This window comes from Mesorhizobium sp. WSM4840, from assembly GCF_055811755.1.
Genome location: NZ_JBVVQD010000019.1, coordinates 1 through 56674, shown reverse-complemented (window position 1 = coordinate 56674; position 56674 = coordinate 1). Strand labels below are relative to the sequence as shown.

Sequence of the window (56674 nt, the reverse complement as noted above, 5' to 3'; positions counted from 1 at the left end):
GGGGGCTCGCATAGGCGCATTCCGTGCTTGGATGAGCCTAGGCGCAAAAGGTGAATGAATGATCGACGGGGGCGAGGCGATCCGGAAACTGGCGCTCAACGTCGTCCGCTATACCGGTCTTGCCCCGCTGGCCAAGCCGTTTGTCGGCGGCATCGGCGCCATCCTGATGCTGCACCGGGTCACCGCGAGGCCGGAAAAACCTGATAGCGTCAACCGGCATCTCAACATCGCGCCTGAGTTCCTCGACGCCGTGATCGCCGATATGAAGGTGAACGGCTATACGTTCGTCACGCTGGACGAAGCGATCGAGCGCATCAAGGCCGGCGGCAAGGATGGCCAGTTCGCGGCGATCACCGCCGACGACGCCTACCGCGACAACATGACCGAGGCGCTGCCGGTGCTGGAAAAGCACGGCGCGCCGGTTGCCATCTATGTCGCGCCGGGGCTGATAAACGGCGCCGCCGATCTATGGTGGGAGGTGGTCGAGGACATCGTTAGCGCGCGCGACCGCTTGATTCTGACAACACCGGACAGCCCGGTGACGATCGATTGCTCGACCCCGGGCAAGAAACTCCAGGCCTTTGCGCGCCTGCACGACTATCTGACGCTGGGGGTCCGCGAGGAGGACCAGCGGGCGGTGCTGCGCGAATTGGCGCGGTCGAACGGCATCGAGCGGGACGCGCGCCAGAGCACTTTGATGAACTGGGACGAGATCCGCGCCATGGCAGGGCATCCGCTAGTGACGATCGGCGCGCACACCGTCAATCATCGCAATCTGAAGCGGCTTCCCGAAGCCGATGCGCGGCACGAGGTCGACGACGTCAGGCGCATATTGCAGGCGGAACTCGGCGAGGCGCCGCGCCATTTCGCCTATCCCTATGGCTATGCCAGCGCCGTTGGCGATCGCGAAGTCGGCTTCGCCCGCGACGCCGGCTATGCCTCGGCGGTGACGACACGCCACGGCGTGCTGCGCGCCGAACATGCCGGCTTCCTGCACGCGCTGCCGCGCATTTCGCTCAACGGTCGCTATCAGAGCGTTGCCCATATCCGCACGATGCTGTCGGGTGTGACGACGCCGCTGGCCAATGCCGGCAAGATGCTTGTCACCATCTAGTGGTGAGAGTCTGACACTTGGCACCGGTGGACGGCAAGAACCGACCCCTTGCGGACCATCCCGGATGGGAGGTCAAGGGAACGTCGTGACCCCTAGCTGCCGTTCCGTGGAACCACCTTGGAAGTCCGGGTCAGGTCAAACCCGGTCGTTTGCGAATGGCAATTTTGAAGCCGTGTGCGAAAACGCGATCTTCGGTCGATAGGCGGGACTTATGCCGGGTGTCCCGTTGTCGCAAGTGCGCCACGGGATGGAGGTCCAATGGACGATCAATAAAACTAGAATTATGCTGGTAGTGGCAGAACCGACTGGGATTGGACTTCTCCGCTACAAAGGCGGAAACTGTGCGTTGAGGTCAAAAGGAATAATTGCCAACGCCGTCCTTCGGGTAAGCTTGGTGCCTCCCTCCTCATCGGCCGCCATTTCCTTTAGGATGCTTCAGGATTGCGGGAGCTGGCTATGGCCGTGGATCGCGTTCAGCGCAGAATGGCTGCCATCCTTGCAGCCGATGTGGTCGGCTACAGCCGGCTGATAGGCAGGGATGAGGAAGGTACTCTTGCGACCCTGAGAGCCTATCGCCAGATCATTGACCGGCTGATTGTGCACCATGAGGGACGGGTGTTCGGCAGCGCCGGAGACAGTGTCATCGCGGAGTTCGCAAGCCCTGTCGAGGCGCTGCGGTGTGCCACCGAAATCCAGTTGGAAATCGATAGACAGAACGCCGACCTCCCCGAGCCAGGCCGCCTGCGATTTCGCATCGGCATCAACCTCGGCGATGTCGTCGTAGAGGGTGACAACCTCATGGGCGACGGCGTCAACGTCGCCGCGCGTTTGGAACCGCTATCACGGCCGGGCGGAATATGTGTCTCCGAGGCGATCTATGCGCAGGCTCGCGATCGGCTTTCTCTCGATTTCATCGATCTTGGCGAGCACAAGGTGAAGAATATCGCCCGGCCTGTGCACGTCTATCGTGTGCCCCTCGCTTCGGAGGAACAGGTCAGGTCGCCTTTTCGCGGTCTCGACGTCTTCGAATTTGAAAACGCCGACCTCTTTTTCGGCAGAGCGCGGGCGATCACTGCTTGCACCGAAAGGCTGGAACAGCTCGCAGCCAACGGCAAAGCATTTTTGCTCATCTACGGGATGAGCGGCTCCGGTAAGTCTTCTCTTCTGCGCGCGGGGCTGATGCCTTCAATCACCCGACCCGGCGCAGTGGTAGGCATCAGTTTGTGGCGCCGTTGCCTGATCCGCCCGTCCGAAGGGCCTGATGCTGTCGCCTCGTTGACCGCGGGACTCCTTCGCGAAGGTGCTTTGCCCGAGTTGGCTCTCGAACTGACAGCGGCAGAGCTGACTCAACTCTGTCGAAGCGCTCCCGATCGCGTGATGACTCTGATCCGCCAGGCACTCGGCAAAGCAGCCACCGCCGCTGGCTCGGTCCCTTCGCAAATACGATTGCTGATCGCCATCGATCAGACAGAGGAGCTGTTCACGACGGAGAAGGAACCGGCGTCGCGCGAAGGGCTTGTGCGGCTCTTGGCGGCGTTCGCCGGCAGCGGACTGGTCTGGGTGATTGCGACGATCCGGTCGGATTTCTTTCACCGCTGCGGCGAAGTCCGAGGTTTCTCGGCGCTGAAGGACGGCCTCGGCAGCTATGAGCTCTTGCCGCCGACGAGCCCTGAGATCGCCCAGATCATTCGCGAGCCGGCTCGTGCTGCCGCACTCCGCTTCGAGGAGCGCGCCGATCTGGGGCGGCTCGATGACGTGCTGCAGGACGCGGCAGCCGCCGATCCCGGATCGTTGCCGCTTCTCGAATTCGTTCTCGATGCGCTGTACGAGGTAGGCCGGGAGCGCCGGATCCTCACCTTTGCTGCGTATCGTGCGCTTGGCGGCCTCGAAGGGGCGATCGCGCGCCGCGCCGATGAAGTCGTCGACGCGCTCCCGCCCGACATCCAGGAGGCATTGCCTGCGGTGCTGCGCGCTCTCACCACGGTGCGTCCGGGCGATGAAACTGTTACGGCAAGTCCAGTCCTGCTCAGCGAAGTGGCTGGAAAGCCGGCACGATTGGCTCTCGTCGACGCGCTGATCGCCGCCCGGCTCCTCGTCAGTGATGAAGATGCCGCGGGCCATGTCTTCGTCCGCGTGGCCCATGAGGCGCTGCTCAGCCGCTGGCCGCGCGCCAGCGACATTGTCAACGCGAATAGGAGCTTCCTCGAGACGCGGGCTCGGCTCAAGGCTGACGCCCATCGATGGCACTCGGACAACAAGAACCGCGATCTTTTGCTGCCGTCCGGCAAGCGTCTCGCCGAGGGCGAGGAATTGCTGCTGTCGAGACGCCAGGAAATCGACGATCAAGTCGTTGAATACATCGAGGCGTCCTCACGTGCCCAGAAGGAGAGAGAGGAGAAGGACCGGCAAGCAGAGCGGGCACTGATCGAGGCTGCTGAAGTAGCAAGACGCGAACGCTTGGAGCGCGAGGCCGACCGGCTCGCGGGAGAAGCTGAGCGTCGGGATCTGGCAGCAACTGCTGCGATACAGCTGGCACGACGTACGCGCTATGCGGCCAGTGTCGCGACGGTGTTGGCTCTCTTGGCTGGAGCAGGCGCATTCATTGGGTTCAGAGGACAGCAGGAAGCAATGCGGCAGGCGGTGCTGGCGCAAATGAGCGCCGACAAGGCCAGGTCGGCCGAGAGGAAGGCCCTTGAGGCGCGCGACCAGGCGCTGCGCAACCAGTCTCTTTCGCTTGCGTTTCTTTCGCAGCAAACCGCAACGAGCGGTAATACTGAGGCCGCGGTTTTGCTGGCGCTAGAAGCGCTGCCGACGGGCACATCTGAGCACAGACGCCCGTACATCGTTGATGCGGAGGCCGCGCTTTACAAGGCTTTGTTAGCGCATCGTCAAACGAGGATCTTCCATCAAGACGCCAGTGTGACGCATGCAGCTTTCAATCGGACCGGCGACCGCATTGTAACCTCATCGCATGACGCGACGGCACGCATTTGGGACGCCCTGAATGGTACCGAGACTGCGGTTCTGAAGGGCCACCAAGGCGCCGTTGAGAGAGCCGAGTTCAGCCCGGACGGAAGCCGCGTCATTACAGTTGCTAGAGATGGCACCGCGCGCATCTGGAACGCCACCTCAGGGGAGCAGCTCTTTTTACTTCAGCCGGTCGGCAATTTTCCTACGGCGATTTTCAGCCCAAACGGCACCCGGGTGCTGACAGCGGGGGAGAACAGCGATGCATCACTCTGGGACGCTCAAACCGGAAGGAAAATCCTAAGTGTAGAGAGACGTGGAAGCTCCCTGGCTAGCTTTAGTCCCGATGGCCAGAGCTTCGCAATCGCACAACGCGATCAACGCTCCGTTCTTATCTGGAATGCGGAAGATGGCAAACTGAACCGGACTCTGCGGGTTAACGCTTGGCCGTACAGCGTCGCATTCAGCCCGGACGGAAGCCGGCTCCTGATAAGCTCGTGGGGCCCAATTTCATACCCTTTCCTTTCGCATCTTTGGGACGTGTCGAAAGGCATGGAAATTGCGACATTGGCCGGTCACAAGAGCGACACACAATTACAAGGCGTAATGTTCAGTCACGACGGCCGTCGAATTGCGACGGTATCACTCGATGGTAGCGCACGACTCTGGGACGGAATCTCGGGTAATTTGCTTGGCGTGCTCGGCCAGGAGTCCTCGGGGCTCAAACTAAGTTACATGGGCCCGGATGAGCGCGATCAGGAGATGAACAGCGTCTTCAGCCAAGACGATCGGTTCTTGGCTGCCGCTTCCCTCAACGGCACGGTTCGTATTTGGGATGTCGAGCGCACGTCGCTGCTCACCACCATCATCGGCCATGACGCCTTGGTCGAGCACGTGGAATTCAGCCCAGTTAACAACAGCATTCTTCTCACTGCATCGCACGATCGCACCGCTCGGCTCTGGGATATCGACGGGGTTCTGACAACTGCGCTGTCCCATGAATATCCGCCGGCCTTTGCGGTCTTTAGTCCCGATAATGTGCACCTTTTGACTGGAGGTGGGGATAGCGCAGCGCACCTGTGGGATGTTGTAAGCGGACGTCAGATAGCCGAGCTTGACACACACGAAACTGTCCAAAGTGCGACGTTCAGCCCTGATGGAAGTCGCGTTGCAACCACATCTCTTGGGGGCCGAGTTCTTGTTTGGGACGTTGCAAGCAGACGCGAGGTCGCGCAGCTCAAATCTCGTGACGGGCTACTTCAAGTTCAATTTAGTCCCAAGGGAGACCTGTTAGCGACGGGTTCGGCTCACGGTACCGCACAGTTGTGGGACGCGGCAAGCGGCGCCGAACTGGCCACCATCAAGACAAGCGGGAAGTTGCCACAGGCGATTTTCGGCCAGGACGGGGATCTCGTCCTTACCGCGACGGACGACAACGCTGCCCACCTTTTGAAGACGGACGGAACTGAATTCAAGGTTCTCATCCGGCATCAGAACCGAATCACCGCGGCCGCTTTCAGTCCAGACGGCCAACTGGTTGTCACGGGTTCACTCGACCGCACCGCGCGGATCTGGTCGATCAAGGACGGAAACAGTGTCGCGACGCTGAAGGGCCACAGCGACGAGCTGACAGCAGTCGCGTTCAGCCAGGACGGTCAGTCTCTCCTAACTGCCTCACGCGATGGGACCGTTCGAATCTGGAGCGTTCCGGTAGGAACAGAAAAGGTCGTTCTCAGGGGTCACAGCGGCGCAGTGGACAGCGCGCAAATCAGTCCTAACGGTTTGTATGTCGTGACGACGTCGTCTCAGGATCGCACGGTCAGGCTCTGGGCGGCGCAGTCGGGGCGCGAGATCGCAGTGCTTGCCAGCCGGGAGGACGAGGCCAACCGACCGGCGCTGATGCGGGCGGCTTTCAATTCCGATGGAACGAGGATCGCAATCGTGTCCGGTGATGATAGCGTCCGAATAATTCGCGCGTTCCAAACACCTCTGGACCTCATTGACTACGCACGTGGGATTGTTCCACGCGAACTGACCGCCTGCGAACGGCGACGTTTCTTCCTTCCTGTCGAAGGTGAAGTTGGCGACTGTCCAAGCTGATATCGCTCCAATGCGCTGTCGACCTCACCACGCGATGGTCGGCGTCAGCCGTTCCGAGCTAAGAGCGAATGGCAGTTCTGGCGTTCAAAAATTCCGCCTTGCTGAACCGCAATTTTGAAACCGGGTGCAAGAAAGTGATCTTCGGTTGATAAACGGAGCCTATGCCAGCCCACCTTCTCGTACGTGCGCCCTAGAGGAGGTCTAACGGGACGGCCAATCAGCGACGTTTTATGCAGCCAGCGGCAAGGGTGCTAGAGCAAGGGCATTGGTTGAGCGGCCGGGATGCGTCGACTCCCGCCGTTGGATGTTTGTCAACTGAACAGCCGCTTCTGGCGCCGCCTGCGCGTTCCGATCGGCGACACGGAAGGCAGAAAACCACCCTGAGCTGCCCTACGCGTCGGGTAGCAAGCTTCAGGCTTTCACCACTAGTGGCGGCGAGCGAGCGTCAATTCTTCGGCCGCGGGGGCTCCAGGATCAGCCATTTGATGATGCCCATAGCCGGCAGCACCCAGAGCATGCCGCTGAGCAGGAAGAACAGGAAATGCGCCCACGGTCCCGATTCCGCCAGTTGGGCGACCGCCACGATCGATGCGACCAGCGCATAGACGATGACCAGCGCCACCAGCAGGAAGGTTCCGATCAGCTTCTTCAGGCGAATGGGCATTTCGCGATCCGGTTGATCCCTATCGCTTAGGCCCAACGGAAGAGGCACGCAACAGCCAAGAAGCGGCGCGACGGCGTGCCGCGCTGTCCGGTCTTGCCAGCGGGGTTGCGATGGTTCACCAATCCGCGACTGCAACCTGCCGGGACAAGCCTATGGCTGCCATATCAGCTGCCGCGCCTTTCGTGGCCCGCGACCGCGACCTGCGCAACCGGGCGCTGGTGCGCGGCTGGCTCTACGTCGTGCTTCTTGTGCTGTTCGTACTGGTGCTGGTCGGCGGCGCCACCAGGCTCACTGAGTCCGGCCTGTCGATCACCGAATGGAAGCCGATCCACGGCATCATCCCGCCGCTCAACGACGCCGAATGGCAAGAGGAATTCCAGCGCTACCGGCAGATCCCGCAATATGCCGAACTCAACAAGGGCATGAGCATCGAAGCATTCAAATCGATCTTCTGGTGGGAATGGGTGCACCGGATCCTGGCGCGCGGTGTCGGCCTGGTTTTCGCCGTGCCGCTGGTGTTTTTCTGGGCGACGCGCCGCATCGAACGCGGCCTTGGGCCGAAACTATTAGGCATTCTTCTTCTCGGCGGCCTGCAGGGCGCGATCGGCTGGTGGATGGTGGCGTCCGGGCTGGTCGACCGGGTCTCCGTCAGCCAGTACCGGCTGGCCTCGCATCTGACGCTGGCCGCGCTGATCTTCACCGCGACCATGGTGGTCGCGCGTGGATTGGCCCCACACTCCGCGCCCGCCGCCGATCGTTCGACGCAGCGTCTGGCCGGCTTTCTGGTGTTGCTGGCGCTGATCCAGATCTATCTCGGCGGGCTGGTCGCCGGCCTCGATGCCGGCCTGAGCTACAACACCTGGCCGCTGATGGACGGCAAGCTCATCCCCGGCGATCTGTTGATCCTCGAGCCGGCATGGCGCAACTTCTTCGAGAGCCCGAAGACGGTCCAGTTCATCCACCGGCTCGGCGCCTACACGATCTTCGTCGCAGCACTTTGGCACATGATCGCGACGCACCGCCGCCAGCCAGGCACGACGCATGCGCACCGCGCGACGTTGTTGTTTCTGCTGGTGCTGGCGCAGGCCTTGATCGGCATCGGCACGCTGCTGATGCACGTGCCGCTGCACATGGCGCTGATGCATCAGGCATTTGCGCTTGTCCTGCTGGGTTTCGCCGCAGCGCATTGGCGCGGCACCAAGGGCGCTTATCCCATGCCCAACCAGATCGCCGTCAGAGGCTGAGCCGCACAGTCCTGATCGCCGTGGCAATGGATAATTCGCGGCTTTCCTCGATCGCGTTGCCGTCCTCATGATGCCATGACGCCGACAGGCAGCCATAGGCGATGGCGTGATCCAGAATGGCTGGCGGCGTCTGGCCGAGCGTCTTGGCGAAGATCTCAGCCATGTGGGCAATCCGCCGGGGATCACGGCAAAGATCGTCGCGGTCGAGCGGGTTGTAGAACATGTTCGCCGCATCGAAGCCGGGATCGCCGAGAACGCCCTTCGGGTCGATCGCCAGCCAGCCGCGCGGTCCCAGCATGATGTTGTCGTGATGCAGGTCGCCATGCAGCGGCAGCACGTCGACAGGATCGGCCAGCAGCCGTTCCGCGGTCGCAGCCGCTTCGACATAGAGGCTCTTTTCGCCGGCGTCGCGATCGATCTTCGCATTCTTGAACAGGCTGGAAAACCGTACCCGCAGCGGCTGCAGATCCGGTGGGGCAGGGTGGTCAGATGGCGAGAACAGTCTTGCCATCACTTCGGCCGCGATTGCTGTGGCGGCATTGTCTCCCTGCTCGGCGAGAACCTGTGACAGCAAGGTTTCGCCGGCATATTCGAGCAGCATGCAGTGACCGTCGCGGCCGAGCAGCCGCACCGCGCCTTCGCCGCGCCGCCAGGCGAGAAAATGCTCGCCGCGCAACTCGTCTTCGACGTCGTCGAAAGCTTTGAGGGCCTTGACGATTGCCGGCGAACCGTCCTCGCGAAAAACCTTCCAGATGCGGCTGCTGAACGTCTCGGCAATCAGTTCTGGCGCGTTGACCTTCCAGCGGCTTGGAAATGCCGAAGCGTCCATTCAGTGCTCGAGGCCGAGCATCAGATTCATATTCTGTACGGCAGCACCCGAGGCGCCCTTGCCGAGATTGTCGTAGACGGCGAGCAACAGCGCCTGGGCTCTGTCGTCGTTGGCGAAGACATAGAGCTTCATCCGGTTGGTGCCGTTGTAGATTTCGGGATCGATCTCCGGCACGCGCTCAAGATGCACATAGGGCGCCACCTCGACCACGCCGCCATCGATCGCGGCGAAATGGTCGGCAATCGCCGCATGAAGCTCGGCGCCGGTCGGCACATAGTCGAGGCCGCCGAGCTGCAGCGGCACCACGGTAATCATGCCTTGCGCGAAATTGCCGACCGCAGGCTGCATGATCGGATCATGCGACAGCTTCGCATAGGTCCTGAGCTCCGGCACATGCTTGTGCTGCAGGGTCAGCCCGTAGGGCAGGAATTCCGACGCATCCTCGCCCTTGGCGACATAGTCCTCGATCATCGGCCGGCCGCCGCCCGAATAGCCCGTAATGCCGTTGACGGTGACCGGAAAATCCGGCGGCAACAGCCCAGCCGCCACCAGCGGCCTGAGCGTCGCGATCGGGCCTTGCGGCCAGCAGCCCGGATTGGCGACGCGCTTCGCCCTGGCGATTGTCTTCGCCTGATCCTTGTCCAATTCGGCGAAACCATATTCCCAGCCCTCGGCCACGCGATGCGCGGTCGAGGCGTCGATGACCTTGGTGGTGTCGTTGGTGATCAGCGAGACGCTTTCCTTCGCGGCTGTGTCCGGCAGGCAGAGGATCGCGACATCGGCGGCGTTGAGGAACTCGGCTCTAGCTGCCGGTTCCTTGCGGCGCTCGGTCGGAATGGAGATGATCTCCAGGTCGCCGCGCTCGGCCAGCAGCGCCCTGATCTGGAGACCGGTGGTGCCGTGCTCGCCGTCGATGAAGATTTTCGGTTTCATTGCCTGCCTTTAATTCCTGATAGTTATATGCCGCCTGCCTGATTCAATGCGGCAACGACGTTATTGCCGCTGTTCAGCTCTTCGAGCCGGGCCTTTCGTTCCGCCAGGAGCCCGAGATAGTGCATGGCCACCGTCGACCCGGCAATTGCCGTTATATCGGCGTGATCGTAGGCCGGCGCAACCTCCACGACATCGGCGCCGATGATGTCGACCTGATTGATCTGGCGCAGCACCGACAGAATCTTTGCCGAGGACGGCCCGCCGGCGACCGGCGTGCCGGTGCCGGGCGCGAAGGCCGGGTCCAGGCAATCGATATCGAAGGTGACATAGGCCTTCTTGCCGCCGGTGCGGTCGACGATGGCATAGGCGATATCGGACGCGCGCATTTCCTCGACTTCGTGGCCGTACAGGATCTTGATGCCGAAGGTATCAGGCGCATGGGTGCGGATGCCGATCTGAATCGAACGGTCGGGGTCGATAATGCCCTCCTTGACCGCACGGCCGACGAAGGAGCCGTGATCGATGCGCTTGCCATCGTCCGGCCAGGTGTCCTGATGGGCGTCGAACTGGACCAGGGCCAGCGGGCCGTGGATGGCGGCATGCGCCTTGAGCAGCGGCCAGGTGACGAAATGGTCGCCGCCGAGCGATAGCAGGAAGGCGCCGGATTTCAGGATCTTTGCCGCCTCGCGCTCGATCGTCCCTGGCGTCTTCTGGTGATTGCCACTGTCGAGCAGGCAATCGCCATAGTCGACCACGGCGAGATGTTCGAACAGATCGCGCGAGAACGGATATTGCGGATCGTTGTCGAGGATGGTCGAGGCGCGGCGAATCGCCTGCGGTCCGAAACGCGCGCCCGGCCGGTTGGTGACGGCGGCGTCGAAGGGGATGCCCCACACCACCGCGTCCGCGCCCTTCACGTCCTTCGTGTATTTGCGTCGCATGAACGACAGCGCGCCGGCATAGGTCGGCTCGAAGGACGCACCTGTCTTGGCCCGGGCGGTGAAGGCGTGGTCGATGTTGGTGTTCGGCATGAAGGTCTCCTGTGCGTCGAGGCGCAACCTTATTGGATATAATTCTCAGAAATGCGACCCCCTCCGAGGCCATGGCCATTCGAGCTCGGTCACAAATTCTTGCTTGCCAGGTGAGCCCGCATGGCAAACCCGGAAATTGCGTAGGTAAGCATGAATGCAACCGAAAGTAGAAAGCCATGCCCTCATCGGATGGCATCGGCCGGGAGCGGAACAGATATGGGCGCGCGCCACCCGGCCAAACCGACCGCTACGGCGGCGGCATCGATCTCGTCGACCTGATTGCTGGCGACCTGCTGATTGCCGTCGGTTCGAGGTTGCAGAACGGTCGCTTCAGCCGGCATCGACCTGACTTTTCGGCATTTGCGAAGCCGGCTTCGTTCACTGGGCTGTCACGTGCGTCGCTTAACCGGGTTCCCATCCGCTACGGAGCGATTCTCATGCAAACGACCTGGCTTAACCTTCTGCTTTCTGCCGCCCTGGTGCTCGTCACAGGCTCGGCATCGGCAGGCGAAACACGCGCCAGACAGATTCTCGACCGTTTCGAACACGCCAACCAGTGGCGCGACCATGTCATGGTGGCGGCACATCGCGCCGGCAGCATGCAGGCCCGCAAGACGCTCTATGCGGAGAACTCGATCGCCGCGCTCGAGGCATCGATCGCGCTTGGTGCCGAAATCGTCGAGGTCGACGTCAGGCGCTCGAAGGACGGCGAGTTCGTCGTCATGCATGACAGCTGGCTAGACCGCACGACGAATTGCAAGGGCGAGGTGATCAAGCGCACGCTGGCCGAACTCAAGACCTGCAGACTGGTGATCGAGGGCACTGGCGCCGTCACCGATGAGCCGGTTTCGACGCTGCGCGAGATGCTGGTGGCGACCAAGGACAGGATCCTGATCAACATCGACAACAAGCTCGATGTTGACAACCTTGCCGGCATGATCGCCGTTGCGCGCGACTTGGGCATGGCCGAGCAGGTGATCGTCAAGGAGAACCTGTGGAACCCGGCGAGGATCACCACTGTCAAGGCCGCCATGGGTGCGATCGGCAGTGGGTTCCAGTTCATGCCGATCATCGCCGACGACGCGGTTCGTGACGCCGGCTTCGCCGAGAAAGTCAGCGGGATATTTTCGCCGCGCGCGGTCGAGATGATCAACTGGCGGGCCGGCGCGGAGACGTTGACCGACACCGGCGGTCCGCTGTTCAGCCCCCGCATGCGCGCTGCTGCGATAAGGGGCGACTGGCACATCTGGGCCAACACCTACGCTATCGTCAACAAACCGGGCGGCTTCCTTGCCGGCGGTCGCGGCGACGAGTTGGCGGTGCACGCCAGTCTGCCGCGCGAGACGTACGGCTTCTGGGCCGAGCGCGGCGCCACCATCATCCAGACCGACGAGCCGAAAGTGGCGATCGACTGGCTGGCGGCAAACGGCTACCGCGTGCCATATTCTGATGAGGCGCGACCGGCGGAGCCGGCGAACACCGCGAGCATCAACTAGACGTGGTGGCTGAAGCTGCCGATCTCCCCCCTTGTGGGGGAGATGCCAAGTTTTGGCAAAGAGGGCAGGGCAGAGGGGGGCGCTGTCCCGCCAGCCTGTCGATCGGGGGAGATTGGCTCGTTGCCGCTTTCGCCAATCCTCATGCAGCCATCGCTACTCCGTCCAATTCCCTGACGGCATCCTCCGGCAGGTCGAGTTCGGCCGCGGCGAGGTTCTCCCGCAAATGCGCGACGGAAGACGTGCCCGGGATCATTAGGATGTTGGGCGCGCGTCGGAGCAGCCAGGCGAGCGCGACCTGCATCGGCGTGGCGCCCAGGCGCTGAGCGACGCCGGATAGGGTAGACGACTGCAGCGGGTTGAAGCCGCCGAGCGGAAAGAACGGCACATAGGCGATACCGTTGCGGGCGAGTTTTTCGATCAAGGCATCGTCGCCCCTGTGCGCCAGATTGTATTGGTTCTGCACGCAGACGATCCTGGCGATCCGTCGCGCCTCTTCGATCTGCGCTGACGTGACATTGCTTAGCCCGATGTGACGCACCAAACCCTGCCGCTGCAACTCGGCCAGCACAGTGAACGGCGCCTCGATCGACCCTTCGGCAGGGCCATGCGCGTCGAACATGATCCTGAGATTGACCACGTCCAGCACGTCGAGCCCGAGATTGCGCAGATTGTCGTGCACCGCCTGGGTCAGCGCTTCGGCCGAGAAGGCCGGCAGCCATGATCCGTCTTCGCCGCGCCGGGCGCCGATCTTGGTGACAATGACGAGGTCGTCCGGATAGGGCGCGAGCGCCTCGCGGATGAGCAGATTGGTGACGTGCGGCCCGTAGAAATCGCTGGTGTCTATGTGATTGACCCCGCGCGCAACGGCTTCGCGCAGCACGGCCAAGGCTGCGTCGTGATCTCTGGGCGGACCAAATACGCCGGGTCCTGCGAGCTGCATGGCGCCGTAGCCGAGCCGTTTCACGGTGCGGTCGCCGAGAGTGAATGTGCCGTAATTGTCGGTACTGGACATGGTCTATCTCCGTTCAGGATGACGCTGAGATAGGCGCTGTCCGATCTCACGATAATTGGGTACATTCCGCACGGGCTGTACGGAATATCGAACAATGAAGATCGACCTCGGAGACCTGAACGCCTTCGTGGCCGTAGCGCGGGCCAAGGGTTTTCGCGATGGCGCCCGCGCCAGCGGCGGCAGTGCGTCGGGCTTGAGCGAGGCGGTGCGCCGCCTCGAGACGCAGCTCGGTGTCAGGCTGCTCAACAGGACGACCCGCAGTGTCGTCCTGACCGAAGCGGGTGCGAGCTTGCTGGCCCAGCTCGGCCCAGCCTTGACCGAGGTGGAATCGGCCCTCGACGTTGTGAATGGCTTCCGCGACAGGCCGGCAGGTACGTTGCGCCTTAATGTGCCGGTCAGCGCGGCGCGGCTGGTGCTGCCCAGCATCGTCCCAGGGTTTCTCGCTGCCTATCCCGGCATCCGGCTGGAGGTGATCGCCGAGGAGAGCTTTGTCGACGTGCTGGCGGCAGGCTGCGATGCCGGGATCCGTTACGACGAGCGGCTGGAACAGGACATGATCGCGGTGCCGATCGGACCGCGCCTTCAGCGCTTTGCCACCGCCGCCAGCCCTGCCTACCTTGACCGCCATGGCCGGCCGGAACACCCGCGCGACCTTCTCGGTCACGCCTGCCTGCGCGGCCGCTTCGCCAGTGGTGCGATGCCGCCGTGGGAATTCGAGCGTGCCGGCGAGGTGGTGCGGGTCGATCCGACGGGGCCGCTTCTCGTGACCCTGGGTGGAGCGGCCGATCTCGCCGTCGATGCCGCTATCGCCGGTACCGGCATTGTCAGCCTGTTCGAGGATTGGCTTCGCCCTCACTTTGAGAGCGGTGTGCTCGAACCCGTCCTCGAACCTTGGTGGCAGAGCTTCCCCGGGCCGTTCCTCTATTATCCCGGCCGGCGTCTCGTGCCAGTGCCGTTGCGGGCGTTTATCGACTTCATCAAAGTACCGGCCGATCGTTCCTAAATTTGGGCCAGGTTAGTATCACCAAAAGAAAAGGCCGCCCGGAGGCGGCCTTTTCGAATGTCTGAAGCTGCGCAGTGCTTAGCGCTTCGAGAACTGGAACGAGCGGCGGGCCTTCGCCTTGCCGTACTTCTTGCGCTCGACGACGCGGCTGTCGCGGGTCAGGAAGCCGCCCTTTTTGAGCACGGCACGCAGCGCCGGCTCGTAATAGGTCAGCGCCTTGGAGATGCCGTGACGCACGGCACCGGCCTGGCCGGAAAGGCCGCCGCCGATGACCGTGGCGACGATGTCGTACTGGCCGGCGCGGTTGGCGGCGATGATCGGCTGGTTGAGGATCATCTGCAGGACCGGGCGTGCGAAATATTCGGCGAACACCTTGTCGTTGACGACGATCTTACCGGAGCCGGGCTTCACCCAGACACGCGCGATGGCGTTCTTGCGCTTGCCGGTGGCATAGGCGCGGCCCGACTTGTCGAGCTTCTGGACATGGACGGGTGCCGCCGGCTGCGTGTTGGTGTTGCCGGTGGCAGTTCCGAGTTCTGCGAGCGAGGAAAGCTCAGCCATTTTACGAAACCTTCTTGTTCTTGGCGTTCAGCTTGGCCACGTCGAGCGTGACGGGCTGCTGGGCGACATGCGGATGTTCCGTGCCTGCATAGACGCGGAGATTCTTCATCTGGCGACGGCCGAGCGGGCCACGCGGGATCATGCGTTCGACGGCCTTCTCGACGACACGCTCGGGGAAACGGCCCTCGAGCAGCTGGCGCGCGGTGCGCTCTTTGATGCCGCCGGGGTGGCCGGTGTGCCAGTAATAGACCTTGTCGGTGAATTTCTTGCCGGTGAAGACCACCTTGTCGGCGTTGATGACGATGACGTTATCGCCGTCGTCGACATGCGGGGTGAAGGTGGGCTTGTGCTTGCCGCGAAGATGATTGGCGATGACAGTGGCGAGACGGCCGACGACGAGACCCTCGGCGTCGATCAGCACCCACTTCTTCACCACATCCGCAGGCTTCTGCGAAAAGGTTGCCATGGATTGTTGCTTTCGGTTCGGACCTTCCCCATCGACGAACGACAAGGAAAAGCGTTTCTTGTTGCTTGGAATGACGCCGAGCGCTCGCCCGCCGCCAATAACAAAACGGCGGCCTTTGGCGGGCCGCTGTTCCGTGAGGGCTTATAGGCGAGGGGGAGATAGCACGTCAAGGCGAATTAAAAGACGCGTAGCTCAGAAAATGAAGCAAAAACAAAGGATTGAATAATAGGTACTATTTTACCACACTGATCTAGTGTTAATTGCGGTGCAGAATCTGGCCTTAGTGCTTTGCCTCAATTTCCTTGCGGGCCGCGCTGGAGAGGAACGCAGATCGCGTTATGCCGCGTTCGCGCGCTGCGATGTCGATCGCCCGCAAAACGCCGCGCTCGAAAGTCACGTTTGCCCTGACGACGGCGCTGTCATTGTCGATGAGCGGCACCGAGACCAGATAGGCTCCTTCGGCGAGCGCGTTGCGTATGTCGGGAAGCGCGACAATCGCTTCATGGTTGGACGGCTCTGGAACGGGCATATCCTCTGCCCACAATTGCAAGGCTTCAACGGCATTGGGCACGATGTCTTCCGCCGCGTCCGCAGCCGAAAAGCAGCCGGGAATGTCCGGAAAGCGGATGCCGAATGCGCTGTCGGGATCTTTGTCGACCAATGCGAAATAGTTCTTCATTTGCAATCTCCAGGACGCTTCAGCTCGTCCTTATCCAGCCTGCCTGCTTGGCGATCGCGCGAGCGGTACCGGTTGGCAGATTCTTCTCGGGATGCGGAACGATCAACACAATCTCGCCCTTTCGGAATTTGTGATGCGAGCCGCGTACGGAAATCAGTTCGAAACCATCGTCTTTGAGACGCTTCACGATCTTGCGGCTGTCACGTTCCAGCAAAGGTCACCTATGCGCACATATATACACATCAACCGGAAATGCAATTGTCAAGATGGCGACCGCTTCGGCGGGATCGAATAGGTTCCCGTCGCGTGCGCTACCGTATGTCCGTCCGGTCCGGCGACGATGTCGATTTCGAACACCATCAGGCTCTTGCCCAGCTTCAGGATCCGGCAATGGCCGTCGATCGGTCCGGCCTCGGCTTTGCGGACAAAATTGATGTTGAGATTGGTGGTCACCGAAAGCGCATCCGGCCCGGCATGCGAAAGCACGCAGACATAGCCGCCAATGTCGGCCAGCGTGAACAGCGACGGGCCCGACACGGTTCCGCCGGGGCGCAAATGCCGCTCGTCGGCATTCAGGCGCACCGTGCAGCCGCCCGGAAACACGTCGATCGCCTCGTAGAAGGTGAACTGGTCGTTGAGCTGTGGATAGACGGTCTCCATCAGCGCATTGACTTGCGCGGCAGTCAGCATCGGCTTGAAATTGTTTTGGGCGGGCATAGGCGGTTTCCTATATACGGCGCCGCAGGGCCGGCGGTCTCAAGGCGAGGGCGCTTGGCTGAGGCCGCGCAGCCGAGAAAACACGTCTCAAGGCTGTTCTTCAATCGGCAGCGTGCTAGTTCTTTTGTTCCATGGCCCGCGAATCCGATGCCCGCTGGCCGATGAAGAGGTTGGAGACATGGCTGAAATCGTCGCCATCAAGCCGGCTGTTGCCGAAGGTCCTGTTGTCGCGGGGCTGGACAAGGGCGTGCTCCGCCTCACGCTCACCAATCCGCCGGCCAATGCCCTGTCGCTGGCGGTGATGGCGGCGCTGACGGCGGAGCTCGACCGCGCGAAATCCGACAGATCCGTCCGCGTCATCATCCTGGCGGCGACCGGAAAGGTGTTCTGCGCCGGACACGACCTCAAGGAAATGACCGCGCGCCGCGCCGACGCCGATCGCGGCAAGGCATTCTTCGAGGAGACGTTTTCCGCTTGCGCGGCACTGATGCAGGCGATCGTGCGCCATCCCAAGCCGGTGATCGCCGAGGTCGATGGTCTGGCGACGGCGGCCGGGGCGCAACTGGTCGCGAGCTGCGATCTGGCGATCGCCTCGCATGAGGCGACCTTCTGCACGCCGGGCGTCAATATCGGGCTGTTCTGCTCGACGCCGATGGTGGCGCTGTCGCGCAACGTCTCGCGCAAGCAGGCGATGGAGATGCTTTTGACCGGCGAGACGATCGATGCGGCGACGGCCAAGGAATTCGGCCTGATCAACCGCGTCGTGCCGCGCGAATATCTGAATCAGATTGTCACCAAATACGCGCAAACCATTGCTGCCAAATCGGCTTTGGTGGTGAAGACCGGCAAGGAGGCCTTCTACGCGCAGGCCGAGATGGGGCTGGCCGAGGCCTATGCCTATACCGGCCGCGTCATGGTCGAGAACATGCTGGCGCGCGACGCGGAAGAGGGCATCGGCGCCTTCATCGGCAAGCGCAAGCCGGAATGGACGGACGAATAGACATGGAGGAATAGACATGGAGCCTCGCATCTCCATCGTCACCATTGCCGTCGACGATCTCGAGCGCGCCACACGCTTCTACGAGGCGATGGGCCTGACCCGCCATGCCGGGATCACCGACGGCGTCGCCTTCTTCCAGATGGGCGGCGTCATTCTCGGGCTGTTCCCGCGCGAAAGCGCCGAAGCGGATTCAGGCATCACCTTCGGCCCGGCGCCGTCGGCGATCTACCTCGCCTACAACACCCGCTCGGACACTGAAGTCGATCACGTGCTTGCGATGGCCGAGAAGGCCGGCGGCCGCATTGTCAAGCCGGCCGGCCGCGCCTTCTGGGGCGGCTGGTATGGCTATTTCGCCGATACGGAAGGCCATGTCTGGGAAGTGGCGCACAATCCGGCTTTTCCGATCGCGGAAGACGGCAGCATCTCGCTGCCGGGCTGATACCGCTGCCAGATGGCATATCGTAAGCAACTGACGCGACTGAAGGCTCCCTATCTCAAGCGCATCCTGATCGAGCCGGCGCGGGTCGAAGATTGGGAAAAATATCCTTGGAACCTGCCGATCTTCCGCGGCCACGATTTCGAACTCGAATTCACCACGCCGATCACCATCATCGTCGGTGAGAACGGCACCGGCAAATCGACATTGCTCGAGGCGATCGGCGCGCTGGCCGGATACGATGAGGCCGGCGGCGGCAAGGGCTACATGCCCATCGACCACTCCCGCGCCATCGACAAGAGCGGCGCGGCACTGGCGGAAACGCTGCGCGGCCACTGGCTGCCGAAGGTCACCGCCGGCTGGTTCTTTCGCGCCGAATCTTTTTACGCCGTCGCCCGCTATCTCGATCAGGCCGCCGTCGACGCCCATGCGGCGCCGCCCGATTTCCTGTCCTGGTCGCATGGCGAGGGTTTCATCCGGTTCTTCGAGGAGCGCTGCCGCCGGCAAGGTATCTACATCCTCGACGAGCCGGAAAGCGCCTTGTCGCCGACGCGCCAGATCGAGCTTCTCAAGATGCTGCGGCGGATGGATCTATCAGGCACGGCGCAAGTGATCATGGCGACGCATTCGCCGCTGCTGATGGCTTGTCCCGGCGCGCGGCTGTTCCGCATCACCCGGTTCGGGCTCGACCCGACCGATTTCCATGATACCGATCATTTTCGCATGATGCGCAGTTTCTGCAACGACCCGGATGGTTTTCTCGCCGAAGCTCTGTATGAGGACGAGGCATGAACCATGACGCCTACGACAATGTCTATATCGCCGGCATCCTCAATTCGGTGAAAACCATCGCCATGATCGGCGCGTCCGCCAACGATGTGCGGCCGAGCTACTTCGTGCTGAAGTACCTGCTGGGCAAGGGGTTTTCGGTGTTCCCGATCAACCCCGGCCAGGCCGGCAAGGAAATCCTTGGCCGGATGACCTATGCCAGGCTCGCCGATGTTCCCGAGCCGATCGATATGGTCGACGTGTTTCGCGGCTCGGCGGCAGTGCCGGGCGTCGTCGACGAGGTCTTGCGGCTCGACCCGTTGCCGAAAGTCATCTGGATGCAGCTTGGCGTGCGCCACGACGAGGCGGCCGCGCGCGCCAAGGCCGCCGGCATCAAGGTCGTGATGAACCGCTGCCCCAAGATCGAATATGGCAAGCTGTCGGGCGAAATCGGCTGGACCGGCGTCAACTCAGGCGTGTTGTCGTCGAAGAAGCCGCTGATGCGGCCGGGATTCCAGAGTTTTGGCGTTCGCCAGAAGTAGGTAGTGAATGGTGAATAGTGAATAGAAGGATTTTTCTGGAAGGCGGGCAAAGCGGCATATGAGCCGCTTGCAATCAGAATGGGGCTGGCCGACTTTGCCATTCACCATTCACCATTCACCATTCACCATTCAGGGGAGATCTTCGATGACCCGCACGCCCGGTTTCAACACGCTCGCCGTCCATGCGGGTGCCAAGCCCGATCCGGCGACCGGCGCGCGTGCCACGCCGATCTACCAGACGACCTCCTTTGTCTTCGATGATGCCGATCATGCCGCCTCGCTGTTCGGGCTAAAAGCCTTCGGCAACATCTATACCCGGATCATGAACCCGACGCAGGCGGTGCTGGAAGAGCGTATCGCGGCGCTCGAAGGCGGTACGGCGGGGCTGGCGGTGGCGTCGGGCCATGCCGCGCAGGTGCTCGTCTTCCATAATCTGATGCAGCCCGGCGACAATTTCGTCGCCGCGACAAGGCTTTACGGCGGCTCGATCAACCAGTTCGGCCACGCCTTCAAGAATTTCGGCTGGCAGGTGCGCTGGGCCGACACCAACGACATCTCGACCTTCGAAAGCCAGATCGATGAAAAGACCAAGGCGATCTTCATCGAGAGCCTGGCCAATCCGGGCGGTGTCTTCGTCGACATCGAAAAGATCGGCGACATCGCCCGCAAACACGGCCTGCCGCTGATCGTCGACAACACGCTGGCCTCGCCCTATCTGGTGCGCCCGATCGAGCATGGCGCCGACATTGTCGTGCATTCGCTGACCAAGTTCATCGGCGGCCACGGCAATTCTATCGGCGGCGCCATTGTCGACGGCGGCACCTTCGACTGGTCGAAATCCGGCAAATATCCGATGCTGTCGGAGCCGCGCCCCGAATATGGCGGCCTCGTCCTGCACGAAACCTTCGGCAATTTCGCTTTCGCCATTGCCGCGCGCGTGCTTGGCCTGCGCGACATGGGCCCGGCGATCTCGCCCTTCAACGCATTCCTGATCCTGACCGGGCTGGAAACCCTGCCGCTCAGGATGCAGCGGCATTGCGACAATGCGGTCACTGTCGCCGGCTGGCTGTCCAACCACCCGAAGATCGCCTGGGTGTCCTATCCCGGCCTGCCCAGCGACAGCAACAACGCGCTGCAGAAAAAATATTCGCCGCTTGGCGCCGGTGCGGTGTTCACCTTCGGCCTGAAGGGCGGCTATGCGGCCGGCATCAAATTCGTCGAGGCGCTCGAACTGTTCTCGCACCTTGCCAATGTCGGCGACACCAAGTCGCTGGTCATTCACCCGGCATCGACAACGCATCGGCAACTGTCGGACGAGCAGAAGGTCGCCGCCGGCGCTGGGCCGGATACGGTCAGGCTCTCGGTCGGCATCGAGGATGTCAACGACATCGTCGCCGATCTGGAAGAGGCCCTCGCCAAGGTTTGATCCCCGTTGGAAGGAGTTTCCATGACTGCGCCGAAATTTCTCTTCGTCGATATTGAAAGCGTCGAACCGGAACTTGGTGCGCCGGCGCCGGATCGCCTGATTTCAGGCGATCCAAAATTCCGCACCTGGAATGTCGAGGAGCAGGACGGCGGGCTCTATGCCGGCATCTGGGAGGCGACGCCGGGCAAATGGCGCATCGAGTATGACGAGTGGGAGTTCTGCCACATCCTGTCGGGCGTCTCGGTAATCGCCGAAGAAGGCGGCGAGGCGCGCACCGTCAGGGCCGGCGACAGTTTCGTGCTCAGGCCGGGGTTTAAGGGAAGCTGGGAAGTGCTTGAAACGACTCGCAAGGAGTATGTGATCAAGCTTTGATCACCGTCCGGTGTGAACGACGAGCGTTTCCAGCCCGTGGAAATGATAGGTATCGCGGAAGCGCGGCTGTTCGGCAAGATGGAGCCGCGGTAGCCGGTCGAACAAGGTTTTCAGCGACACCTGCAATTCGAGCCGGGCGAGCGGCGCGCCGATGCAGAAATGAATGCCGGCGCCGAACGAGACGTTCTTCTGGTCCGCACGATCCGGCCGAAAGGCGAGGGGCTCGGCAAACGCAGCCGGGTCGTGGTTGGCCATGCCGAGCAGCAGGCCGATCGTCTCGCCCGGCCGCACGATCACGCCTCGCCCGGCCTCAATCTCCTCATAGGCGTAGCGTGTGAACATGTGCAGCGGCGCATCGAAGCGCAGGCATTCCTCGACGGTCGCTGCGGTCGTTTCCGCGGACATGAAGAAGCGGCGCGGGTCGCCGCCTTGCGCAAGGATCGAGCGCACCGCATTGCCGGTCTGATGGACGGTTGCCTCGTGGCCGGCATTGAGCAGCAGGATGGCGGAGGACACCAGTTCATCCTCCGAGAGTTTTTGGTTGTCCTCCTGCGCCGAGATCAGCAGCGACAATAGATCGTCGCCGGGGTTTTTGCGCCGCTCGGCAACATAGCCGCGCAGGAAATCCGAAAAATCTCGCGCCGCGCGATTGGCCGTCTCTTCCGTTTCGCGTGTGCGGCCGTGCATGTACATGGCGACCATCTGATGCGACCAGTCGAGCAGTTGCGGCCCCATCTCGACCGGCACGCCGAGCATTTCGGCAATGATGGTGATCGGCAAAGGCGATGCGAAAGCCGGCAGCAGGTCGACCTGGTCCGGTTCGAAACGGTCGATCAACTCGTTGGCCAGCGCCTCGACGCGCGGCCTGAGCCGCTCGACCTGACGTGAGACGAAGGCGCGGTTGATCAGCGTTCTGAGCCTGGTGTGAACGGGCGGTTCCAGCTCCAGCATCGAATTGGCCTCGATACCGTCGAAGGCGTTGAGATGCGTGCGGTCCCGGCCGATGCCGCTTCTGTCCGGGATTCCGGCCGGGTTCTGGCGGCCGAAGCGGCGGTCGCGCAGCAGCCGGCTGACCTCATCGAAGCCGCCGAAGCACCAGAAGCCGAACTCTTCCCAGAAGAAGACATTCGATGCGCCATGCATGAAGGCATAGGCCTCGTAGGGGTTCTGGAAGAAAGCCGGCTCGTGCGGGTCCAGTCGCACACGGCGGGTCGAAGAATCGAAGGCAAGATAGGTCAGCATCAATTTGGTCATGCCAGACAATTAACGCGGCTTGCCAGCTTGATGCCAGACCGTATCTTGGCGCCCGGCAATCTGATGCGTGTCGCCCCAAAAGTGTGGATCGGTTTTGGGACAATGACATGCACAAAAGCGTGTTGAGCCAGCCGAAGCGGCTGCGGAAAGACTGACTTGATGAATGTGATCGTGATTGGCGCAGGCATTGCAGGGCTTTCGACGGCCTGGTCGCTGGTCAAGGCAGGGTACCGGGTCTCGATCGTCGAGCAGGGGTCGATTCCCAATCCGCTTGCTGCCTCAGGCGACCATCACCGCATCATCCGCCGCGCCTATGGTGCAGCGGCGGGCTATGGCCGGCTGATCACCGGGGCCTATCAGGCCTGGGACGAGATGTGGGCCGATCTCGGCGAAAACCATCTCGACCGGCGCGGCTTCATCTGCATTTCGCGGGAGCCGGGAGACGAAGCCGAGGAATACCGCGAAGGCATGGAAGCCGGGAACTACCCATTCGAACTGTTCGAGCCGGACGCCGCGGTTAGACGCTGGCGGTTCCTGGAGCCCGGCTCGTTCCGCTACGCGTATTTTTCGCCGGACGGCGGAGCGCTGCATTGCCGCAGGATCGCCGCCGGTCTGGCCATATGGCTGCGGGCCAACGGCGCCAACGTCTACGAGAACAGCAAGGTGACGGAAGTCGACGCCGAGGCCGGCCGCATCGTGCTTGAAAGCGGCGAGACGATGCAGGCCGACCGCATCGTCGTCGCTGCCGGCGCCTGGGTGCTGAAACTGTTTCCGGAACTGGACGGCGAACTGAAGACCTGGCGCACCGCGCTTGCCTATGTCGATCCGCCGGCGGATCTGAAAGCTGCATGGCAGGCAGCCCCCGTAATCCTCAATGTCGGCGGCGCTGTCGACGGCCACGTGATCCCGCCGTCCGGCGGCGCCGGCATGAAATTCGGCTCAGGGCTGCACCGGGTGCCGACCAGCGACGCCGACTGGAACCGCCAGCCGGTGGCGGGCGAGGGCGAGGCGATCCGCAACCTGTTTTCGCCGCCGATCGCCCGCATCGAGGAGTATGGGGTGACCGAGGTCGTCACCTGCGCCTACACCTTCACCGCCGACGAGAAGTTCCTGGCGCATGAGAAGGGCAAGTGCCTTGTTGTCTCGGCCTGCTCCGGCCACGGCTACAAATTCGGCGCAGCGGTCGGCCGGCGTGTTGCAGCTTCCATCGGCGATGGCGATGTCGACGGTCTAAAGAAATGGCTGCGGGCCGAGGCGGTCTGACCTAATACCGGCAGTGCCTTGGAACATGCACGCGCCGCCAGCCGGACGAGCCTTCCCTGACCACCACGCGGCGCGCCACTGTCTGGTAGGAGGCGGGAACCTCGATGATGCGTCGCTGCTCCGGCTGCATCAAAACCTCTTCGACCACGCTCTCATACTCGGCGGCACCAACGACGCGCCGTCGGCGCTCCGGCTGCACCACCACGGTCTCGGCCACGCGTTCGTAGCGCGCCTTGTACCTGATCTTGCACAGCACCTTGCGGCCATGGATGACGCGCCATTCCCAGGAGTAGCCGCCGTCATCGACCTTCACCGTGCGGGTGACGGCAGGCACGATCTCGTAGCTGACACGCTGGGGCGCGATCTGCACCACGCGCTCGCGCATCCCGTAGATCGCGGGCACATACTCCACCTGCTGGCCGGCCGGGCTGACGAGTACGTTTCGTAGACTGTTTCGTAGACGGACGGCCTGTTGACATGCTCGTAGAATTCGACGGCGCGTCCGCCGGCAGCCGTTTCGGACACCATGCCGAGAACGGCGAGACTGGCGATGGCCCCCTGTTTGAACCTTCAGCGCAAGTTCAACGTTGAATTGTAGGAGAAGCCGCATCGCCGGAAGGCAGTTTCGAGATATTGTTAAGCGACGCGGTTAAGAAAGTGCTACGCGACAGCGCAGCCGCGCCGCTTCAACAGCAGCCGGCGTAGCTTCGGACGAATCCTGTGCAGAAAGCTTGATTCGACTTAACCGGATGGCTAGGAGGGGCGGCCTTGCGCTAGGGTGAGCCGACATCCTATTTACAGGACAACGATCCAGAACCGATTCTGCCCGACTTGCTAATTTCCCGGCGCCGGAATCCCACCTTTGAAAAGGGATAGTCCATGAAAAACCCCATCGAAACCTACATGAACCTCGTTCCGATGGTGGTCGAACAGACCAATCGCGGCGAGCGGGCCTACGACATTTTCTCGCGGCTCCTGAAAGAGCGCATCATTTTCATCACCGGCCCGGTCGAGGACGGCATGGCGACGCTGGTCTGCGCGCAGCTCCTGTTTCTCGAGGCGGAGAATCCGAAGAAGGAAATCAACCTCTACATCAATTCGCCTGGCGGCGTCGTCACGTCCGGCATGGCGATCTACGACACCATGCAGTTCATCAAGCCGGCGGTAGCGACGCTGTGCATCGGCCAGGCGGCCTCGATGGGTTCGCTGCTCTTGACCGCAGGCGAGAAGGGCATGCGCTTCGCCACGCCGAATGCCCGCATCATGGTCCACCAGCCTTCCGGTGGCTTCCAGGGCCAGGCTTCCGACATCGAGCGCCACGCCCAGGACATCATCAAGCTGAAGCGCCGTCTCAACGAGGTCTATGTCAAGCACACCGGCAAGAGCTACGACGAGATCGAGAAGACGCTCGACCGCGACCATTTCATGACCGCCGACGAGGCCAAGGATTTCGGCCTCATCGACAAGGTCATTTCGTCGCGCGAGCCGGCTGAGGTTGCCGCCGCATAAGCCTGGTGGCAGTGGATGGTGGGAAAACACGCTTTTGACGCCGCTTGCGGCATTTCGGCCACAATTGGCTGTTCCCTCGACGGGAGCAATTGCCTACGTTAAGCCTATGTTGATTTTCGACGGCTTAGCTTTGTGTGGGGTTGGTGCGAATCGTTGCGACGTTTTCTGATATGTGTTTCGTATGGAATGCGTTGCGGGAGCCGGAATACTGGCGGCGGCGATTTCCCGCGATAGATTGAGATATGCGCCCTTTCAACCAGACCATCGGCGGGCGGCTATGAAAGGACATGAAAATGAGCAAGGTCGGCAACAACGGCGGTGATTCCAAGAACACGCTTTATTGCTCGTTTTGCGGCAAAAGCCAGCACGAAGTCCGCAAGCTGATCGCCGGCCCGACGGTGTTCATCTGCGACGAATGCGTCGAGCTCTGCATGGACATCATCCGCGAGGAGAACAAGACCTCGATGGTGAAGTCACGCGAGGGCGTGCCGACCCCGCAGGAGATCCTCAAGGTTCTCGACGACTACGTCATCGGCCAGCCCTACGCCAAGCGCGTGCTGTCGGTGGCCGTCCACAACCATTACAAGCGCCTCGCGCATGCCGGCAAGAACAATGACGTCGAGCTGGCGAAGTCCAACATTTTGCTGATCGGCCCGACCGGTTGCGGCAAGACGCTGCTTGCGCAGACGCTGGCCCGCATCATCGACGTGCCGTTCACCATGGCCGATGCGACGACACTGACCGAGGCGGGCTATGTCGGCGAGGATGTCGAGAACATCATCCTGAAACTGTTGCAGTCGGCCGACTACAATGTCGAGCGCGCCCAGCGCGGCATCGTCTACATCGACGAGATCGACAAGATCTCGCGCAAGTCGGACAATCCTTCGATCACCCGCGATGTGTCGGGTGAAGGCGTGCAGCAGGCGCTGTTGAAGATCATGGAAGGCACGGTCGCCTCCGTCCCGCCGCAGGGCGGCAGGAAACATCCGCAACAGGAATTCCTGCAGGTCGACACCGCCAACATCCTGTTCATCTGCGGCGGCGCCTTCGCTGGGCTGGACAAGATCATCTCGGATCGCGGCCGCAAGACCTCGATCGGCTTCGGCGCCACCGTCGCTTCGCCCGAGGATCGCCGCACCGGCGATGTTTTCCGCCTGGTCGAGCCCGAGGATCTGCTGAAGTTCGGCCTCATTCCCGAGTTCGTCGGCCGTCTGCCGGTCCTGGCGACGCTGGAGGACCTCGACGAGCCGGCGCTGATCCAGATCCTGACCGAGCCGAAGAACGCGCTGGTCAAGCAGTATCAGCGGCTGTTCGAGATGGAGAATGTCGACCTGACCTTCCATGAGAATGCGCTGTCGGCGATCGCCAAGCGCGCCATCGAGCGCAAGACCGGCGCGCGCGGCCTGCGCTCGATCATGGAAGCGATCCTGCTCGACACGATGTTCGAGCTGCCGGCGCTGGAAGGCGTGCGCGAAGTGGTTATTTCGGAAGAGGTGGTGTCCGGCAACGCCAGACCGCTCTACATCTATTCCGAGCAGAAGGAAAAGAAGGGCAACGTCAGCGCCTGACGTGAGCCTCTGCAGTGGAAATTCTTCAAACGGCGCCGCGAGGCGCCGTTTTGTTTTGCGGACGGGCCGACCTATGATGAACGGATTGTGACAGATTGGATGAACGGATTGTGACAGATTGGATGAACGGTTTCGTGTTGACCCTTGATCTTTGCCCCCCGTGCCTCCAACTAACGGAGGAAGGCCGGGGTGCCGAATTCTGTGCTGTAAAACTCCCGTCACAAACGGTGGTAGGCGGAACGATCCTCGGTCGTTAATATGAGATTCGCGGTTGGCCGATTGGCGGTCGCGATATGAAAGGTTGGACAATGGCCAAAATATCCAAGGCTCCCAGCGACGGCGTCTTCGCAGTCCTCCCACTGCGCGACATCGTGGTGTTCCCGCACATGATCGTTCCGCTCTTTGTCGGGCGTGAAAAGTCGATCAAGGCGCTGGAGGAGGTGATGGGTCAGGAAAAGCAGATCCTGCTTGCGACCCAGATGAATGCCGCCGATGATGATCCCGAGTCCGATGCGATCTTCGACATCGGCACGCTCGCCAATGTGCTGCAACTGCTGAAGCTGCCGGACGGCACCGTTAAGGTGCTGGTCGAAGGCGCCTCGCGCGCGAAAATCGTTTCGTTCACCGACCGTCCCGACTTCCACGAGGCCCGCGCCGCGGCGCTGGTCGAACCGGATGAGGAAGAGGTCGAGGTCGAGGCGCTGGCCCGTTCCGTCGTCACCGACTTCGAGAACTACGTCAAGCTGAACAAGAAGATCTCGCCCGAAGTGGTGGGTGCCGCCAGCCAGATCGACGACTATTCCAAGCTCGCCGATACGGTTGCCTCGCATCTTGCCATCAAGATCCCCGAGAAGCAGGAGATGCTGGCCACGCTTTCGGTCAAGGAGCGGCTGGAAAAGGCGATGGGCTTCATGGAAGCCGAAATCTCCGTCCTGCAGGTCGAGAAGCGCATCCGTTCGCGCGTCAAGCGCCAGATGGAGAAGACGCAGCGCGAATACTACCTCAACGAGCAGATGAAGGCGATCCAGAAGGAGCTCGGCGAGGGCGAGGACGGCCGCGACGAGGCCGCCGAGATCGAGGCGCGCATCAAGAAGACCAAGCTCTCCAAGGAGGCCCGCGAAAAGGCGGAAGCCGAGCTGAAGAAGCTGCGGACGATGTCGCCGATGTCGGCTGAATCGACCGTCGTGCGCAATTATCTCGACTGGATCCTGTCGATACCATGGGGCAGGAACTCCAAGGTCAAGCAGGATCTGGCCTTCGCGCAGAACGTGCTCGACACCGACCATTTCGGCCTCGACAAGGTCAAGGACCGCATCGTCGAGTATCTCGCCGTGCAGAGTCGCCAGAAGAAGCTGAAAGGGCCAATCCTGTGCCTCGTCGGACCTCCCGGCGTCGGCAAGACCTCGCTCGGCAAGTCGATCGCCAAGGCGACCGGCCGCGAGTTTATCCGCATGGCGCTGGGCGGCGTGCGCGACGAGGCTGAAATCCGCGGTCACCGGCGCACCTATATCGGCTCGATGCCCGGAAAGGTCATCCAGTCGATGAAGAAGGCGAAGAAGTCCAACCCGCTCTTCCTGCTCGACGAGATCGACAAGATGGGCCAGGATTTCCGCGGCGACCCGTCGTCGGCCTTGCTTGAGGTGCTCGATCCCGAGCAGAACTCGACGTTCATGGACCACTACCTCGAGGTCGAATACGACCTGTCGAGCGTGATGTTCGTGACGACGGCGAACACGCTGAACATCCCTGCGCCCTTGATGGACCGCATGGAGATCATCCGTATCGCCGGCTACACCGAGGACGAGAAGATCGAGATCGCCAAGCGCCACCTGATGCCCAAGGTGATCCGCGATCATGCGCTGCAGCCGAAGGAGTTCTCCGTCGGCGAGGACGCGATCCGCGGCATCATCCAGACCTACACCCGTGAAGCGGGCGTCAGGAGCCTGGAGCGCGAGCTGATGAAGCTCGGCCGCAAGGCGGTGACCGAGATCCTGAAGACGAAGAAGAAGACGGTCGACATCACGGCGGACAATCTCGCCGATTACCTTGGTGTTCCGCGCTTCCGCTTCGGTCAGGTCGAGGCCGACGATCAGGTCGGCGTGGTCACCGGGCTCGCCTGGACGGAAGTCGGCGGCGAGCTGCTGACGATCGAAGGCGTCATGATGCCCGGTAAGGGTCGTATGACGGTGACCGGCAATCTGCGCGATGTGATGAAGGAATCGATCTCGGCGGCGGCCTCCTATGTCCGCTCGCGGGCTATCGATTTCGGCGTCGAGCCGCCGCTGTTCGACAAGCGCGACATCCACGTCCACGTGCCCGAGGGCGCAACGCCCAAGGACGGGCCGTCGGCGGGTGTGGCGATGGCGACGGCGATCGTGTCGGTGCTGACCGGCATCCCGGTCAGGGCCGATGTGGCGATGACCGGCGAAATCACGCTGCGCGGCAGGGTGCTGCCGATCGGCGGGCTCAAGGAGAAGCTGCTTGCAGCGCTGCGCGGCGGCATCAAGAAGGTGCTGATCCCGGAAGACAATGCCAAGGATCTGGCGGAGATTCCGGACAACGTGAAGAACGGTATGGAGATCGTTCCGGTCGGGCGGGTCGGTGAAGTCTTGCGACATGCGCTGGTGCGTATGCCGGAGCCGATCGATTGGGTTGAACCGGTCAATGCGCCGGCTGCGGTGGATGCCGGAGACGACGCCAGCAAGTCGCTAGCTCATTAGCACCTTCTAAAGTTGCAATGCACAAGAGAGAGCCGGGCCGAGCGCCCGGCTTTTTCATGTGAAAAACCCCGGAATTCCGCGGTTTTTTCGACTCTTTTGACGCTTTTCGACTTGGTTGCGGAAGCGCTTCTTTCTAAAGTCCGTTTCCTGCCGGATGAGTCTACGTTCCGGTTTCTCATGGAAGGGAATTTTTATGAACAAGAACGAACTGGTGTCCGCTGTCGCCGATGCCGCGAGTATTTCGAAGGGTGACGCGCAGTCGGCGGTTGATGCGGTGTTCTCCGTCATCACCGGCGAACTGAAGAAGGGCGGCGATGTCCGGCTTGTCGGCTTCGGAAATTTCACCGTGTCAAAACGCGCTGCCTCGACCGGCCGCAATCCGCAGACCGGCGCGGAAGTGCAGATTCCGGCGCGCACCGTGCCGAAGTTTTCGGCCGGCAAGGGCCTCAAGGACGCAGTCAACTAAGCGGCCTTCGTACCCTTTTCAGAGATCAGAAAAGCCGGGCATGCCCGGCTTTTCTTTTGCGCCCACTTTGGCGGGCTCTATTGTCGAGATAACAGCGGACGGCTCTATGCCGTCGGCGCATCGGCGCGCATCAGCTCTTCCTTCTTGAGATCGGCCCAGAGTGCTGGTGGCAGCTTCGCGTCGAGCAGCGACCGGTTGCTTTCGACCTCGCTCGGCCGCTGTCCGCCGGGGATCACCGACACGACCGAAGGATGCAGCAGCGGAAATTGCAATGCCGCCTCGATCAGGCGCACGCCGTGGCGTTTGCAGATGGCCTCGATGCGCGCGACGCGGTCGATGATGTCCTGCGGCGCCTCGGAATAATTGTAGTAGGCGCCGGGCTTCGGACCGGTTGCCAGAATGCCGGAATTATACGGCCCGCCGAGAACGATGCCGATGCCGCGCTTCTGGCATAGCGGCAGGAAGGATTGCAGCGCCTCCTGCTCCAGCAGCGTATAGCGCCCGGCAAGCAGGAAAAGATCGAAGTCGCCACGCTCGGCAAGTGTCTGGGCAACCTGCCATTCGTTGATGCCGCCGCCGAACGCCTTGATGACGCCCTGATCACGCAGGGACAGCAGCCCGTAATAGCCCGAGCGCATGAACTCCTCGATGCGTTGGTCCGAGGCCTCCTTGCTGCCGTGCGTGAAGATGTCGACATCATGCACGAAAAGGATGTCGATGCGGTCGACGCCGAGGCGCTCGAGCGAGGCTTCGAAGGAGCGCATGACGCCGTCATAGCTGTAGTCGTAGACCTCGCGGCGCGACGGCGTGTCGAAGAACTTGCCGATGCCGGTGCGTTGGTCCGGCGGGCAGGCGCGCATGATGCGGCCGACCTTGCTCGACAGCACGTAGTCGTCGCGCTTTTTCGAGCGCAGGAACGGATTGAGCCGCGTTTCCGACAGGCCAAGCCCGTAGAGCGGCGCGGTGTCGCAGTATCGGCAGCCGACCCGCCAGGCGGTCTCCAGAGTGGCGTTGGCATCTTCATCGGAGACGGCGCGATAGAGGTTTCCGAGCGGCGCCGTGCCGAAGCCGAGTTCCGTGAAACTGATGCCGCCATTGCCGATGCGGTCGAAATGCCGTGTCTTCATGTCCTGTTGTTTCCTCACCTGTGCAATTGCCACGACACTATCACGCCTGGGGCGCTGCAAAAGCAGCCGTTGGACACGAATTTTCACGGTGATAGGATGAGCAAAAACAAGCTGTTCGGGGAAGATGTGACCAAACAATCCAGACAGGTTTTTGACACCGGTAAGCTGGTGGGCCTGTGACGAGAACACCGGCGCAAATCTGTTCAGGATTGCGCGCGACGAGCTTGGCAGCGTGCTGGCGCGGACGGACGAGAGCCGTATCGATGCGCGCCCGCCGTACCAACATGGAGTAGGCGTCATGCGCTACGAGCTGATGCTGCCGCACCAGATCCGCAAGGCGATCGCCGAGAACTGGCCGGTCGTGCTCCCGCTCGGCGTGCTCGAATACCATGGCGAGCACATGGCCGTCGGCATGGATACGCTGGCCGTCGTCAAGATGCTGGAGCTGTTCGAAAAGGAAGCCGACATCGTCATCCTGCCGCCGTTCTACTACGGCGCGGCGAGCTACGCGGTGGCGCCGCCGGAGGGCAATGGCTCGGTTCAGGTCGGCGGCAATGCGCTGGCGCCGTTCGGCGAAGAGCTGTTCTACAGCCTATTGCGCATCGGTTTTCGCAACATCCACGCCATCATCCACCACCAGACCGAGAATTTTGCCGCCGGTATGCCGACCGATCTCGCCTTCAAGACCGCCGGCCGCCAGGCGATCTTCCGTTTTCTGGAGAAGGAGCGCGGCGAGGGCTGGTGGGGCTCCGAGGCGATGGCCGGCTATTATGCCGAACACGCCGAAGGCGCCAATTTCTTCAACTGGGTGCAGGTGCATCCGCTGATGCCGGCTGCAATGAACGGCCAATATCCGTTCGACCATGCCGGCATCGGCGAGACGTCGCTGATGCTGGCGCTGTGCCCGGAAGCGGTGGACGCCGGCCATTTTACCGACAATACGGGATGGTACACGGCGAGCGCGCCGGAAGCCTCGGCGGAACTGGGGCAAAAGGGCGTCGCGATGATCCTCGATCATTTGAGGGCGATACTTTTAGCCTAGATCAGTTTCTCCTTCTCCCCTTGTGGGAGAAGGTGGCCGAGCCCACGGGTCTTGCCTCCGGCAAGCCCGAGGACAGGCTCCGCTCGGTCGGATGAGGGGTGTTCCAGGGAACGCTACGCCTCATTTCTTCCAACTCCCCTCAACCGTCTCGGCGCTGCGCGCCAATCCAGGGCGGTCTACTTCACCGCGCCCGCGGTCATGCCCATGATCAGATAACGCTCCAACGCGATGCCGATGACGGCAAGCGGCGTGATCGCGGCGGTGGCGAGTGCGGCCATCGACCACCAGTTGATGCCTTGCGAGCCGGTCTGGCTCGCCACCATCACGGGAATGGTCTTGGCATCGGTCGAGGTCAGAAGTGCGGCGAAGAAATACTCGTTCCAGCACAGCACCATCGCCAGGATGAAGGCGGCGACCATGCCTGGCAGCGCAATCGGCATGACGATGCGGAAGAAGGCGCCCCAGATCGACAGGCCGTCGACCAGGGCTGCTTCCTCCAGTTCGACCGGGATCGAATTGAACTGGTCGCGCATGATCCAGATGACGATCGGCAGCACCATCAGCGTGTAGAGCAGGATCAGCCCGATGCGCGTGTCGAGCATGCCGACTTCCCGGTACAGCACGAGAAAGGGCAGGGCGAGCACGACCGGCGGCAGGATCAGCTGCGACAGGAAGAAGAAGGAGATGTCCTCATTCTTGAACCAGGCGAAGTGATAGCGGTAGCGGGTGAGGCCATAGGCGGCGAGACTGCCGATGATAATGGCGAGGCTTGACGCGCCGACCGAGGTGATGACCGAATTCATGAATCGCTTGATGAACTCGTCGCGCACCGTCGAGGTCCGGAAGATCGAGTCCGGCGACAGGCCGAGCGAGCGCCAGCCCTTCCAGTCCGGCCGGAAGTCGACGAACGGGATGAGATGGCCCTGGGTGACGTCGACCGCGGTTTTGAACGAGGTGGTTATCGTCCAGTAGATCGGGAACAGGCAGATGAAGGCCCAGAACGCCAGCGCGCCATAGATGAAGACGCGGTTGGCGAAAAAGCTCGCCGGCGAGCGGATTTCGGAAGCGGCATAGTCGGTCGTCTGAACGCTCATGTCGCCGCCCCTATCAGTTGACGTTGCGCACGAAGCGGTTGGCGAATTTCAACAGCCACGTCACGAATACGATGATGATGATGAGGTAGGCCATCGCCAGCATGGTGCCGTAGCCGACATTCGAGCGGTCGCGATACTCGCGATAGATGAAGCTCGATACGGAATCGGTCGCGCCGCCCGGGCCGCCGGAGGTGACGGTGATAATGATGTCGGCAAGCTTCAGTTTGAAGATGATGCGCAGGATGATCGCCGTCACCGACACCGGCAGCATCAGCGGGAAGGTGACCTGCCAGAAGGTCTGCCAGGCATTGGCGCCGTCTACCCTGGCCGCTTCAAGAACTTCGCGCGACATCGCCTGAAGGCCGGCGAGCAGCATGATCATCATGAACGGGATGAACGTCCAGGCATCCAGCACCATGATCGAGATGCGGGCGGTGATCGGGTTTGAGAAGAAGGCGGGATTTTCCCAGCCGAGCTGGCGCGCCAGGGTTGCGGCCGGCCCGAACCGGTATTCCATCAGCGACTTGCCGATCATCCACGACACCGCGACCGGCGACAGCATCAACGGCATGAGGAAGACGACACGGAAGAATTTGCGCGCCCTGATCTGTGCGTTGAGCAACAGGGCGAGGCCGAAGGCGATGACATATTCGACCAGCACCGCAAGCACGTAGAGTACCATGTTGAACAGCGCGTTGCGGTAGTAGGGGTCGGCCAGCATCTGCCAGAAATTGTCGAGCCCGTTGAACTTCCGGCCGGAGAAAGAACTGAGGTTCCAGTCGGTCAGCGCGATGTAGAGGCCGAACAGCGTCGGGAAGATCACCATGGCGACGGTGAACAGCAGCGCCGGCAGCAGGAACAGCGCGCGCTGGCCGTCTTCGCCGCGTGTCAGCACCTGGCCGATGCCGAGTGCTGTACCCCACAGCACATAGGCATAAACGACCGGCCGCCAGGTCTCGAAGCCGACTGCATTGACGTCGGTCTTGTACAGGATCTGAACTGCGATCACCGCCAGAAGGCCGAGCGTCGCAACAGCCATCAACGCCCGGCCGAGCCGCTTACGGCCCGGCGATATCAGATCGGATGGAGCGGCGCCTGCCGGCCACGCATCGGTGGGCAAAGTCTGGTCAGCCACGCGTCTCGTCCGTTCACCGAAGGCTTTTATGACCGGCTGGCCGGTCAGGCTGCAGTCCGGCGGCTTCGCGTCGCCGGACCACGGTTCCTAGAATCTCAACCTACATGCCAAGCGAGGCCTTGTAGAGCTTGATCTGGTTTTCGCGGCCGATCTGGTCAGTCAGCTTCTCCCAGGCGGCTGCGATGGCGTCGGCGCCTTCCTGCGCCGTCATCTTGCCGGCGAATGTGTTGGCCAGGATGTCCTCGGCGGCGCTGTAATACTGGAAGATGCCGGGGATGCGTGGCTCGATTGCGGCGTTCGGATGATTGTAGCTGTCGGCCTCCGACTTCAGATACGAGGTGATGAACGCCTCGTCGTAACCGGCCGCCACCCATTCTGGAACGTCGAAATGCGAGTTGCGGTAGGGCTGGAAGCCGGACGGATATGCCGCGCACCAGAGCGACAGGTCCTTGCCGCCGAGATGGGCAGCGGCAGACCAGGCCGCCTTCTTCTTCTTTTCGTCGCTGTCGACCCGTGCCATGACGTAGACGCCCCAGCCGAGATAGGCGCAGTTCGGCGCATGGTTCGGGCCGCTGGCGAGCTTGTCCCACTGGCCGGTCTTGGAATTGTAGACGTCATCCGAGCCCGGCAGGATCGAGAAGCCGGTGACGTCGCCGACGACAGAACTGTCGTTGGTCTTGACGTTGGAGCCGACGTCGCCCCACCAGGTGACCATCGAACCGGTGCCGGCCAGGAATTGCTGGAAGGCGGTGGTGTTCGGGTCGGCGTTGATCTGATCGGCAGGCTCTGAAGGCAGCGCGTCGATCACGTCCTGGATCGCCCGCACCCAGGCTGGATTGTTGATGCGCGGCTTCATCGTATCGGCATCGAACAGCCAGGCCTTATCGTCGGGATGCTTGGCATAGGCGCTGGCGCGGCTGCCGAGGAAGTAGAAGCCGAAGCCGCCCCACGCCTTGGGCGCGTCGAGATAGCCGAAGACGTCCTGGCCCTGGAACTGCTTGCCCTTGAGGAATTTGGTCACCGCCTGCACCTGCTGCCAGGTCTTCGGCACGCCCCATTCACCGCCACCGCCGCCGTCCTTCCACGCCTTGGCGAGGTCGGCATCGGCAAACACGTCGGTGCGGTAGTTGAAGTTGTGCGCGTCGCCGTCGACGGTCACGCGGTACTGCTTGCCGTCCCAGGTGCCGACCGGTGGCTGCAGATAGGCCACGACGTCTTTCATGTCGATCTGGTCCTTGACCCAGTCCGGCATTTCGGAGGTCAGGCCCTTGCCGCAGACGTCGCCTTCGAACGGCGCGCCCATCTCGATGATGTCGAAATCGACGGTGCCGGTGGCGATCGACTGCTGCAGGCGGGCGTTGTAGTCCGCCTGCGCCAGGTCGATCCAGTTGATCTTGGCGCCGGTATAGGTCTCCCACGGCTTCAGGAAGCCGCGAAACAGCACATTGTGCAGGTTCTGGTTGTTGAGCCCCATGAAGGTGAGCTGGACGCCGGCGAATTCGCCTTCCTTGACGTTGGCCTTGGTCGCCTCCAGGCAAAGCTCGCCGACCTGCTGGAAGTCGGCATCGGTCGGCTGGCCCTTGCCGACACCGGGGATCTGCAGGATCTGCGCACGCAGCTCGCCTGCGGCGGAAGCAGGGCGCGTCAGTGCACCAAGCCCGGCGCCGGATGCCGCTGCGATCGCGGCCATGCTGGCCGCGCCCTTGAGGAGATCGCGGCGAGTGGCTCCCGCGCGCATAAACTGGTTGTAAAGGCTGACTTTCATTTCGTTCCTCCCAGAATCTCAATGGTGATTGTTTCGGGTGTTTGGAGCGCTGGACGTGTTCCCCAACAACAGCGACTCCTGGAAATAGGGCCCAAGTTTTCCTCCCGCTACACTTCGATTTCCGTAGTCCGAACTAGTGTGCCGGCGCGCCCGGAACAGGGTCAAACCCGAGCCCTTTCACTATTCTCACAACCAAGTGCCGTGTCAAACGAGAATGGGGTTTTTTATCTATAAAAGACTGACTTGCCCTAGCCGTTTGCGTTGTTTAGCTTCACCGCAACGAAAGGGGGGCCGATGGCTCAAGTCGCGATCAGCAATGTGGCCAAGGCGTTCGGAACCGTCAAGGTCCTGCACGATGTCAGCGTCGACATCGCCGACGGGCAGTTCGTGGTGCTGGTCGGTCCTTCGGGGTGCGGCAAGTCCACGCTGCTCAGGATGGTGGCGGGGCTGGAGACCGTTTCCGGCGGCACGATCGCCATCGGCGACCGTGTCGTCAATCATCTGCCGCCGGCCAAGCGCGACATCGCCATGGTGTTCCAGAACTACGCGCTCTATCCGCACAAGACGGTCGAGCAGAACATGGCCTTTGCGCTGAAATTGCGGAAGACCGACCCCGCGGTGGTAGCCGAGCGGGTCAAGCGCGCCGCCGATATCCTCGACCTCAATCCCTACCTCAAGCGCTATCCGCGCCAGCTCTCGGGCGGCCAGCGCCAGCGCGTCGCCATGGGCCGCGCCATCGTGCGCAACCCGCAGGTGTTCCTGTTCGACGAGCCACTGTCTAACCTCGACGCAAAGCTGCGCGTGCAGATGCGCACCGAGATCAAAGAGCTGCACCAGCGGCTGAAGACCACCACCATCTATGTCACGCACGACCAGATCGAGGCCATGACCATGGCCGACAAGATCGTGGTGATGCGTGACGGCCGCATCGAGCAGGTCGGCGCGCCACTGGAACTGTTCGACCGGCCGGCCAATCTGTTCGTCGCCGGCTTCATCGGCTCGCCGTCGATGAACCTGCTCAAGGGCGTGGTGCGCAAGGGCGACAAGCCTGTCGTCGAGATCGCCGGAACGCCGTTCCCGATTGCTGCGAACAGCGCCGTGGAGGATGGTCGCAACGTCGTTTACGGCGTACGGCCCGAGCATCTAGAGATCCACCCGGACGGCGTGCCGGCGAAGATTTCCGTCGTCGAGCCGACCGGTTCCGAAACGCTGGTTTTCCTGCGCTTCGGCGACGGCGAGATGGTGGCGCTGTTCCGTGAGCGCCACGACTTCAAGCCGGGCGACACGCTGCACCTGAAACCCCGGCTCGACCAGGTCCATCTCTTCGACTCAGAGACCGGCCGTCGTCTTTAACACTTTGAATTTGCGCCTGAAAACCGACAACACTTTTCGGGATCATGCGCCAGGTTTCGCATCAAAAAAGCCCGTTCAGGAGGGAATTATGCTCAAAGGGATCAATCCGCTGCTCAATGCCGACGTGCTCCAGGCGCTGCGTGCGATGGGCCATGGCGACGATTTGATCATCGCCGACACCAACTTCCCCTCCGATTCGGTGGCGCGCCAGACCGTGCTCGGCCGGCTGCTGCGTATCGATGCGCCGGCCGCGGACGTGGTCAAGGCGGTGCTGTCGCTCTATCCGCTGGACAATTTCGTCGACGACGCGGCCGCCCGCATGGAGATCGTCGGCAAGCCGGACGAGATTCCCGCAGTGCAGACGGAAGTGCAAAGAGAGATCGACGCGGCGGAGGGCAAGGGCTGGCCGATGATCCCGGTCGAGCGCTACGCCTTCTACGAACGTGCCAAGAAAGCCTATTGCGTTATCCAGACCGGCGAGCGCCGCTTCTATGGCTGTTTCGCCTTCCGCAAGGGCGTCGTGCCGCCGGATGCGGAGTAGCAGGATGCCAGGCAAGCCTGTCGTCATATTGGGGGTCTTCGTCGCCGACACCGCTTACCGCGCCGCGCGCCAGCCGCGCATGGGCGAGACGCTCCTTGGCACATCCTTCACGCTTGGCCCGGGCGGCAAGGGCTCCAACCAGGCGGTTGCGGCCGGCCGTCTCGGTGCCGACATCACCTTCCTGACGCGCCTCGGCGTCGATCCCTTTGCCGACATGGCCAGGCAAACCTGGGCGCAGGCCGACGTGAAGAGCGCCGTCATCGACACGCCGGAAAGCTACACGGGTGCGGCTTATATCTTCGTCGAGGAGACGACCGGCAACAACGCCATCATCGTCAGCCCGGGTGCGGCCATGCTGATTTCGCCCGACGACATCGAGGCTAACGCCGGCCTGATCCGCTCGGCCGGCGTCTTCGTCACCCAGCTCGAACAGCCGATCGAGGCGGCGCTGCGGGCGCTGGAGATCGCGCGCGGGGCAGGGGTAACGACCATCCTCAACCCGGCGCCGGCAGCAAAGCTTCCTGACCGCATCTACACGCTCTGCGACTATGTCACGCCCAATGAGACCGAGGCCGAGGAACTGACCGGCATCAAGGTGTCCTCCATCGGCGACGCCCGCCGCGCCGCCGATCGTTTGCTTGGAAAGGGCGTCGGCGCCGTCATCGTGACGCTCGGTGAAAAAGGCGCGCTGTTGCATACGGCCAGCCGCTCCGATCATGTCGGCGCGATCAATGCCGGTCCTGTGGTCGAGACCACCGGCGCGGGCGACGCCTTCAATGGCGGCCTGGCCGCAGCACTTGCGAGAGGGGTGGAACCGCTGCAAGCGGTCCGCTTCGCCTGCGCCGTCGCCGGCATCTCGGTCACCCGGCCCGGCACCGCACCTTCGATGCCGTCACTGCAGGAGGTCGAGGCGCTGCTCGCCAGGATCTGAGGCTCGCGCAGCCTCGCCGGCGCTCTCGACTTTAGTCCGTTCCGACCACGGTGACATATTAGTCACAGTTAATGTAAATCGGAAAACCCATCTTGCGTCATTGGCATAGGTGTCCCGTAATGGGTCACTGGGTCTGGCGCCGCAATTGCACGGTCAGCGATGCCGGGGGGCAATCTTGACCTGGCAAGGGGGGGTGATTGGGGGGCCCCGCCGCTTCGCAAATGGAGCGGCGGGGTCTTTCACGGCACCACACCATAACAAGCCGCCGACGGTGCTCGCGGAGGCGATCTAGCCGCGAACGCCGGACAATTCGCGGACCTCTGCCCGCAGCGCCCGTAACTCCGCGAGGATGATGGCCTGATCGCTGTGCAGCGTTGCCCTGTCGGCCGATTCTACGGCTTCATGCTCGGCCTCCATCGCCGAAACGATCACGCCGATGAAAAGATTGAGCACGGTGAACGAGGTCGCGATGATGAATGGGATGAAGAACAGCCAGGCGGTCGGATAGACCTCCATGACCGGGCGCACCACGCCGTCCGACCAGCCTTCGAGAGTCATGACCTGGAAAAGCGTGAAGAGCGATTCCGGTATGCCGCCGAACAGCTCGGGAAAGGACGAGCCGTACAGCTTCGTCGCCATCACCGCAAAGACGTAGAACACCAGCCCGAGCAACAGCATGATCGAGCCCATGCCGGGCAAGGCGGTGATGAAGCCTGTGACGACACGGCGCAGCGACGGAACGATGCTGATCAGGCGCAGGACCCGCAGGATGCGCAGCGCCCTTAACACGGAGAGCGAACCGGTCGCGGGGATAAGCGCGAAACCGACGACCAAGAGGTCGAAGATGCGCCATGGATCGCGGAAGAAATGCGTCCCTGTAGATTACCACCCGGATCGCGAGTTCGAGCACGAAGACGCCGAGGATCGCGCGGTCGATGGCCGTTAGAAGGCGGACCAAAAACAGCAATCGCATCGGGCGAGGTTTCGAGGCCGAGCGTGACGGCGTTGATCAGGATCAGGACCATGATCGTGAGGTCGAAATGGCGCGATTCGATGAGCGATTTCAGGGCCAAGGCTTCTTCTCCGTTAGAGCAGCGGACCCAAAGTGGGAACCGGGTTCGGGAAAATCCAATGCGCAAACGCATATGACAGGCTTGAAACGCAACAAATACAAAAAGTTGAAACTCTTAGGAATCCGAAAGTCGAAACTTTTGTATTAAGGAACCAAGTAGTTCGGCACAGTGATTTTGACAGATCGGGGGCCGATCGGCAGCTCCCGTCAGCGGGCCGATCTCAGTGGCAGCTCGCAAACTTCTAGGATTAGCCGAAGCACCCCTCCACTTCTTCATCCCACGCGCGTCGCTTCGCTCCTTACTTCGCCCTGGGATGACGAAGTGGAGAGGTGTCTCAGCCAATCTCCCATGCTTGCGATTTGCCACTGACGGGAATTGTCCACGTTCGCTGCCGATCGCCGATCTGCCAAAGTCACTGTGTCGAGGCTCTAGTGACTGCGTTCATTCGCGGCAGCGCGAAGGATTGCGTCGCTCGTCGGGACCAAGATGCAGCGATCATCTACCAAGTCGCCAGGAACCATGCGGGGGAGCAGCGGGTTTGGCTTGGATGCCGACACGTTCGGTCCACCATTCTCCAAGGAGAATACGATGACATTAGCAAGCAAGACCACAGCAGTTGCCGCGGCGTTGGCTATGCTGGCTTCGCCGGCACTATCCCAGACGAGCTCACCTGCGCCCGCCGCACCTGCGCCAGATCGTGGCTCAGAGCCAGCGCCGAGCGGGCCAACCGAAGACTCCATGCGCCAAATGATGCGTGAGATGATGACTGAGATGCTCGAGGAGAGAATGCAGGAGCATCGCCGCCCCCGAGCAGAACGACGAGGTGGCGATCGTTGGCATCGCGATTTCCGAAGAGGTCCGCATGACGGGCGCCGAATGGGAGGCGGGATGATGCATGGCGCACGGATGCGAATGATGTTCGCCATAGTGGACGCCGACGGCGATGGTGCGCTTTCTCAAACCGAGGTTCAGGATTTCATCGGGCGGATATTCAACGCCGTCGACGAGAACGGCGATGACAGCGTCGACAGGGAGGAAATCCGATCCTTCTTCCACGGAGGTGCCGACGAAACGGGTGAATAAATCACTGCAAGTCTTGCGCGTTCCTGGACGAAAATTCGGGAAAGGAATTCGGAAATAGCCGGTCTCGTTGGCAAGTTTGTCGGAAAAACCCCGGCGCCTCGCCTGCTCAACGAGCATGAAACCACACGACTGATCGAAACCGCCCTGACGGTGACGGAGCGTTTGAAGGTATCGACGCCGGCAGATGACGAACTGCCCCAGCTAGCTCAGAACGTCGCTCCGCAAGCGGTGATGAGCCAAATCGAACGGATCTCTAAAAATCGAACCAAGCGCTAGAAATTATCGAGTGCCCAGGTCGACCCGAATATCTGAATTGCCGGTCTGGCATTCAGAGTTTTTTTCATTTCCAATCAGCTAAGTGATTGAAAATGGCGCGAGTGACGGGGCTCGAACCCGCGACCTCCGGCGTGACAGGCCGGCACTCTAACCAACTGAGCTACACCCGCGCAAGACGAGCACGGTCAGCCGTGTTCGTCGTTGGGGCGGTGGATAAGGCGTAAGCCACCGGGTGTCAAGCGGAGCGCGACAGCATAACAGCAAACAGGAGAAGGTTTTTTGACAAGCCGAATTTTGTTGCCGAAAACGACCAGCGGCGAGGGCGCGCCAGCCTAAATTACGCGAACTTGTCAGGCGCGAATCTGTCGAATGCGAACCTGTCGAAGGCGAGCCTTTCTGGCGCAAACCTGTCAAATGCGAGCCTGTCAGGAGCGGTCTTGACTGGTGCAAGCCTAAGGGGCGCGCGCCTTGCGCAAGCGCGGCTGTCGGGCGCAAACCTGGAGGGAGCAAACTTGCATTTGGTGCTAAACTTGGACGCGGCGCTGCTTGTGGACGCGAAACTTTGCAACACAACAATGCCGGACGGCCTGATAGATAACAGAGGCTGCTAGTCCCGGTATTTGATGGAGAGGGGGTGCCGTTTTGAATTGCCTCCCAGTTCAATGAACCCGGAGGTAACTTCGTCTTCTGGGCGGAAGTTATTGATTTTATGGTGGGCGATGACGGGCTCGAACCGCCGACATCTTCGGTGTAAACGAAGCGCTCTACCAACTGAGCTAATCGCCCGCTCCGGGCCGGACCTTTAAGCAGTTAGGACGGGGTTCGCAAGGCCAAATGAGCGCACAACGCGCCAGATAGTTCCGCGCCGGAGAGATTCGCACCGCTAAGGTCCGCGCCATTCATGTTTGCTTCTTTAAGGTCGGCGCCCGTCAGGTTCGCATTGGTCAGAATCGCGCCCGGCAGATAGCTCCCCGTCATGCTGGCGCCCGATAGGTCGCAGTCTGCGCATATTGGCTTGGACCTGAGACGCTCGACCGCATCCAAATCGAACGCAGTCGTGGAAGAAGTGCCCAGCCCAACGGCCAGCGCAGTGAAAACTGTCAGTTGTTTTATCCGCCATCCCAGCATGTTTACGGCTCTTTTTGGAAAAATGCGACCTGCGGTTGTACTGCCGCAGATCGCCCGCGTCTTGGCGTCGTTCCTAGTGTCGCGCCATCTGTCAACGATGCCTAGAAGCTAGGCGGCGCGCCCAGTCGGTCAACGCGATAGACCACAGGCCATGCCGCCGAATGGTATCATGGGGACCGGCTACCAAACACGATCTCAGGGTTGTTGTGGGCTCTAAACGCGGAACAGATCAGGGCCGGGCGGCGTTAGGCAGCACTGGGAACCCCGAATGACTCCTCCGGGTTCCAGTTGAGCCGGCGGAAATGCCCCTCGGTTCCCTCCGGGACATCTCGCCAGTTCATTCGACTATCAGCGCTTTCAAGGTTGCACGTGAGCAGAGCGACAGGCGCTCGCTGACTTCGGGGCAAACCTAATCGTTCTTAGTTTCCGCACGTTTTGTCGGGTTAGGGCGGGCGGCTCGGGATTGCAAATCCATCGAGCGAACAAGCGATCTGTGACGGACCCACTGAGCCGGCGATGGGCGGCAACGTGACTGCGCCGCCGTTGCTCGAACAAAGTTGCGTTTAGCGTTGAAATATACTTTTCTATCTCGACGAGATAATAGAGCTAAAAAAGTACATTTGTTGTTTAATTATTGTTAACCATGTGTTAGCCGAAGTTATCCGGTTAACGCTTGAGGCAACTATTGAGGTTATGTTTCGTACATCGCTGATAAATGAGTCATACCAATGTGCGGATTCGGGGGCTATTTCGGTTCGATCCGGGATGCGGAAGCTTTGCTTGCGCGGATGATCGCTGCGATCGCCCATCGCGGGCCGGATGAGCAAGGGAAATTTGTGGCAGCCGACGCCGGGCTCGGGCATGCGCGGCTGTCCGTGATCGGGATCGGTGATGGCCAGCAGCCGATGTCCGACGTGTCAGGCGATTTGACGATTGCGTTCAACGGCGAGATTTTCAACTACCTGGAGCTGCGCGAAGGGCTGATGGCCAAGGGCCGGCGCTTCCGTACTTCGAGCGACACAGAGGTTATCCTGCAGCTGTATGACGAGATGGGCGAAGACTGCCTGTCGCTTCTGAACGGCGATTTCGCCTTCGCGATATGGGATAACAGGCGTCGCCGTATGGTGCTTGCCCGAGACCGGATGGGTGTCCGGCCGCTGTTCTACACGAGCAAGGACGGCGTGCTTTACTTTGCGTCGGAGATCAAAGCCCTGCTGAAGGTCCCCGGCGTCTTGGCCGAAATCGATCCGATTGCACTCGACCAGATCTTTACGCTGTGGGCGCCGATCGCTCCCCGCACGGCTTTCCGCAATATCCATGAGCTGGAGCCGGCAAGCGTGATGATCGCGACACAGGAGCAAGTCACGGTCAAACGCTATTGGCACCTCGACTATCCGCATCGGGACGCGCCGTCGAAGGTCACGAACGAGGACGATGCGGCCGACGAACTGCAGGCCCTTTTGACCGATGCGGTGAGGCTTCGCATGCGCGCCGACGTGCCGGTCGGTTCTTATCTTTCGGGCGGGCTCGATTCGTCCCTTGTTTCGGCGCTTGCCGCCGGCATGACTCCTCGGAGGCTGCAGACATTTTCCGTGACGTTCGACAGCACCGAGCACGACGAAAGCGCCTTCCAGACCGAGATGGCTTCAGCACTTGGCGCCCAGCATCGAACCATTGCCTGCCATCCCGGCGATATCGCCGGCGTTTTCCCCGAAGTCATCCGCTTTGCCGAGCGGCCGATCATCCGCACCGCACCGGCACCTCTCTACCAGTTGTCCGGCCTTGTTCGCCAGGCCGGCCTGAAAGTGGTGCTGACCGGCGAGGGCGCCGACGAGGTGTTCGCAGGGTACGATGTCTTTAGGGAAGCGCGTGTTCGCCGGTTCTGCGGGCGACAGCCGGCATCGCGCATGAGGCCGCAGCTGTTCCGCAGGCTTTATCCCTATCTGCCGGGTCTGCAGCAGCAGTCCGTGGAGTACCTGGCTGCTTTCTTCGGCGCTGGCAACACTGCGCTCGACGATCCGCTGTTCTCGCATCGGCCGCGCTTCAAGACCACGGCGGCGGCGAAGGTTTTCTTTTCCGGTGACCTGCGTGCGACGTTGAAGGGCTATGACGCGGCCGAGGAACTGGTCAGCCGGTTGCCCCAAGCATTTTCCCTGTGGCACCCGCTGCATCAGGCGCAATATCTCGAAACCCGCTTCCTCCTGCCGGGTTATATCCTCTCCAGCCAAGGCGATCGGATGGCCATGGCGCATGGTATCGAAGGACGTTTCCCTTTCCTCGATCCTCGTTTGGTGGAGTTCGCAGGGAGACTTCCGCCGGAAATGAAGCTGAAGGGATTGGTCGAAAAGCACATACTGCGCAAGGCAGCCAAGCACCTGCTTCCCAGCGCGATCCGGGAGCGCACCAAACAGCCTTACCGAGCCCCGGACGCCCGCTCCTTCGTTGGAGCCGGTGAGCTGGATTATGTCCGCGACTGCCTTAGTGAAGCGAGCATCGCTGCCGGCGGACTGTTCAACGCCAAGGCGGTGGCGAACCTTCATGAGAAATGCCGCACGCAGCCGGCGTCCGGGTTCCGCGACAACGCGGCCTTCGTCGGCATCCTATCGACCCAACTGTGGCAGAAAAATTTTACCGGCCAAGAAGTCAGTGCAGCACGAGCGGCCTGAGAAATCCAGGGAAGGAAAAAATGATGATAACAATCAAGGACAAGGTCAGAGCCTTTATCGTTGACAATTTCTTGTTTGGCGACACGTCGTACGAACTTGCAGATACAGCCTCGCTGATCGAGAACGACATCATCGACTCGACGGCCGTGGTGGAACTCGTGGCTTTCATTGAGGACAATTTCGGTATTGCGATGGTCGATTCCGACATTGTACCGGCCAACCTGGATTCGGTTGACCGTATTTCGTCCTTCATCAAGGCGAAAGCGGGAACGCCGGTAGTCTAGGCGCGATCGGCGAGGAGCGCCCGTGCGGATCGAACATTTTCTGGCCGCGAAGGCCGCTGCCCATCCCGCCAAAACGGCATTGATCACCAAGGACAGAAGGCTGAGCTTCGAAGAACTGGACGATCTTTCGAGCCGCCTGGCCGCAGCCCTTTTCGCGAATGGCGTCAGGCGCAACGACCGGGTCCTGATCTTCATGGACAATTGCTGGGAGGCTGCGGTGTCGATTTTCGCCGTCCTCAAGGCAGGGGCGACATTTAGTCCGATCAACGCATCCACCAAGGCCGAAAAGCTTGCCTACATCATCGGCGATTGCGACGCTGCCGCGATACTCACGCAAGCAAAACTGATGCCCGTGGTCGCTGAAGCGTGCGGATCGCGCGGCAACACCGGCATCTTCGTGGCTTCCACCGCTGGTGCCGATGGCCAATGCCCGGTAGGGGCTGCATCCCTGGTGGACTGCCTGACGCTCGAAGCCAGAGAGATCGACCACCGCGGCATCGACGTCGATCTGGCGATGTTGATCTACACATCAGGCTCAACGGGCCGGCCCAAGGGCGTGATGATGATGCACCGCAATTGCGACGCGGCAGCGGACTCCATCACCACCTATCTGCGTAACACGCCCGATGACATCATTTTGAATGTTCTTCCCCTTGCCTTCGACTATGGCCTCTATCAGTTGCTGATGGCTGTGAGACTCGGCGCCACGCTCGTGCTCGAGAAGTCCTTCGCCTTTCCGCAAGCGGTCTTCGAACGCATTCGCGAGGAGGGCGTCACCGGTCTTCCGCTCGTGCCGACGATGGCAGCGATGATCCTGCAGATGCGTGAGCTGACGCCGGGCTTCCTGCCCAGCCTTCGCTATATTTCCAACACGGCGGCGGCCTTGCCGCAGGCGCACATAGAACGCCTGCGGTTTCTTTTTCCCGGTGTCAGGCTGTATTCGATGTATGGCCTGACGGAATGCAAGCGCTGCACCTACCTGCCGCCCGAGGAGCTCGACCGCCGGCCGGGGTCGGTCGGCATAGCCATTCCGAACACCGAAGCCTTCGTCGTCGACGACCACGGGCAACGCGTGCCGCCAGGCGTAGCGGGTGAGCTGGTCATTCGCGGACCGCACGTCATGCAAGGTTATTGGCGAAACGAAGCTGCGACGGAACGAGTGCTCAGAGCGGGCCCGGTTCCTTGGGAGAAGGTTCTCTACACCGGTGACCTGTTCAGGACCGATGAGGACGGCTTTCTCTATTTCGTCGGCCGCAAGGACGACATCATAAAGACGCGAGGAGAGAAGGTGGCCCCGAAGGAAGTGGAAGCCGTGCTTCACGCCCATCCTGGCATCGCGGAAGCCGTTGTCGTCGGCGTGCCGGATCCGGTGCTCGGGCATGCGATCGGTGCGCTCGTCATACGCTCGGATCCGAAGCTCAGCGAAACTGATGTCATGCGCCACTGCGCACGTCACCTTGAGGACTTCATGGTGCCCAAAATCATCGAGTTCCGCTTGGAATTGCCGAAGACGGATACGGGCAAGGTCAGCCGTCGGCTTGCGGTAGAGATGATGGAGGCCGCGCAGTGAGTGTTCGCCCGACCCAAGACGCGCAGACCTTTCTGGCGCAGGCTCTGGCGATCGACCCTGCCGCCGAAACGGACAGAATCGTGACGGCCTTGCGCAAGCAGTTGCGCGGCATCCGCAAGCGCGGCCTCGTCCTCGGTCTTTCCGGCGGGATCGATTCCAGCGTTTCGGTCGCCTTGGCCGCGAGGGCCATCGGCGGCCAGAATGTACTCTGCCTCTTCATGCCGGAAAACGATTCCGATCCGGAAAGTCTACGGCTCGGCCGGCTTGTCGCCGATACTTTCGGTGTCGAGGCTATTGTGGAGGATATCGGGCCGGCCCTGCGTGCGATGGGCTGCTACCAGCGTCGCAACGCTTTCATCCGCGAACTGGTCCCGGAATACGGCGAAGGCTGGGCCTCGAAGATCGTGATTGCGAACGCCCTCGAGGGCGAGGGCTACAACATTTCGTCGCTGGTGGTGCAGGACCCCAAGGGCAAGCAGACCAAAATAAGAATGCCACTCCCGGTCTATCTCGGTATCGTCGCCGCCACCAACATGAAGCAGCGCACCCGCAAGCAGATCGAATATTATCATGCCGATCGGCTGAACTTCGCCGTTCTTGGAACGCCCAACCGGCTGGAATACGATCAGGGCTTCTTCGTCAAGAACGGTGACGGCGCGGCGGACGTCAAGCCGATCGCCCACCTCTATAAAACGCAGGTCTACGCGCTCGCGGCCTATCTCGGCGTTCCCGAGGAAATCCGTATCCGGCCGCCGACCACCGACACCTATTCGCTGGCGCAGACGCAGGAGGAGTTCTACTTCTCGCTTCCCTATGACCGCATGGATATTTGCCTTTGCGGTATCAACAACGGCGTGGCCGCCGAAGCGGTGGGGCAGGCGGCGGGATTGACTGCCTCGCAAGTTGAACGCGTCTGGACCGACATCGCCGCCAAGCGCAAGGCGACGCGCTATCTGCATCTGCGTCCGCAACTTGTCGATGAAGTCGAGGAAGTCGATACCTGACCTAGCCACGGCGAGCGCTTCAGGGTGACCGATGTTCCGCCCCCACATTGCCCTGTCCGTCTTGATCTGTGATCGGCTTTCCGTGGACGAGCAAAGGGAGTTCTCGATGGAGACTACGTTGGAGGTTCTCGGGTTCGCCTTGCGCTCTGGCGAGAGGCTGGCGAACCGGAATGCGGTAGGCCAGTCGGACGGAAATCGGCGGTGCTGGACTAGTTGCCGTGGACAAGGCTTAATGCTGCGCGGCGAGATTGCCGGGGGGCGATTATGAGATCACCGCAGCAAATGACCGATGGCGGCGATGTTCTCGATGCTGTCGTCATCGGGGCCGGCTGGGCCGGCCTGGGTGTCAGCTATTGGCTGGCGCGACGGGGCCTGCGCCACAGCGTACTGGAGCGGGGCCGCATAGGAGAGACCTGGCGCACACAGCGATGGGATTTATTTCGGATGAATACTCCCAACGTGCAGACCGTCATGCCGGGCGATTGCTATGACGGTCCGGATCCGGATGGTGCCCTGACGCGCGATCAGTTCGTCACTCTCCTTGAGGATTTCGCCGGGCGCAACGCGCTGCCGATCGAACCGGATACTGCGGTAAGCGAACTCACGCACGAGAATGGCGCCTATCGGCTGACCACCTCACACGGCACGCTTTGGGCGCGCAATGTGATCGTCGCAAGCGGCAGCCTGAATTGTCCGGTGCGCCCGGTCTGGGCCGCCGCGTTGTCGCCCGCTCTCCGCCAGATCGACGCTTCCGGCTACCGCAGCGCTGCCGATCTGCCCGATGGAGCGGTGCTGGTGGTCGGAAGCGGCCAATCTGGTGCTCAGATCGCGGAGGAATTGGCAGACGCGGGTCGAACGGTCTTCCTTGCGACCAGTCGTGTCGGACGGCTTCCACGGCGCTACCGGGGTCGCGACATCATGGTCTGGCTGCTCGAAAGCGGGTTTCTCGACGTGCGCCGGGAGGAAGTCGTTCGACTTGCGGGACGCATCCCGCCGCGTGGTGTGCTCGGGTCGATGTATACGATAAGCCTTCAGGCGCTGAGCGCCCAGGGTGTCGTGCTTCTTGGGCGTCTCACCGGCATCGAGGATGGCGGCAGCCTCTCGTTTGCCGACGATCTCGAAGCGAATGCCCGCTTTGCGGATGAAGCCTCCGAAAATGTCAAACGCCATGTCGACGACTATATCAGCCGCATGGGGATCGATGCACCCGTTGCGGAGCCCGACCCGGCGGAGACGGTCGCGATGCGTCAGCCGAACCCGACGATCGGTTCGCTCGATCTCTCCCGCTCCGGCGTAACGAGCGTGGTGTGGTGCACGGGCTTTAAGGGCGATTTCAGTTGGATGAGGCTTCTCGGTGCGCTCGACAGCGCGGGACAGCCTGTTCACGCGGATGGCGTGGCCGCCCTGCCGGGCCTTTACTTCGCAGGGATGGACTTCGCCTCCACACGCAAGTCAGGCATCATCTTGGTGATCGCCGAGGAAGCACCTCGCCTTGTCGAACATATCGCAGGGCATTCGTGACCGCCTTTGGCATAGTCAAGAAGCTCCTGACAGTCCGGGCCGGGAGATCGTCAGCCACCGCCTTGCGCCGCCCTTAGCGACGTTCCCACTGAGCGAAGCAAAGGCCTTCAACGATCAGCCAATAACTTCGCTCCCGCACGACTGAATGCTTCAGGTGAAGCCGCCGCCGATCAGCCGGCTCCACTGCTCGCCCGCAAGCCCGTTCAGGAAAGCTTGCGAGTTCTTCATGGCATCCAAAACCTCTGGATCGCGTGAATGCACCACGGTCGAGGCAACGGTCAGGAAAGCTATGCGTCGCCCAAGCATTGCTTCCAGAAGTGCGGGTTGAATGCGCCCGCGCAGGCCGCTGACGCCGCGTACGGCGGCATGATCGATCAGGCAGTCGATCACCGAACCCGCCTGACCGGGAAGGGCGAGGATCTGCAGCACGCGACCGATTTCACCCGCCCGTGCGTAATAGGCGAATGCGCCGACATTGGTGCCGACCGGCGATGTCACGGAAACGTAGATAAGCTCGCCCAGCTCCGGCTTTTGTGCCGCATCGGTTAGGATGTGAGCAAGCTGGCCCTCCGACCACTCCGGGCGCAGGGCGAACTGGGCGGTCAACGGTTCGACGAGCTTGGCAAATGTGCCGCTGTCGATTTCCGACGTCCGAAAAGCGCCATGGCCTGCCCCGTCCGCCGCCACACCGGACCAGCGTCGTTCGCTGGACTTCATTCGCCTGCAATAAAATCGGTCGATGGCATGCGCAAACGGATTGAGCATTCTGGCAAGCTTCATGCGACTGGCGGAAAGGCCGAGCACAAAGCTCGACGGCCGCATCACGCGTACCCAATCGAGACTGTATTGCGGCAGGACCACGCCGCGCAGCCGTGTCCACAACTTCGTGGAAATATCGTTGGCCGTCTCGCTGAAGGAGATGTCCTGCGGACCATCCAGGTAAGCTTTCAACAGGCGGGCGCCGGCCATCGGGTCGCGCTCATGATCCTCGACCATCAGCGAGCTGCAAATGGCGGCTCGTAATTGCCGGCCGTTGAACTGCATCGGCAATGCGTGAACGCCGACAAATCCGGAGACGCGGCCGGCGTCGTTGACGTGGACAAGCGAGCGGAGATCGCCTCCGCAACCCGGCGCCTCCAGATAAAATCGTCTCATATAGTCGATGAGCGCTGGCGTCGCTTCGGTCCGTTCTTTGCGCAGCACGCGTTGAAACATGCCTGCGACTGCCGGAAGATCGGCACCTTCCAAGGCGCGAATGACGCTCAAGCCCGGCTCCCGGCACCGGAGTCCCCGCGTTTCCAGACCATGGCAAGGCAAGGCTTCCCATCGGCCATCGCGGCGACCGTCGGGTGTTCGTAGCGGTGCAATCTCGACCAGTTGCAATCGCTCCGGTGGCCGAAAGCAGAGCTGTGATGCTGCGGCAAGGTAGGCCCTTTGCTTGATCATGAAAACGAGCGTCGTTGCTGTTACCAACTTCGGGTAAACCGATGTTGAAGTATTGGTAGCGAATCGAGTTTTATCGGACGCAGCCTTGTTTCGTCGGTGCCGCCGCACGTCCGGCGAAGGCTCAGCCTGCAACTTCCGGTGCGAAGCCAAGCCGCTTGGCTATCATCCTTGCCCGCGTCGCCGGTCTTGAGACGAACCATCAGTGCTCTATGATCGGCCGCTGTTGCCTGATGCGGGAAAAAACCGGCGCCAAATCGAGGATCATGGCGGAAGGAGCCGGAAGTCCTTGCCCTCGGGCAGCAGCTGCCCGCCGTCGACGATGATGGTCGTGCCGGTGATGTAGCTGGCGTCGTCCGAGGCCAGGAACAGGAAAGCATTGGCCACGTCGCGCGGGCTGCCGAGGCGGCCGAGCGGTATGGAGTCCTCCATGTTCTTTATATAGGCGGCGCCGCGATGCAGCTGGATTGCTTCGGTGAGGATATTGCCGGGTTCGACGCCGTTGACGGTGATGCCATAGGCAGAGAATTCGAGAGCGGCCGAACGGATCAGGCCGTTGATGCCGGCCTTGGTCGCCGAATAGTGGCCGTGACCAGGGCTGGTGACGTGCGGGCCGGTGATGGAGGAGGTGAACAGCATGCGGCCAAAGTGCTGCGCCTTCATCGGAACGAGCGCGGCCCGGGCGGCATTGAAGCTGCCGCGCAAATTGACCGCCATGACACGGTCCCAGTCCTCCGGACTGGTGTTTTCCAGCAACTGCCACGGATAGATGCCGGCATTCTGGACCATGATTTCGAGACGGCCGTGATGGTCGAGCGCCAGCGCAACGGCGGCCTCCGCATCGGCCGTCTGCGAGATGTCGGTGCGGATGAAGGCAGCGCCGAGCTCATCCGCGGCCGCTTGCCCGGCCTCGACCTCGGTATCGGCCAGGACCAGTTTCGCGCCCTCTTCGGCAAAGCGCTGTGCGATGCCCTTGCCGATGCCGCGCGCACTGCCGACGATCAGCGCGATCTTGTCTTCGAGACGCCCGGTCATGCCAGCCTCTGGCGAATGGTTTGCTTGAAAGCGTCGAGCAGCACGGCGGCAAGCACCAGCAGGCCGTGGATCACCTGGGTGAAGTTGGCCGGAAGGCCCATGAGGTTGATCGCCGTGTTGATGGCCGACAGCAAAAGCACGCCGGCATAGACGCCGGGCAGGGTGCCGACGCCGCCCTTCAGGCTGACACCGCCGATGACGACGGCGGCGAAGGCGTTGAACAGCAGGCCGACGCCGAGATTGGCGGTGGCGCCGGAGGTGCGGATCACCAGCAGCCAGCCGGCAAGGCCGGCGATGGCGCCAGCGAGAACGAAGGCAATGACGAGGTTCCGGTTGACGCGGATGCCGGCGCGGAAAGTTGCGGTCTCGTTGCCGCCGATCATGACGAGGTGCCTGCCGAAGGGTGTCTTGGCCATGATCAGCGAGAAGATCACGAAACACGAAATGGTAATCCAGGCGGTGAGCGGCAGGCCAAGGAGGCGCTGAATGCCAAACCAGCGGATTGCCGGCGCAAGATCCTGCGCGGAGCGGCCGCCGGAAATAACCAGCACGAGGCCGCGCACCCAGATGTAGGACGCCAGCGTGATGATGAAAGCACTCATCTTCACCTTCACAACCAGGTAGCCGTTGATGGCGCCGATGATGCCGCCGACAACGAGGGCAATAAGCAGCGAAACCGGAACCATCAGCCATTCCGGATGCAATTGGACGCCAAGGCCGATACCCGCCGAGCAGAACAGGATGCCGACCGCCATGGCGCCGAGCGCCGCCACGGATTCGACCGACAGGTCCATGTGGCCGGTGATGATGACCAGCGCCAGGCCGATCGACATGACGCCAAGCACGCTCGACGCCTCTATGATGTTGGCGAAGATGCCGAGCTGGAAATAGTTCGGAATGGAGATGGAGAAGACCACCAGCACGAAGACCAGCATGAACCAGACGAGGTTGTCGAGGACGAACTCGAGGGCGTGGCGCGTGCGGGGATCCATGTGCTGATCCGTCTAGCGCATCGATTCTCAGAAAGGATCATGCGCGGATTGAAAATTGCTGCAGCTTCCCTTGCGCGTCCGTTCGAACGCGCCGGTTGAGCTCCGGGCCAGCGTGGCCCGAAGCCCTAGGCGACTTTGCTATTCAACCGGCATCACGGTGCCTGAGGACGGCTTCAGATTGCCCCAGAAGGCCGGGTTGTCGACGTTTTCCTTGGTGATCGCGGCGCCGGGGATCTTGATGTTCGGTCCCCAGGCTTCAATGGTCACGGTCGACTTCAGGCCAAGCACGTCGTACTCGCCCGGCTTGATCTCCTGCTTGTTGACGACCTTGTCCATGAACATGGCGACGGCGGCGGCCTGAGCGTAGAGCGGCTGCTCGACTTCGACGTTGAGCCAGCCTTTGCGGATGAGGTCGAGGCCGACCGGCGCACCGTTCGAGCTCATCAGCATGACGTCGCCCGGCTTCTTGCCGGCGGCCTCGAGCGAGGCGACGGCGGCGACCGAGAGGTGCGCCGCATGGCTGAAGATCAGGTCGATATCAGGGTTGGCGAGTATCTGGTCGTTGACGATGGTCCCGGCTGCATCCGCCGCCCATTGCATGGCCGGAACCGAGATGATCTTGACGTCCGGGAACGCCTTCATCTTCTCCTCGAAACCCTTCTGGATGTCGAGCGTGTAGGGGTCGCCAGGATCGCCGAGCACCTGGAGGATCTTGCCTTTCACCGATCCGTGCTTCGCCTTCAAGAGCTTCTCGGCCTGATCGGCGGCAATCTGGCCGATCTCGACCGTTCCCGCCACCGAAGTGAAGTCGGACGGTGTCGAGGTGATCTGGCGATCGAACTCGACCACCGGGATGCCGGCGGCGCGGGCGGCCTCGATTGACGGCTTCAACGCATTGAAATCGACGGCAGCGAGAATGATCGCCGACGGCTTGAGCGCGATGACGTCGTTCATTTGCGACTGCTGAGCGTCGGTCTTGTTATCGGCGTTCAGCGTCTTCATCTCGTAGCCGACCTGCTTCAGGAACATCTCCAGAGCGCTCACCGAGCCGGTCTGGAATTCGTCGAGCAATGTCGGCACCAGGTAGTAGACGGTGCCCTTGGACTGGGCGAATGCCGGCGTGAGCGTGGCAAAGGCCAGTGCCAGGATACCGAAGACAGCAAGAAGTATTTTCTTCATGTCGTTCGCTCCTTTTGCGCCGGACCCCTCGTTTGTCCCTCAGCCTGCCGGTCCGGCACCGGCGAGCGTCTCTCCGGTGATCATGTTGACCACCGCGTCGGGACTTGTTTTGTTGCGCGCGACATCGCCCGCCACGACGCCTTGCCGGATCACCACGATCCGGTCGGCGACCTGGAAGGCCTGTTGCATGATATGGGTGATGATGACGACGCCGATACCTTGGCTCGCCACCTGGCGGATCATGTCGAGGCCGCGCCGCGTCTGCTCGACACCGAGTGCTGCGAACGGCTCGTCGAGAAGCACGAGCTTGCCGCCAAAATGCACGAATCGGTTGAGCTCGATGGCCTGCCGCTGGCCGCCCGAGAGGTGCTCGACATTGGTTCTGAGCGAAGGGATGCGCGTGCCTGCGCTGGCCAGCGCCTTTTCGACCACCTGCTCCATGGCGGGTTCGTCGAGCACGGCAACGCCAAGAAATCTCCTGGTGATCTCGCGGCCCATGAAGAAATTGGCCACCACGTCGACATTGGTGCAAAGCGAGAGGTCCTGGTAGACGGTCTCGATCCCCGCGGCCTTGGCCTCGGCGGGAGATTTGGCCAGGAATTCCTTTCCCTCGAACAGCATGCGACCGGAGGTCGGCTCCAGGCCGCCGGCGATGATCTTGACCAGTGTCGATTTGCCGGCGCCATTGTCGCCCAAAAGCGCCACCACCTCGCCCTTGCCGATCGAGAAGCTGATGCCCTTCAGCGCTTCGATCGCGCCATAGTTCTTGGCGACATTGTCGAGCACCAGCAGAGGTTCACTCATGCCGCGATCCCCTTGCCTTGCAGGATATCTCGCCCGCGTTCGCGCTCGGCGGTGAATATCTGGCCGAAGCGTGGCGAAAGCACCCCTGAGACGGCAAGCGCTGCGGCCCCGCGCAGCACCGCATGCTGGCCACCGCGTGCGACGGTGACACGAGGCGCCGTGCGGTCCTTTCGCGCCGAGATAGAGTTGGGAAGGTTCGCAGCCGAACCGGCCAGCCGTTCAAGCAAATCGGTGGACGCCAGTCCGCCGAGGATGATGGTTTCGGGATCGAACAGGTTCTCGATGATGGTGATGGCGTTGCGGAAGATCGGCCCGACTTCGCTGACCCACTCGGCGTCGCTGATGTTCCGGCGCCGCAGCGCCTCAAGCGAGAGGTACCGTTCGAGGCAGCCGCGATTGCCGCAGGGGCACGGCTCGCCACCAGGCACGACAGGGATGTGACCGATTTCGCCGGCATTTCCCCAGGCGCCGCGCAACGCGCTTCCGTCATGCACCATGACGCCGCCAAGACCGACTCCGAAATAGAGATAGTAGTATTCGGAATACCCCGTCCCGAGGCCATACAGGCGCTCGCCCATTGCCGCGGCCGCCATGTCGGTCTCAAAAAACGCGGGCAGCCCGGTCGAGGCCTCCAGCCGTTCCCGAAGCGCCACGTCCTTCCAGCCGGTCATCGTCGTCGGGCCGATAAAGCTCATCGACTCCACCCCGAAAGGGCCGGGCAGTGCCATGCCGATGCCGAGAACGCGACCGCCAGGCCGCAGTCGGGTCAATTCAAGCACCATCGCGCCGATCATGTCGAAGGCGTGGTCGGGCGTTGCGTTGGGGGCCTCGCGGTAGGCGCTGTCGATCACGTCTCCGCTCAAATTGATCAGCGCCGCATTGATACCCAGCGGAGTGACATGGATGCCGACGGCATACCCGCCCTCCGGGTTGATCCGCAGGGTCGCCGGAGGCAGCCCGCGCCCCCGCGGCTCTTCGCGCATGGACAGAACGTAGCCGTGTTCTTCCAGTTCGCGAACGATGGTCGATACCGTTTGCACGGTGAGCCCGACCCGCCGGGCAATATCGCCGCGGGCGATCGGACCGTGAAGGCGGATGGATTCGAGGACGATGCGCCTGTTGTAAGGCCTCCCGAATTCCTGATTGGTCCCCCGCAGTGCCATGTCTTGCGTCCCTGGGAGACATGAGGTTCGCACCAAAGATTTATTCAGTCAAATGGAATTCAAAAAAGAATTTCAAGCGCGATCCCGGCTAAGTCGCATTCCTTCGCGCCCCCCTCTGTCCTGCCGGACATCTCCCCACAAAGGGGGAGATTGACAGCTTCGACGCGGTGATCATTCATGAGAGGCTGGCGATTGACGAAAGCCGGGATAACCGCCGATCTCCGCAATGGGCAGGGCTATCGCAGGTAGAAAGCCGAGGCTTTCGCTCTACGATGTACCCCCACCCCTAACCCCTCCCCACAAGGGGGAGGGAGACTTCCGCTGG

At 61.8% G+C, this 56674-nt stretch carries 49 protein-coding genes, 2 tRNA genes and 2 pseudogenes; 27 read left to right on the top strand and 26 right to left on the bottom strand.

The window, feature by feature from the left end; translation table 11 throughout:
- Window positions 1–58: 58 nt before the first annotated feature.
- Window positions 59–1114 carry a polysaccharide deacetylase family protein gene (locus AC0L3I_RS23600; RefSeq protein WP_473528373.1) on the top strand — a complete coding sequence of 352 codons (1056 nt, stop codon included), beginning with the start codon at window positions 59–61 and terminating at the stop codon, window positions 1112–1114.
- Window positions 1115–1570: 456 nt separating this feature from the next.
- Complete coding sequence (locus tag AC0L3I_RS23595; protein ID WP_473528372.1) at window positions 1571–6181, top strand: nSTAND1 domain-containing NTPase; 4611 nt, start codon at window positions 1571–1573, stop codon at window positions 6179–6181.
- Between the two features lie 445 nt (window positions 6182–6626).
- Here AC0L3I_RS23595 and AC0L3I_RS23590 read toward each other — a convergent pair whose 3' ends face one another.
- Window positions 6627–6845 (bottom strand): DUF2842 domain-containing protein, encoded by a 219-nt coding sequence (locus AC0L3I_RS23590; RefSeq protein ID WP_029353452.1) that lies wholly within the window; start codon window positions 6843–6845, stop codon window positions 6627–6629.
- 152 nt (window positions 6846–6997) lie between these two features.
- Between AC0L3I_RS23590 and AC0L3I_RS23585 the strand changes: the two genes are divergently transcribed.
- Complete coding sequence (locus tag AC0L3I_RS23585; protein ID WP_473528371.1) at window positions 6998–8089, top strand: COX15/CtaA family protein; 1092 nt, start codon at window positions 6998–7000, stop codon at window positions 8087–8089.
- Here the strand turns inward: AC0L3I_RS23585 and AC0L3I_RS23580 are convergent.
- Genes AC0L3I_RS23580 through speB form a run of 3 tightly spaced genes read right to left on the bottom strand, consistent with a single transcriptional unit; the run spans window position 8079 to window position 10882 of the window.
- Window positions 8079–8918, bottom strand: a complete 840-nt coding sequence (locus AC0L3I_RS23580; RefSeq protein ID WP_473528370.1) for an aminoglycoside phosphotransferase family protein — start codon at window positions 8916–8918, stop codon at window positions 8079–8081. The genes AC0L3I_RS23585 and AC0L3I_RS23580 overlap by 11 nt on opposite strands.
- Entirely contained in the window at window positions 8919–9851 is a 933-nt protein-coding gene (gene argC / locus AC0L3I_RS23575) for an N-acetyl-gamma-glutamyl-phosphate reductase (protein ID WP_473528369.1), read from the bottom strand.
- Between the two features lie 23 nt (window positions 9852–9874).
- Entirely contained in the window at window positions 9875–10882 is a 1008-nt protein-coding gene (gene speB, locus AC0L3I_RS23570) for an agmatinase (protein ID WP_473528368.1), read from the bottom strand.
- A gap of 437 nt (window positions 10883–11319) precedes the next feature.
- Between speB and AC0L3I_RS23565 the strand changes: the two genes are divergently transcribed.
- A complete protein-coding gene (locus tag AC0L3I_RS23565) occupies window positions 11320–12378 on the top strand; it encodes a glycerophosphodiester phosphodiesterase family protein (protein ID WP_473528424.1) in 1059 nt (352 codons plus the stop codon).
- Window positions 12379–12517: 139 nt separating this feature from the next.
- On the opposite strand, the gene AC0L3I_RS23560 is transcribed toward AC0L3I_RS23565, so the two are convergent.
- Complete coding sequence (locus tag AC0L3I_RS23560) at window positions 12518–13390, bottom strand: aldo/keto reductase family oxidoreductase (RefSeq protein WP_473528367.1); 873 nt, start codon at window positions 13388–13390, stop codon at window positions 12518–12520.
- 94 nt (window positions 13391–13484) lie between these two features.
- Here AC0L3I_RS23560 and AC0L3I_RS23555 point away from each other — a divergent pair, with 94 nt between their 5' ends.
- Window positions 13485–14393, top strand: coding sequence for a LysR family transcriptional regulator (locus AC0L3I_RS23555; RefSeq protein WP_473528366.1), 909 nt, complete (start codon window positions 13485–13487; stop codon window positions 14391–14393).
- Between the two features lie 78 nt (window positions 14394–14471).
- Here AC0L3I_RS23555 and rpsI read toward each other — a convergent pair whose 3' ends face one another.
- From rpsI to AC0L3I_RS23530, 5 genes are all read right to left on the bottom strand, one after another.
- A complete protein-coding gene (gene rpsI, locus AC0L3I_RS23550; protein ID WP_023717316.1) occupies window positions 14472–14954 on the bottom strand; it encodes a 30S ribosomal protein S9 in 483 nt (160 codons plus the stop codon).
- Between the two features lies 1 nt (window position 14955).
- On the bottom strand, window positions 14956–15420 hold the full coding sequence (rplM, locus tag AC0L3I_RS23545) for a 50S ribosomal protein L13 (protein WP_023798353.1): 465 nt from the start codon (window positions 15418–15420) through the stop codon (window positions 14956–14958).
- A gap of 280 nt (window positions 15421–15700) precedes the next feature.
- A complete protein-coding gene (locus tag AC0L3I_RS23540; RefSeq protein WP_123150077.1) occupies window positions 15701–16099 on the bottom strand; it encodes a type II toxin-antitoxin system HicB family antitoxin in 399 nt (132 codons plus the stop codon).
- 19 nt (window positions 16100–16118) lie between these two features.
- Window positions 16119–16310 (bottom strand): type II toxin-antitoxin system HicA family toxin, encoded by a 192-nt coding sequence (locus tag AC0L3I_RS23535; protein WP_352954496.1) that lies wholly within the window; start codon window positions 16308–16310, stop codon window positions 16119–16121.
- Between the two features lie 50 nt (window positions 16311–16360).
- Complete coding sequence (locus AC0L3I_RS23530; protein WP_473528365.1) at window positions 16361–16816, bottom strand: PaaI family thioesterase; 456 nt, start codon at window positions 16814–16816, stop codon at window positions 16361–16363.
- A 178-nt stretch (window positions 16817–16994) separates the two neighbouring features.
- Between AC0L3I_RS23530 and AC0L3I_RS23525 the strand changes: the two genes are divergently transcribed.
- The 6 genes from AC0L3I_RS23525 to AC0L3I_RS23500 all read left to right on the top strand — a co-directional run bounded on the left by AC0L3I_RS23525 (window position 16995) and on the right by AC0L3I_RS23500 (window position 21360).
- Window positions 16995–17816: an enoyl-CoA hydratase gene (locus tag AC0L3I_RS23525; RefSeq protein ID WP_473528364.1), complete on the top strand. Its 822-nt coding sequence runs from the start codon at window positions 16995–16997 to the stop codon at window positions 17814–17816.
- A 16-nt stretch (window positions 17817–17832) separates the two neighbouring features.
- Window positions 17833–18255, top strand: a complete 423-nt coding sequence (locus AC0L3I_RS23520; protein ID WP_473528363.1) for a VOC family protein — start codon at window positions 17833–17835, stop codon at window positions 18253–18255.
- 12 nt (window positions 18256–18267) lie between these two features.
- Window positions 18268–19044, top strand: a complete 777-nt coding sequence (locus AC0L3I_RS23515; protein ID WP_473528362.1) for an AAA family ATPase — start codon at window positions 18268–18270, stop codon at window positions 19042–19044.
- Window positions 19041–19562, top strand: a complete 522-nt coding sequence (locus tag AC0L3I_RS23510) for a CoA-binding protein (protein WP_473528361.1) — start codon at window positions 19041–19043, stop codon at window positions 19560–19562. Before AC0L3I_RS23515 ends, AC0L3I_RS23510 begins: the two co-directional genes overlap by 4 nt.
- A 145-nt stretch (window positions 19563–19707) precedes the next feature.
- Entirely contained in the window at window positions 19708–20988 is a 1281-nt protein-coding gene (locus AC0L3I_RS23505; protein WP_473528360.1) for an O-acetylhomoserine aminocarboxypropyltransferase, read from the top strand.
- A 21-nt stretch (window positions 20989–21009) separates the two neighbouring features.
- Window positions 21010–21360 (top strand): cupin domain-containing protein, encoded by a 351-nt coding sequence (locus tag AC0L3I_RS23500; RefSeq protein ID WP_473528359.1) that lies wholly within the window; start codon window positions 21010–21012, stop codon window positions 21358–21360.
- Here AC0L3I_RS23500 and AC0L3I_RS23495 read toward each other — a convergent pair whose 3' ends face one another.
- Window positions 21361–22614 (bottom strand): cytochrome P450, encoded by a 1254-nt coding sequence (locus AC0L3I_RS23495; protein WP_473528358.1) that lies wholly within the window; start codon window positions 22612–22614, stop codon window positions 21361–21363.
- Between the two features lie 159 nt (window positions 22615–22773).
- Here AC0L3I_RS23495 and AC0L3I_RS23490 point away from each other — a divergent pair, with 159 nt between their 5' ends.
- Window positions 22774–23877, top strand: a complete 1104-nt coding sequence (locus AC0L3I_RS23490; protein WP_473528423.1) for an NAD(P)/FAD-dependent oxidoreductase — start codon at window positions 22774–22776, stop codon at window positions 23875–23877.
- A 1-nt stretch (window position 23878) separates the two neighbouring features.
- Here AC0L3I_RS23490 and AC0L3I_RS23485 read toward each other — a convergent pair.
- Window positions 23879–24405 (bottom strand): annotated as a pseudogene (locus AC0L3I_RS23485) (hypothetical protein).
- A 351-nt stretch (window positions 24406–24756) separates the two neighbouring features.
- Between AC0L3I_RS23485 and clpP the strand changes: the two are divergent.
- The 4 genes from clpP (at window position 24757) to AC0L3I_RS23465 (ending at window position 30140) form a co-directional block, all read left to right on the top strand.
- On the top strand, window positions 24757–25386 hold the full coding sequence (clpP, locus tag AC0L3I_RS23480; RefSeq protein WP_292393103.1) for an ATP-dependent Clp endopeptidase proteolytic subunit ClpP: 630 nt from the start codon (window positions 24757–24759) through the stop codon (window positions 25384–25386).
- 293 nt (window positions 25387–25679) lie between these two features.
- A complete protein-coding gene (gene clpX, locus AC0L3I_RS23475) occupies window positions 25680–26954 on the top strand; it encodes an ATP-dependent Clp protease ATP-binding subunit ClpX (protein WP_029353486.1) in 1275 nt (424 codons plus the stop codon).
- Window positions 26955–27262: 308 nt separating this feature from the next.
- Window positions 27263–29674 (top strand): endopeptidase La, encoded by a 2412-nt coding sequence (lon, locus tag AC0L3I_RS23470; RefSeq protein ID WP_473528357.1) that lies wholly within the window; start codon window positions 27263–27265, stop codon window positions 29672–29674.
- A gap of 193 nt (window positions 29675–29867) precedes the next feature.
- A complete protein-coding gene (locus AC0L3I_RS23465; protein WP_023798342.1) occupies window positions 29868–30140 on the top strand; it encodes an HU family DNA-binding protein in 273 nt (90 codons plus the stop codon).
- A 104-nt stretch (window positions 30141–30244) separates the two neighbouring features.
- Here the strand turns inward: AC0L3I_RS23465 and AC0L3I_RS23460 are convergent, their stop codons facing one another.
- Complete coding sequence (locus AC0L3I_RS23460; protein ID WP_473528356.1) at window positions 30245–31267, bottom strand: aldo/keto reductase; 1023 nt, start codon at window positions 31265–31267, stop codon at window positions 30245–30247.
- Window positions 31268–31565: 298 nt separating this feature from the next.
- On the opposite strand from AC0L3I_RS23460, the gene AC0L3I_RS23455 reads away from it, so the two are divergent.
- Complete coding sequence (locus AC0L3I_RS23455) at window positions 31566–32309, top strand: creatininase family protein (protein ID WP_473528422.1); 744 nt, start codon at window positions 31566–31568, stop codon at window positions 32307–32309.
- A 176-nt stretch (window positions 32310–32485) separates the two neighbouring features.
- Here AC0L3I_RS23455 and AC0L3I_RS23450 read toward each other — a convergent pair whose 3' ends face one another.
- The 3 genes from AC0L3I_RS23450 to AC0L3I_RS23440 all read right to left on the bottom strand — a co-directional run bounded on the left by AC0L3I_RS23450 (window position 32486) and on the right by AC0L3I_RS23440 (window position 36303).
- The gene (locus AC0L3I_RS23450) at window positions 32486–33403 is read right to left on the bottom strand and encodes a carbohydrate ABC transporter permease (RefSeq protein WP_473528355.1); all 918 of its coding nucleotides are present in this window, start codon (window positions 33401–33403) and stop codon (window positions 32486–32488) included.
- A 13-nt stretch (window positions 33404–33416) separates the two neighbouring features.
- Window positions 33417–34538 carry a carbohydrate ABC transporter permease gene (locus tag AC0L3I_RS23445; RefSeq protein ID WP_473528354.1) on the bottom strand — a complete coding sequence of 374 codons (1122 nt, stop codon included), beginning with the start codon at window positions 34536–34538 and terminating at the stop codon, window positions 33417–33419.
- A 100-nt stretch (window positions 34539–34638) separates the two neighbouring features.
- A complete protein-coding gene (locus AC0L3I_RS23440; RefSeq protein WP_473528353.1) occupies window positions 34639–36303 on the bottom strand; it encodes an ABC transporter substrate-binding protein in 1665 nt (554 codons plus the stop codon).
- 294 nt (window positions 36304–36597) lie between these two features.
- Between AC0L3I_RS23440 and AC0L3I_RS23435 the strand changes: the two genes are divergently transcribed.
- From AC0L3I_RS23435 to rbsK, 3 genes are all read left to right on the top strand, one after another.
- On the top strand, window positions 36598–37656 hold the full coding sequence (locus AC0L3I_RS23435; protein ID WP_473528352.1) for an ABC transporter ATP-binding protein: 1059 nt from the start codon (window positions 36598–36600) through the stop codon (window positions 37654–37656).
- An 88-nt stretch (window positions 37657–37744) separates the two neighbouring features.
- Window positions 37745–38197, top strand: a complete 453-nt coding sequence (locus AC0L3I_RS23430) for an RbsD/FucU family protein (protein ID WP_473488889.1) — start codon at window positions 37745–37747, stop codon at window positions 38195–38197.
- A gap of 4 nt (window positions 38198–38201) precedes the next feature.
- Window positions 38202–39128 carry a ribokinase gene (gene rbsK, locus AC0L3I_RS23425; RefSeq protein ID WP_473528351.1) on the top strand — a complete coding sequence of 309 codons (927 nt, stop codon included), beginning with the start codon at window positions 38202–38204 and terminating at the stop codon, window positions 39126–39128.
- Between the two features lie 288 nt (window positions 39129–39416).
- Here the strand turns inward: rbsK and AC0L3I_RS23420 are convergent.
- Window positions 39417–40153: pseudogene (locus AC0L3I_RS23420) on the bottom strand (ion transporter).
- Between the two features lie 591 nt (window positions 40154–40744).
- Here AC0L3I_RS23420 and AC0L3I_RS23415 point away from each other — a divergent pair.
- Window positions 40745–41284, top strand: coding sequence for an EF-hand domain-containing protein (locus AC0L3I_RS23415; RefSeq protein ID WP_133254832.1), 540 nt, complete (start codon window positions 40745–40747; stop codon window positions 41282–41284).
- A gap of 369 nt (window positions 41285–41653) precedes the next feature.
- On the opposite strand, the gene AC0L3I_RS23410 is transcribed toward AC0L3I_RS23415, so the two are convergent.
- Window positions 41654–41730, bottom strand: a tRNA-Asp gene (locus tag AC0L3I_RS23410).
- Between the two features lie 84 nt (window positions 41731–41814).
- On the opposite strand from AC0L3I_RS23410, the gene AC0L3I_RS23405 reads away from it, so the two are divergent.
- Window positions 41815–42171 (top strand): pentapeptide repeat-containing protein, encoded by a 357-nt coding sequence (locus tag AC0L3I_RS23405; protein ID WP_473528421.1) that lies wholly within the window; start codon window positions 41815–41817, stop codon window positions 42169–42171.
- 99 nt (window positions 42172–42270) lie between these two features.
- On the opposite strand, the gene AC0L3I_RS23400 is transcribed toward AC0L3I_RS23405, so the two are convergent.
- Window positions 42271–42346, bottom strand: a tRNA-Val gene (locus AC0L3I_RS23400).
- Window positions 42347–42370: 24 nt separating this feature from the next.
- Window positions 42371–42688, bottom strand: a complete 318-nt coding sequence (locus AC0L3I_RS23395; RefSeq protein ID WP_473528350.1) for a pentapeptide repeat-containing protein — start codon at window positions 42686–42688, stop codon at window positions 42371–42373.
- Between the two features lie 728 nt (window positions 42689–43416).
- On the opposite strand from AC0L3I_RS23395, the gene asnB reads away from it, so the two are divergent.
- The 5 genes from asnB (at window position 43417) to AC0L3I_RS23370 (ending at window position 49733) form a co-directional block, all read left to right on the top strand.
- Entirely contained in the window at window positions 43417–45354 is a 1938-nt protein-coding gene (asnB, locus tag AC0L3I_RS23390) for an asparagine synthase (glutamine-hydrolyzing) (protein ID WP_473528349.1), read from the top strand.
- 20 nt (window positions 45355–45374) lie between these two features.
- Window positions 45375–45638, top strand: a complete 264-nt coding sequence (locus AC0L3I_RS23385; RefSeq protein WP_473488896.1) for an acyl carrier protein — start codon at window positions 45375–45377, stop codon at window positions 45636–45638.
- Window positions 45639–45660: 22 nt separating this feature from the next.
- On the top strand, window positions 45661–47208 hold the full coding sequence (locus AC0L3I_RS23380; RefSeq protein ID WP_473528348.1) for a class I adenylate-forming enzyme family protein: 1548 nt from the start codon (window positions 45661–45663) through the stop codon (window positions 47206–47208).
- Entirely contained in the window at window positions 47205–48212 is a 1008-nt protein-coding gene (gene nadE / locus AC0L3I_RS23375; RefSeq protein ID WP_473488898.1) for an NAD(+) synthase, read from the top strand. Before AC0L3I_RS23380 ends, nadE begins: the two co-directional genes overlap by 4 nt.
- A 264-nt stretch (window positions 48213–48476) precedes the next feature.
- Window positions 48477–49733, top strand: coding sequence for a flavin-containing monooxygenase (locus AC0L3I_RS23370; RefSeq protein ID WP_473528347.1), 1257 nt, complete (start codon window positions 48477–48479; stop codon window positions 49731–49733).
- Between the two features lie 150 nt (window positions 49734–49883).
- Here AC0L3I_RS23370 and AC0L3I_RS23365 read toward each other — a convergent pair whose 3' ends face one another.
- The 6 genes from AC0L3I_RS23365 to AC0L3I_RS23340 all read right to left on the bottom strand — a co-directional run bounded on the left by AC0L3I_RS23365 (window position 49884) and on the right by AC0L3I_RS23340 (window position 56349).
- Complete coding sequence (locus tag AC0L3I_RS23365; RefSeq protein ID WP_473528346.1) at window positions 49884–50999, bottom strand: hypothetical protein; 1116 nt, start codon at window positions 50997–50999, stop codon at window positions 49884–49886.
- 441 nt (window positions 51000–51440) lie between these two features.
- On the bottom strand, window positions 51441–52211 hold the full coding sequence (locus AC0L3I_RS23360) for an SDR family oxidoreductase (protein ID WP_473528345.1): 771 nt from the start codon (window positions 52209–52211) through the stop codon (window positions 51441–51443).
- Complete coding sequence (locus AC0L3I_RS23355; protein ID WP_473528344.1) at window positions 52208–53203, bottom strand: ABC transporter permease; 996 nt, start codon at window positions 53201–53203, stop codon at window positions 52208–52210. Before AC0L3I_RS23355 ends, AC0L3I_RS23360 begins: the two co-directional genes overlap by 4 nt.
- A gap of 138 nt (window positions 53204–53341) precedes the next feature.
- Window positions 53342–54382, bottom strand: coding sequence for a sugar ABC transporter substrate-binding protein (locus AC0L3I_RS23350; protein WP_473528343.1), 1041 nt, complete (start codon window positions 54380–54382; stop codon window positions 53342–53344).
- Window positions 54383–54421: 39 nt separating this feature from the next.
- Window positions 54422–55186 (bottom strand): ATP-binding cassette domain-containing protein, encoded by a 765-nt coding sequence (locus tag AC0L3I_RS23345; protein ID WP_473528342.1) that lies wholly within the window; start codon window positions 55184–55186, stop codon window positions 54422–54424.
- Window positions 55183–56349: an ROK family transcriptional regulator gene (locus tag AC0L3I_RS23340; protein ID WP_473528341.1), complete on the bottom strand. Its 1167-nt coding sequence runs from the start codon at window positions 56347–56349 to the stop codon at window positions 55183–55185. The genes AC0L3I_RS23345 and AC0L3I_RS23340 overlap by 4 nt, the downstream gene beginning before the upstream one ends.
- Window positions 56350–56674 lie beyond the last annotated feature (325 nt).

What these genes read in the sequence shown, in the direction of transcription:
- rplM (WP_023798353.1), bottom strand. Translation starts at nt 15,420, where the DNA reads ATGGCAACCTTTTCGCAGAAGCCTGCGGATGTGGTGAAGAAGTGGGTG.
- AC0L3I_RS23590 (WP_029353452.1), bottom strand. Translation starts at nt 6,845, where the DNA reads ATGCCCATTCGCCTGAAGAAGCTGATCGGAACCTTCCTGCTGGTGGCG.
- AC0L3I_RS23585 (WP_473528371.1), top strand. Translation starts at nt 6,998, where the DNA reads ATGGCTGCCATATCAGCTGCCGCGCCTTTCGTGGCCCGCGACCGCGAC.
- AC0L3I_RS23455 (WP_473528422.1), top strand. Translation starts at nt 31,566, where the DNA reads ATGCGCTACGAGCTGATGCTGCCGCACCAGATCCGCAAGGCGATCGCC.
- AC0L3I_RS23560 (WP_473528367.1), bottom strand. Translation starts at nt 13,390, where the DNA reads ATGTCCAGTACCGACAATTACGGCACATTCACTCTCGGCGACCGCACC.
- asnB (WP_473528349.1), top strand. Translation starts at nt 43,417, where the DNA reads ATGTGCGGATTCGGGGGCTATTTCGGTTCGATCCGGGATGCGGAAGCT.
- AC0L3I_RS23565 (WP_473528424.1), top strand. Translation starts at nt 11,320, where the DNA reads ATGCAAACGACCTGGCTTAACCTTCTGCTTTCTGCCGCCCTGGTGCTC.
- AC0L3I_RS23520 (WP_473528363.1), top strand. Translation starts at nt 17,833, where the DNA reads ATGGAGCCTCGCATCTCCATCGTCACCATTGCCGTCGACGATCTCGAG.
- AC0L3I_RS23440 (WP_473528353.1), bottom strand. Translation starts at nt 36,303, where the DNA reads ATGAAAGTCAGCCTTTACAACCAGTTTATGCGCGCGGGAGCCACTCGC.
- AC0L3I_RS23460 (WP_473528356.1), bottom strand. Translation starts at nt 31,267, where the DNA reads ATGAAGACACGGCATTTCGACCGCATCGGCAATGGCGGCATCAGTTTC.
- AC0L3I_RS23385 (WP_473488896.1), top strand. Translation starts at nt 45,375, where the DNA reads ATGATGATAACAATCAAGGACAAGGTCAGAGCCTTTATCGTTGACAAT.
- AC0L3I_RS23530 (WP_473528365.1), bottom strand. Translation starts at nt 16,816, where the DNA reads ATGCCCGCCCAAAACAATTTCAAGCCGATGCTGACTGCCGCGCAAGTC.
- AC0L3I_RS23580 (WP_473528370.1), bottom strand. Translation starts at nt 8,918, where the DNA reads ATGGACGCTTCGGCATTTCCAAGCCGCTGGAAGGTCAACGCGCCAGAA.
- AC0L3I_RS23370 (WP_473528347.1), top strand. Translation starts at nt 48,477, where the DNA reads ATGAGATCACCGCAGCAAATGACCGATGGCGGCGATGTTCTCGATGCT.
- clpP (WP_292393103.1), top strand. Translation starts at nt 24,757, where the DNA reads ATGAAAAACCCCATCGAAACCTACATGAACCTCGTTCCGATGGTGGTC.
- AC0L3I_RS23490 (WP_473528423.1), top strand. Translation starts at nt 22,774, where the DNA reads ATGAATGTGATCGTGATTGGCGCAGGCATTGCAGGGCTTTCGACGGCC.
- clpX (WP_029353486.1), top strand. Translation starts at nt 25,680, where the DNA reads ATGAGCAAGGTCGGCAACAACGGCGGTGATTCCAAGAACACGCTTTAT.
- AC0L3I_RS23355 (WP_473528344.1), bottom strand. Translation starts at nt 53,203, where the DNA reads ATGGATCCCCGCACGCGCCACGCCCTCGAGTTCGTCCTCGACAACCTC.
- AC0L3I_RS23500 (WP_473528359.1), top strand. Translation starts at nt 21,010, where the DNA reads ATGACTGCGCCGAAATTTCTCTTCGTCGATATTGAAAGCGTCGAACCG.
- AC0L3I_RS23395 (WP_473528350.1), bottom strand. Translation starts at nt 42,688, where the DNA reads ATGCTGGGATGGCGGATAAAACAACTGACAGTTTTCACTGCGCTGGCC.
- AC0L3I_RS23435 (WP_473528352.1), top strand. Translation starts at nt 36,598, where the DNA reads ATGGCTCAAGTCGCGATCAGCAATGTGGCCAAGGCGTTCGGAACCGTC.
- rbsK (WP_473528351.1), top strand. Translation starts at nt 38,202, where the DNA reads ATGCCAGGCAAGCCTGTCGTCATATTGGGGGTCTTCGTCGCCGACACC.
- AC0L3I_RS23340 (WP_473528341.1), bottom strand. Translation starts at nt 56,349, where the DNA reads ATGGCACTGCGGGGGACCAATCAGGAATTCGGGAGGCCTTACAACAGG.
- AC0L3I_RS23595 (WP_473528372.1), top strand. Translation starts at nt 1,571, where the DNA reads ATGGCCGTGGATCGCGTTCAGCGCAGAATGGCTGCCATCCTTGCAGCC.
- AC0L3I_RS23515 (WP_473528362.1), top strand. Translation starts at nt 18,268, where the DNA reads ATGGCATATCGTAAGCAACTGACGCGACTGAAGGCTCCCTATCTCAAG.
- lon (WP_473528357.1), top strand. Translation starts at nt 27,263, where the DNA reads ATGGCCAAAATATCCAAGGCTCCCAGCGACGGCGTCTTCGCAGTCCTC.
- AC0L3I_RS23495 (WP_473528358.1), bottom strand. Translation starts at nt 22,614, where the DNA reads ATGACCAAATTGATGCTGACCTATCTTGCCTTCGATTCTTCGACCCGC.
- AC0L3I_RS23465 (WP_023798342.1), top strand. Translation starts at nt 29,868, where the DNA reads ATGAACAAGAACGAACTGGTGTCCGCTGTCGCCGATGCCGCGAGTATT.
- argC (WP_473528369.1), bottom strand. Translation starts at nt 9,851, where the DNA reads ATGAAACCGAAAATCTTCATCGACGGCGAGCACGGCACCACCGGTCTC.
- AC0L3I_RS23505 (WP_473528360.1), top strand. Translation starts at nt 19,708, where the DNA reads ATGACCCGCACGCCCGGTTTCAACACGCTCGCCGTCCATGCGGGTGCC.
- AC0L3I_RS23510 (WP_473528361.1), top strand. Translation starts at nt 19,041, where the DNA reads ATGAACCATGACGCCTACGACAATGTCTATATCGCCGGCATCCTCAAT.
- rpsI (WP_023717316.1), bottom strand. Translation starts at nt 14,954, where the DNA reads ATGGCTGAGCTTTCCTCGCTCGCAGAACTCGGAACTGCCACCGGCAAC.
- speB (WP_473528368.1), bottom strand. Translation starts at nt 10,882, where the DNA reads ATGCCGAACACCAACATCGACCACGCCTTCACCGCCCGGGCCAAGACA.
- AC0L3I_RS23350 (WP_473528343.1), bottom strand. Translation starts at nt 54,382, where the DNA reads ATGAAGAAAATACTTCTTGCTGTCTTCGGTATCCTGGCACTGGCCTTT.
- AC0L3I_RS23525 (WP_473528364.1), top strand. Translation starts at nt 16,995, where the DNA reads ATGGCTGAAATCGTCGCCATCAAGCCGGCTGTTGCCGAAGGTCCTGTT.
- AC0L3I_RS23430 (WP_473488889.1), top strand. Translation starts at nt 37,745, where the DNA reads ATGCTCAAAGGGATCAATCCGCTGCTCAATGCCGACGTGCTCCAGGCG.
- AC0L3I_RS23450 (WP_473528355.1), bottom strand. Translation starts at nt 33,403, where the DNA reads ATGAGCGTTCAGACGACCGACTATGCCGCTTCCGAAATCCGCTCGCCG.
- AC0L3I_RS23345 (WP_473528342.1), bottom strand. Translation starts at nt 55,186, where the DNA reads ATGAGTGAACCTCTGCTGGTGCTCGACAATGTCGCCAAGAACTATGGC.
- AC0L3I_RS23600 (WP_473528373.1), top strand. Translation starts at nt 59, where the DNA reads ATGATCGACGGGGGCGAGGCGATCCGGAAACTGGCGCTCAACGTCGTC.
- AC0L3I_RS23540 (WP_123150077.1), bottom strand. Translation starts at nt 16,099, where the DNA reads ATGAAGAACTATTTCGCATTGGTCGACAAAGATCCCGACAGCGCATTC.
- AC0L3I_RS23360 (WP_473528345.1), bottom strand. Translation starts at nt 52,211, where the DNA reads ATGACCGGGCGTCTCGAAGACAAGATCGCGCTGATCGTCGGCAGTGCG.
- AC0L3I_RS23555 (WP_473528366.1), top strand. Translation starts at nt 13,485, where the DNA reads ATGAAGATCGACCTCGGAGACCTGAACGCCTTCGTGGCCGTAGCGCGG.